The organism is Mycolicibacterium sp. Y3, assembly GCF_051188035.1.
GTDB lineage: Bacteria > Actinomycetota > Actinomycetes > Mycobacteriales > Mycobacteriaceae > Mycobacterium > Mycobacterium fluoranthenivorans.
This window is the reverse complement of record NZ_JAVQLT010000001.1, coordinates 458,623-516,293: the sequence shown is the minus strand read 5'-3', so window position 1 is coordinate 516,293 and position 57,671 is coordinate 458,623. Positions and strand designations below refer to the sequence as shown.

Annotated in this window: 54 protein-coding genes (2 of these 54 only partly in view); 30 read left to right on the top strand and 24 right to left on the bottom strand. The window is 67.3% G+C overall.

Annotation, left to right across the window (positions count from 1 at the left end):
* The 9 genes from QN239_RS02480 to QN239_RS02440 form a co-directional block, all read right to left on the bottom strand.
* Window positions 1–699, bottom strand: the 5' portion of a protein-coding gene (locus tag QN239_RS02480) for a TniQ family protein (protein WP_499008035.1). It extends 357 nt beyond the left edge of the window; only the first 699 of its 1,056 coding nucleotides appear in the window; its start codon is at window positions 697–699; its stop codon lies off the left edge, out of view.
* 292 nt (window positions 700–991) lie between these two features.
* The gene (gene dnaB / locus QN239_RS02475) at window positions 992–2,371 is read right to left on the bottom strand and encodes a replicative DNA helicase (protein WP_090359462.1); all 1,380 of its coding nucleotides are present in this window, start codon (window positions 2,369–2,371) and stop codon (window positions 992–994) included.
* 503 nt (window positions 2,372–2,874) lie between these two features.
* Window positions 2,875–3,327, bottom strand: coding sequence for a 50S ribosomal protein L9 (gene rplI, locus QN239_RS02470; RefSeq protein ID WP_499008034.1), 453 nt, complete (start codon window positions 3,325–3,327; stop codon window positions 2,875–2,877).
* Between the two features lie 15 nt (window positions 3,328–3,342).
* A complete protein-coding gene (gene rpsR, locus QN239_RS02465) occupies window positions 3,343–3,609 on the bottom strand; it encodes a 30S ribosomal protein S18 (protein ID WP_090359466.1) in 267 nt (88 codons plus the stop codon).
* A gap of 36 nt (window positions 3,610–3,645) precedes the next feature.
* Window positions 3,646–4,143, bottom strand: a complete 498-nt coding sequence (locus QN239_RS02460; protein WP_499008033.1) for a single-stranded DNA-binding protein — start codon at window positions 4,141–4,143, stop codon at window positions 3,646–3,648.
* 79 nt (window positions 4,144–4,222) lie between these two features.
* Window positions 4,223–4,513, bottom strand: coding sequence for a 30S ribosomal protein S6 (rpsF, locus tag QN239_RS02455; RefSeq protein WP_018603055.1), 291 nt, complete (start codon window positions 4,511–4,513; stop codon window positions 4,223–4,225).
* 190 nt (window positions 4,514–4,703) lie between these two features.
* Window positions 4,704–6,341, bottom strand: coding sequence for a glycosyltransferase family 87 protein (locus tag QN239_RS02450; RefSeq protein ID WP_499008032.1), 1,638 nt, complete (start codon window positions 6,339–6,341; stop codon window positions 4,704–4,706).
* Complete coding sequence (locus QN239_RS02445) at window positions 6,338–8,623, bottom strand: transglycosylase domain-containing protein (RefSeq protein ID WP_499016512.1); 2,286 nt, start codon at window positions 8,621–8,623, stop codon at window positions 6,338–6,340. The genes QN239_RS02450 and QN239_RS02445 overlap by 4 nt, the downstream gene beginning before the upstream one ends.
* A 109-nt stretch (window positions 8,624–8,732) precedes the next feature.
* A complete protein-coding gene (locus QN239_RS02440; protein WP_090359708.1) occupies window positions 8,733–9,164 on the bottom strand; it encodes a DUF5318 family protein in 432 nt (143 codons plus the stop codon).
* Window positions 9,165–9,265: 101 nt separating this feature from the next.
* Between QN239_RS02440 and QN239_RS02435 the strand changes: the two genes are divergently transcribed.
* The 11 genes from QN239_RS02435 to QN239_RS02385 all read left to right on the top strand — a co-directional run bounded on the left by QN239_RS02435 (window position 9,266) and on the right by QN239_RS02385 (window position 20,556).
* Window positions 9,266–10,123 (top strand): DUF1707 SHOCT-like domain-containing protein, encoded by an 858-nt coding sequence (locus tag QN239_RS02435; protein ID WP_499008031.1) that lies wholly within the window; start codon window positions 9,266–9,268, stop codon window positions 10,121–10,123.
* 37 nt (window positions 10,124–10,160) lie between these two features.
* A complete protein-coding gene (locus tag QN239_RS02430; RefSeq protein WP_499008030.1) occupies window positions 10,161–11,027 on the top strand; it encodes a DUF1707 SHOCT-like domain-containing protein in 867 nt (288 codons plus the stop codon).
* A 143-nt stretch (window positions 11,028–11,170) separates the two neighbouring features.
* Window positions 11,171–11,719 (top strand): PadR family transcriptional regulator, encoded by a 549-nt coding sequence (locus QN239_RS02425; protein WP_499008029.1) that lies wholly within the window; start codon window positions 11,171–11,173, stop codon window positions 11,717–11,719.
* 43 nt (window positions 11,720–11,762) lie between these two features.
* Window positions 11,763–12,851, top strand: coding sequence for an inositol-3-phosphate synthase (locus QN239_RS02420; RefSeq protein WP_499008028.1), 1,089 nt, complete (start codon window positions 11,763–11,765; stop codon window positions 12,849–12,851).
* Between the two features lie 45 nt (window positions 12,852–12,896).
* The gene (locus QN239_RS02415; protein WP_499008027.1) at window positions 12,897–13,793 is read left to right on the top strand and encodes an Rv0045c family esterase; all 897 of its coding nucleotides are present in this window, start codon (window positions 12,897–12,899) and stop codon (window positions 13,791–13,793) included.
* 135 nt (window positions 13,794–13,928) lie between these two features.
* Window positions 13,929–15,977: a PhoX family protein gene (locus tag QN239_RS02410; protein ID WP_499008026.1), complete on the top strand. Its 2,049-nt coding sequence runs from the start codon at window positions 13,929–13,931 to the stop codon at window positions 15,975–15,977.
* Window positions 15,978–15,994: 17 nt separating this feature from the next.
* Window positions 15,995–16,771, top strand: a complete 777-nt coding sequence (locus QN239_RS02405) for an LLM class F420-dependent oxidoreductase (RefSeq protein ID WP_499008025.1) — start codon at window positions 15,995–15,997, stop codon at window positions 16,769–16,771.
* Between the two features lies 1 nt (window position 16,772).
* Window positions 16,773–17,447 carry a GntR family transcriptional regulator gene (locus QN239_RS02400; protein ID WP_499008024.1) on the top strand — a complete coding sequence of 225 codons (675 nt, stop codon included), beginning with the start codon at window positions 16,773–16,775 and terminating at the stop codon, window positions 17,445–17,447.
* A 101-nt stretch (window positions 17,448–17,548) separates the two neighbouring features.
* Window positions 17,549–19,255, top strand: a complete 1,707-nt coding sequence (locus QN239_RS02395; protein WP_499016510.1) for an ABC transporter substrate-binding protein/permease — start codon at window positions 17,549–17,551, stop codon at window positions 19,253–19,255.
* Window positions 19,255–20,016, top strand: a complete 762-nt coding sequence (locus QN239_RS02390) for an amino acid ABC transporter ATP-binding protein (RefSeq protein WP_499008023.1) — start codon at window positions 19,255–19,257, stop codon at window positions 20,014–20,016. The genes QN239_RS02395 and QN239_RS02390 overlap by 1 nt, the downstream gene beginning before the upstream one ends.
* A 69-nt stretch (window positions 20,017–20,085) precedes the next feature.
* Complete coding sequence (locus tag QN239_RS02385) at window positions 20,086–20,556, top strand: MarR family winged helix-turn-helix transcriptional regulator (RefSeq protein WP_499008022.1); 471 nt, start codon at window positions 20,086–20,088, stop codon at window positions 20,554–20,556.
* Here the strand turns inward: QN239_RS02385 and ggh are convergent.
* On the bottom strand, window positions 20,553–21,893 hold the full coding sequence (ggh, locus tag QN239_RS02380) for a glucosylglycerate hydrolase (RefSeq protein WP_499008021.1): 1,341 nt from the start codon (window positions 21,891–21,893) through the stop codon (window positions 20,553–20,555). The genes QN239_RS02385 and ggh overlap by 4 nt on opposite strands.
* Before the next feature lie 67 nt (window positions 21,894–21,960).
* Here ggh and QN239_RS02375 point away from each other — a divergent pair, with 67 nt between their 5' ends.
* On the top strand, window positions 21,961–22,635 hold the full coding sequence (locus QN239_RS02375) for an SDR family oxidoreductase (RefSeq protein ID WP_499008020.1): 675 nt from the start codon (window positions 21,961–21,963) through the stop codon (window positions 22,633–22,635).
* A gap of 2 nt (window positions 22,636–22,637) precedes the next feature.
* Here the strand turns inward: QN239_RS02375 and fdhA are convergent, their stop codons facing one another.
* Together fdhA and leuS are read right to left on the bottom strand one after the other, a co-directional pair.
* Window positions 22,638–23,852 carry a formaldehyde dehydrogenase, glutathione-independent gene (fdhA, locus tag QN239_RS02370; RefSeq protein WP_090359499.1) on the bottom strand — a complete coding sequence of 405 codons (1,215 nt, stop codon included), beginning with the start codon at window positions 23,850–23,852 and terminating at the stop codon, window positions 22,638–22,640.
* A gap of 183 nt (window positions 23,853–24,035) precedes the next feature.
* Window positions 24,036–26,924 (bottom strand): leucine--tRNA ligase, encoded by a 2,889-nt coding sequence (gene leuS, locus QN239_RS02365; protein ID WP_499008019.1) that lies wholly within the window; start codon window positions 26,922–26,924, stop codon window positions 24,036–24,038.
* Window positions 26,925–27,098: 174 nt separating this feature from the next.
* Between leuS and QN239_RS02360 the strand changes: the two genes are divergently transcribed.
* Together QN239_RS02360 and QN239_RS02355 are read left to right on the top strand one after the other, a co-directional pair.
* Window positions 27,099–28,154: an LpqN/LpqT family lipoprotein gene (locus QN239_RS02360; protein WP_499008018.1), complete on the top strand. Its 1,056-nt coding sequence runs from the start codon at window positions 27,099–27,101 to the stop codon at window positions 28,152–28,154.
* A 30-nt stretch (window positions 28,155–28,184) separates the two neighbouring features.
* A complete protein-coding gene (locus QN239_RS02355) occupies window positions 28,185–28,562 on the top strand; it encodes a hypothetical protein (RefSeq protein ID WP_499008017.1) in 378 nt (125 codons plus the stop codon).
* A gap of 1 nt (window position 28,563) precedes the next feature.
* Here the strand turns inward: QN239_RS02355 and QN239_RS02350 are convergent, their stop codons facing one another.
* Window positions 28,564–29,169, bottom strand: a complete 606-nt coding sequence (locus QN239_RS02350; protein WP_499008016.1) for a YqgE/AlgH family protein — start codon at window positions 29,167–29,169, stop codon at window positions 28,564–28,566.
* Between the two features lie 122 nt (window positions 29,170–29,291).
* On the opposite strand from QN239_RS02350, the gene QN239_RS02345 reads away from it, so the two are divergent.
* On the top strand, window positions 29,292–30,590 hold the full coding sequence (locus QN239_RS02345) for an MFS transporter (protein WP_499008015.1): 1,299 nt from the start codon (window positions 29,292–29,294) through the stop codon (window positions 30,588–30,590).
* 10 nt (window positions 30,591–30,600) lie between these two features.
* Complete coding sequence (locus QN239_RS02340; RefSeq protein WP_499008014.1) at window positions 30,601–31,377, top strand: TIGR03084 family metal-binding protein; 777 nt, start codon at window positions 30,601–30,603, stop codon at window positions 31,375–31,377.
* Between the two features lie 8 nt (window positions 31,378–31,385).
* On the opposite strand, the gene QN239_RS02335 is transcribed toward QN239_RS02340, so the two are convergent.
* Complete coding sequence (locus QN239_RS02335; protein ID WP_499008013.1) at window positions 31,386–31,874, bottom strand: pullulanase; 489 nt, start codon at window positions 31,872–31,874, stop codon at window positions 31,386–31,388.
* Window positions 31,875–31,889: 15 nt separating this feature from the next.
* Window positions 31,890–33,353: a CCA tRNA nucleotidyltransferase gene (locus QN239_RS02330; protein ID WP_499008012.1), complete on the bottom strand. Its 1,464-nt coding sequence runs from the start codon at window positions 33,351–33,353 to the stop codon at window positions 31,890–31,892.
* A gap of 237 nt (window positions 33,354–33,590) precedes the next feature.
* On the opposite strand from QN239_RS02330, the gene QN239_RS02325 reads away from it, so the two are divergent.
* The 8 genes from QN239_RS02325 (at window position 33,591) to QN239_RS02290 (ending at window position 44,308) form a co-directional block, all read left to right on the top strand.
* Window positions 33,591–34,364, top strand: coding sequence for an NUDIX hydrolase (locus QN239_RS02325; protein ID WP_499008011.1), 774 nt, complete (start codon window positions 33,591–33,593; stop codon window positions 34,362–34,364).
* Window positions 34,365–34,369: 5 nt separating this feature from the next.
* Complete coding sequence (locus QN239_RS02320) at window positions 34,370–36,781, top strand: hypothetical protein (RefSeq protein WP_499016508.1); 2,412 nt, start codon at window positions 34,370–34,372, stop codon at window positions 36,779–36,781.
* Entirely contained in the window at window positions 36,778–40,290 is a 3,513-nt protein-coding gene (murJ, locus tag QN239_RS02315; protein WP_499008010.1) for a murein biosynthesis integral membrane protein MurJ, read from the top strand. Before QN239_RS02320 ends, murJ begins: the two co-directional genes overlap by 4 nt.
* A gap of 108 nt (window positions 40,291–40,398) precedes the next feature.
* Window positions 40,399–40,974: an RNA polymerase sigma factor SigM gene (sigM, locus tag QN239_RS02310; RefSeq protein WP_499008009.1), complete on the top strand. Its 576-nt coding sequence runs from the start codon at window positions 40,399–40,401 to the stop codon at window positions 40,972–40,974.
* A gap of 7 nt (window positions 40,975–40,981) precedes the next feature.
* Window positions 40,982–41,578, top strand: coding sequence for an RsmA family anti-sigma factor (locus tag QN239_RS02305; RefSeq protein WP_499008008.1), 597 nt, complete (start codon window positions 40,982–40,984; stop codon window positions 41,576–41,578).
* A 94-nt stretch (window positions 41,579–41,672) separates the two neighbouring features.
* Complete coding sequence (trxB, locus tag QN239_RS02300; RefSeq protein ID WP_499008007.1) at window positions 41,673–42,608, top strand: thioredoxin-disulfide reductase; 936 nt, start codon at window positions 41,673–41,675, stop codon at window positions 42,606–42,608.
* Between the two features lie 43 nt (window positions 42,609–42,651).
* Complete coding sequence (gene trxA, locus QN239_RS02295; protein WP_090359524.1) at window positions 42,652–42,984, top strand: thioredoxin; 333 nt, start codon at window positions 42,652–42,654, stop codon at window positions 42,982–42,984.
* Window positions 42,985–43,111: 127 nt separating this feature from the next.
* Window positions 43,112–44,308 carry an N-acetylmuramoyl-L-alanine amidase gene (locus tag QN239_RS02290; RefSeq protein ID WP_090359526.1) on the top strand — a complete coding sequence of 399 codons (1,197 nt, stop codon included), beginning with the start codon at window positions 43,112–43,114 and terminating at the stop codon, window positions 44,306–44,308.
* A 14-nt stretch (window positions 44,309–44,322) separates the two neighbouring features.
* On the opposite strand, the gene QN239_RS02285 is transcribed toward QN239_RS02290, so the two are convergent.
* The 9 genes from QN239_RS02285 to rpmH all read right to left on the bottom strand — a co-directional run bounded on the left by QN239_RS02285 (window position 44,323) and on the right by rpmH (window position 50,604).
* On the bottom strand, window positions 44,323–45,069 hold the full coding sequence (locus QN239_RS02285) for an acetyltransferase (RefSeq protein ID WP_499008006.1): 747 nt from the start codon (window positions 45,067–45,069) through the stop codon (window positions 44,323–44,325).
* Between the two features lie 261 nt (window positions 45,070–45,330).
* On the bottom strand, window positions 45,331–46,335 hold the full coding sequence (locus QN239_RS02280; protein ID WP_499008005.1) for a ParB/RepB/Spo0J family partition protein: 1,005 nt from the start codon (window positions 46,333–46,335) through the stop codon (window positions 45,331–45,333).
* Entirely contained in the window at window positions 46,332–47,306 is a 975-nt protein-coding gene (locus tag QN239_RS02275; RefSeq protein ID WP_499008004.1) for a ParA family protein, read from the bottom strand. The genes QN239_RS02280 and QN239_RS02275 overlap by 4 nt, the downstream gene beginning before the upstream one ends.
* On the bottom strand, window positions 47,303–47,995 hold the full coding sequence (gene rsmG / locus QN239_RS02270) for a 16S rRNA (guanine(527)-N(7))-methyltransferase RsmG (protein ID WP_187097534.1): 693 nt from the start codon (window positions 47,993–47,995) through the stop codon (window positions 47,303–47,305). Before rsmG ends, QN239_RS02275 begins: the two co-directional genes overlap by 4 nt.
* A gap of 61 nt (window positions 47,996–48,056) precedes the next feature.
* The gene (locus tag QN239_RS02265; protein WP_090359535.1) at window positions 48,057–48,602 is read right to left on the bottom strand and encodes a Jag family protein; all 546 of its coding nucleotides are present in this window, start codon (window positions 48,600–48,602) and stop codon (window positions 48,057–48,059) included.
* Window positions 48,603–48,718: 116 nt separating this feature from the next.
* The gene (yidC, locus tag QN239_RS02260; RefSeq protein ID WP_499016505.1) at window positions 48,719–49,744 is read right to left on the bottom strand and encodes a membrane protein insertase YidC; all 1,026 of its coding nucleotides are present in this window, start codon (window positions 49,742–49,744) and stop codon (window positions 48,719–48,721) included.
* Window positions 49,745–49,787: 43 nt separating this feature from the next.
* A complete protein-coding gene (yidD, locus tag QN239_RS02255; protein WP_499008001.1) occupies window positions 49,788–50,072 on the bottom strand; it encodes a membrane protein insertion efficiency factor YidD in 285 nt (94 codons plus the stop codon).
* Window positions 50,069–50,440, bottom strand: coding sequence for a ribonuclease P protein component (gene rnpA, locus QN239_RS02250; RefSeq protein WP_187097532.1), 372 nt, complete (start codon window positions 50,438–50,440; stop codon window positions 50,069–50,071). Before rnpA ends, yidD begins: the two co-directional genes overlap by 4 nt.
* 20 nt (window positions 50,441–50,460) lie before the next feature.
* Complete coding sequence (gene rpmH, locus QN239_RS02245; RefSeq protein ID WP_073695092.1) at window positions 50,461–50,604, bottom strand: 50S ribosomal protein L34; 144 nt, start codon at window positions 50,602–50,604, stop codon at window positions 50,461–50,463.
* A 612-nt stretch (window positions 50,605–51,216) separates the two neighbouring features.
* On the opposite strand from rpmH, the gene dnaA reads away from it, so the two are divergent.
* The 6 genes from dnaA to gyrB form a co-directional block, all read left to right on the top strand.
* Window positions 51,217–52,650, top strand: coding sequence for a chromosomal replication initiator protein DnaA (dnaA, locus tag QN239_RS02240; RefSeq protein ID WP_090359542.1), 1,434 nt, complete (start codon window positions 51,217–51,219; stop codon window positions 52,648–52,650).
* 586 nt (window positions 52,651–53,236) lie between these two features.
* Entirely contained in the window at window positions 53,237–54,430 is a 1,194-nt protein-coding gene (gene dnaN, locus QN239_RS02235; RefSeq protein ID WP_499007999.1) for a DNA polymerase III subunit beta, read from the top strand.
* 30 nt (window positions 54,431–54,460) lie between these two features.
* Window positions 54,461–55,354, top strand: coding sequence for a phosphogluconate dehydrogenase (NAD(+)-dependent, decarboxylating) (gene gnd, locus QN239_RS02230; RefSeq protein ID WP_499007998.1), 894 nt, complete (start codon window positions 54,461–54,463; stop codon window positions 55,352–55,354).
* Window positions 55,355–55,368: 14 nt separating this feature from the next.
* Complete coding sequence (recF, locus tag QN239_RS02225) at window positions 55,369–56,529, top strand: DNA replication/repair protein RecF (RefSeq protein ID WP_499007996.1); 1,161 nt, start codon at window positions 55,369–55,371, stop codon at window positions 56,527–56,529.
* Window positions 56,526–57,074, top strand: a complete 549-nt coding sequence (locus QN239_RS02220) for a DUF721 family protein (protein WP_499007995.1) — start codon at window positions 56,526–56,528, stop codon at window positions 57,072–57,074. The genes recF and QN239_RS02220 overlap by 4 nt, the downstream gene beginning before the upstream one ends.
* 154 nt (window positions 57,075–57,228) lie before the next feature.
* Window positions 57,229–57,671 carry the 5' portion of a DNA topoisomerase (ATP-hydrolyzing) subunit B gene (gene gyrB / locus QN239_RS02215; protein ID WP_499016503.1) on the top strand. Its footprint extends 1,624 nt past the window's final position, so 443 of the gene's 2,067 nt are visible here — the first part of the coding sequence; it begins with the start codon at window positions 57,229–57,231; its stop codon lies off the right edge, out of view.

Below are 57,671 nucleotides of genomic sequence, written 5' to 3'. Positions count from 1 at the left end.
CGTTACGCCAACTGCTGTATCGACTGCCCGCCAGGGCACTCTGTTATTGACCGCATTCCGGACGCGCAATGGTCTCGACGTGCGGTCAAGGCCGTCGGCCCATCGTGGTACCTCCACGGCGGTAACGGAGGCGAGCCCTTCGACAGCGGCGAATGCCAACACGCGATTGGCCAAGCTGCGAATCGACGTCAGCACCTCCACTGGCGAAGTCGGCACCGCTTCGAAGACGCCGAAAGACGTGTCGCCACGACAAATGACATCGTGTACGCGCTCCTGAGCTCCTACGATGGAGTGGGAAACCGAGAGCGCTCCCATCGGGGAGACCCGCAAATCGAATCCGCACCGACAAGACGTTGGTAGCGGAGAGTCTCTAAAAATTTGGTCTCTGCGTTGGTGCTTTCCACACTTCGGACATTCGTCGGACAACAGTGAACGATGCCGGACACAAGCGAACGTCCAACCCAACCGCCACACCAACTGCCATCGACCACCTGACTCCGAGAGACAGTTCGGACAGAACCGTGAAAAGCCCACGGCGCCATAGGGAAAGTCCTCGTTCATTCGATGTGTAGTGGGGTCAAGCTTAAGCGCGAGACCATCATAAACACTGAGCGTCATCGACTTCACCGTCGCCGCTGAAACGCCGGAAGCGACTGCTATCCCATCGACCTGGGCTGGTGCAAGCCAGGTGATCCACAATGGGTGCCAATCCGCCGGAAGTCCAAAGGCACGGACAATCAGCCCGACCCTTGACGTCCATCGCGCGAGCCGTCGCGGCAAGCCAAGAATCGATCGCTTCGCCCGCCACCGGCTCGACCCGAACCGGCAAACGTTCGGCTACCACGGGCGCCCGCGCCCCGCCGGCGTTGCCGCTACCAGGGAAAACGATGTCCGCTCGGCCACCAGCGTCCCAATGATTAGAGGACCTAGCAGCCTTGTCAGACAATCAGGGTGCTTTGTCAATCTTCATTGCTTCTCGACAGCAGCGCTTCTACCGCGCCATATTCGTGAACCGCGACAGATGAAGCTGGTGCGCCACAGTGATATTCGCCGTCGGCCCGTTGCGGTGCTTGCCCAGGATCAGATCCGCCTCGCCACCGCGCGGGTCGTCCCGGTCGATGGCGTCCGGGCGGTGCAGCAGGATGATCATGTCCGCGTCCTGCTCCAGCGATCCCGACTCACGAAGGTCCGACACCTGCGGGCGCTTGTCGGTGCGCTGCTCCGGGCCACGGTTGAGCTGGCTGATCGCCACCACGGGGACGTGGAGTTCCTTGGCCATCAGCTTGAGGCTTCGGGAGAAGTCCGAGACTTCCTGCTGGCGTGATTCGTATTTCTTGCCCGAGCTCATCAGCTGCATGTAGTCCACGACGATCAGTCGCAGATCGGCTTTCTTCTTGAGCCGTCGCGCTTTCGCCCGGATCTCCATCATGGTGAGGTTCGGCGAATCGTCGATGTAGAGCGGCGCCTCACTGATCTCACTCATCCGGCGCGCAAGCCGGGTCCAGTCGTCGTCGTTCATCCGACCCGAGCGCATGTCACCGAGCTTGATGTTCGCCTCTGCCGACAGCATGCGCATGACAATCTCGGACTTGCTCATTTCGAGCGAGAAGATGACGCTGGCCATCCGGTGCTTGATGGAGCAGGACCGCATGAAATCGAGTCCAAGCGTGGACTTCCCGACACCCGGACGCGCCGCCACGATGATCATCTGGCCACCGTGCAGACCATTGGTGACCTCATCGAGATCGATGAATCCGGTGGGCACGCCATGGGCCATACCCCCCGCCGAGGCGATGGCGTCGATCTCATCCATCGTGGGCTGCAGCAGGTCCTCCAGCGGCACGAAGTCCTCTGACTGGTTGCGCTTGTCGGTGACGTCGTAGATCTCGGCCTGGGCGCGGTCGACGATGTCGTGCACATCGGCGCCGTCGGCTCCGGCGTAGCCGTACTGCACGACGCGGGTGCCGGCTTCCACCAGCCTGCGCAGCAGCGCCTTCTCGGCCACGATGCCGGCGTAGAAGCCGGCGTTGGCCGCGGTGGGCACGGTGGAGATGAGGGTGTGCAGATACGGGGCGCCACCGATGCGGCGCAGCTGCCCGCGCCGGTCCAGCTCCGCGGCGACGGTCACGGCGTCCGCGGGCTCACCGCGGTCGTAGAGATCGAGGATGACTGTCGCGACGTCTTGGTGCGCGGGCCGATAGAAGTCACCGGGCTGCATGCGCTCCAGCACGTCGGCGATGGCGTCCTTGCTCAGCAACATGCCGCCGAGGACCGCTTGCTCGGCGGCCATGTCCTGCGGGGGCTGACGGCCGAAATCCTCCCTGGGCGGCTCGTCCATACCGTGATGACCGAGGTCGTTCACGACTGCCACTAAGCGTCCCTCCCCCTTCGTTATGTGACCGAACATACGTTCGGCGATAGTCGTCATGACAGTACGACGCGCTCCCGACAAGTCCAGCCAAAGCCAGTCGGGGTTCGGCGCCACTGCCTGGCGACGGGCCAACATTAGACGTTGCTGTGGCCGGTGCAACCGAGCCTGTGGATGAAGGTGTGGATGGCGTGTGGACAGCCTTGGACAACCGTGTTGAGCGGGTGGGGAGAACTTGTGGATTAACTCATCGGTAGCCGAACAACCTGCAGGTCAACGCTACCGCCGAAGTGTCTAAACTTGTGGATGCAAAGTCACCCGGCGTGTCGGCCGTGGTTGCCGGGTCGGGCGTGTTGCATTGCGCCGAAGAACCGAAGAGGTTAACAGACAGTTTCGGTTGCTGGGGCCATAACTGAAGTTGCGTTCGCTGGAGACACAGCAACGCCCGGGCGGAAGCTCTGAGCTTTCCACCCGGGCGTTGCAGAGGTACGTGAGGAGTACCGAGCCTACTCGGCGACGACGTTGAGCGGGACCGACACGGTCACGCCCGCGTGCAGCCGCACTCCGACCGGGTGCGTCCCGACCGACTTGATGTGCGCCTTGGGCAGCTCGACGGTGCGCTTGTCCAGGTTCGGGCCGCCGGCCTTCTTGATGGCCGTGACCACGGAGGCCTGGGTCACCGAACCGAACAGCTTGCCGCCCTCGCCGGCGCGGACCGCCAGAGCGACCGGGCCGAGGGCCTCGATGGCCTGCTTGAGCTCGTTGGCGTGCTCGACGCCGCGGATCTCCTTGGTTTCGCGGGCACGGCGGATCTCGTCGGCCTGACGCTCGGCGCCACGGGAGGCCACGATGGCCAGCCCGCGCGGGAGCAGGTAGTTACGGCCGTAGCCGTCCTTGACCTCGACGGCGTCGCCGGCGACACCCAGGTGGTCAACCTCTGCGGTGAGAATCAGCTTCATGTTGTGGTTTCTCCCTTACCGCGTCGACGAACCGAACGGCAGCAGAGCCACCTCACGGGCGTTCTTCACCGCGACGGCAACGTCGCGTTGATGCTGGACGCAGTTGCCGGTCACCCGGCGGGCACGGATCTTGCCGCGCTCGCTGATGTAGGTGCGCAGCAGCGCGGTGTCCTTGTAGTTGATGTCCTGCCCCTTGCCCTTCTTGGAGCAGAACACGCACTTGCGGGTCTTGACCGGCTTTTCGGGTGCCGGCCGCCGCTTGGTACTACCGGATTTGGCCATGGGTCTATCTCTTTCTCAAATGTTCGTCTGTGTATGTCAGAAGGGCGGTTCTTCGTCAGCGCCGCTGTAGGAGCCCGCCGCGGGAGCACTGCCCCACGGATCGTCCTTCGGCTCCGCACTGCGCGGCTGACTCGATCCGCCGCCGAATCCACCACCGCCACCGCCACCGCGGCTGGCCTTGTTGACCTTGGCCGTCGCATACCGCAGCGAGGGGCCGATCTCATCGACCTCGAGCTCGACGACGGTGCGCTTCTCACCCTCACGGGTTTCGAAGGACCGCTGCTTGAGCCGGCCGGAGACGATGACCCGCGACCCCCGGGTGAGGCTTTCGGCCACGTTCTCGGCCGCCTCCCGCCAGATGTTGCAGCGGAGGAACAGCGCTTCGCCGTCCTTCCACTCATTCGTCTGACGGTCGAACGTCCGGGGAGTGGACGCCACCGTGAAGTTGGCGACGGCCGCTCCGGACGGCGTGAACCGCAGTTCCGGGTCGGCGGTCAGGTTTCCGATAACGGTGATGACAGTGTCACCAGCCACGAGGTCCTCCTGGGCAGTGGGCAGCCTATGTTGGGCGCGAGCCTACGCAACGCACCCGACATGGGCGGCGTGTATCGGCCTAGTGCTTGTCGGTCCGCATCACCTTGGTCCGCAGCACGGACTCGTTCAGGTTGAGCTGGCGGTCCAGCTCGGACACCGTGGCCGGCTCGGCCTTGACGTCGACGACGGCGTAGATGCCCTCGGCGTGCTTGGCGATCTCGTAGGCCAGCCGGCGACGGCCCCAGATGTCGACCTTGTCGACGGAACCGCCATCCTTGCGGATGACGTTCAGGAACGTCTCCAGCGACGGAGCTACGGTGCGCTCGTCGAGAGTGGGGTCAAGAATGACCATGATTTCGTATGGACGCATGAGAAACCCATCACCTCCTATGGTCGTTGCGGCCACGGCGTGTCCGTGGCAGGAGGGTCGCCTGCGTCGGCAACCTGACCAGGCTACAGGCCAGGCCGCTGATCTGCGAAATCGCGCGATACCCAGCCCTCGTTCCCGACGTTTTGGTGGCTATCGCGGCGCATGAACCGCCGAAACGTCGGAATTCGTGTCAGCGGGCGGCGTCGGCCAGCTCGGCATCCGAGGCGGGCTCGGGCCCCACCAGAACCTGGCGCGGTCGCCACCGCTCCGGCAGCCACTTCGGGAAGGCGTCGGACGCCCCGTCGAACACGCCGCCCGACGGATCGTCGATGGTGCCGTGATGGCGCACCAGATCCAGATCGGGCCGGTAGATCTGTCGGATCACCAACGCGATCAACGCGAACACCGCGATATCGCGCAGCAACACCGTCGCGGTGAACCACTGCTCCGGTAACCCGCGGTTCTGCTCCCCGTACAGGTACAGCATTCGCGGTATCCACACCAGCGCATCGATCGTCATCCACGCCAACAGGATTCGCCGGTGCGGCAGGGCGAGAACGGCCAGCGGCACCAGCCACAGCGAGTACTGCGGGCTCCACACCTTGTTGGTCAGCAGGAAGGCGGCGACCACCAGGAAGGCCAGTTGCGCCACCCGCGGCCGGTGCGGTGCGGTCAGCGCGACGTACGCGATCCCCACACAACACGCGACGAACAACACCGCCGTCACCGCATTCGTGACCGAGGGCGGCTCCCAGAACCCGAGATCGGGATCGAAGCCACGCCACCCGGTGAACGACTTCACCACGTTGTACAGCGAATCCATGTCATCACCGCGGCGGGTGTTGAGCCGGAAGAACTCCGACCAGCCGCGCGGGAACAGCACCAGCACAGGCAGATTCACCACGATCCAGGTGGCCACCGCGGCCAGTGCCGTGGTCCCCGTGGCCCGCCATCGCCCGGTGCGCAGCGCCAAGATCACCAGCGGCACCAACAGCAGCAACGGGTACAGCTTGAGCGCCACCCCGACACCGATGAGCACACCCACCACAGCGGGTTTTCGGCGTGCCCACGCCAGCATCGCGCCGGCCGCACACGCGGCGGCCAGCGCATCGAAGTTGGTGAAGATCTGGAAGATCACCAGCGGTGAGGCAGCGACCAACGCCGCATCCCAGATCCGCCGCCCGGCCAGCAGGGCCGTCGCCCATATTGTCGCCAGCCACGCCAGCCCCAACCCGAACGCGGAGATGTTGAAGAACATCACCACCTCGGCGACCAACGGCACCGAAACCAGCTTCGTCAGAGCCGAATACGTCTTGGCCAGCGTCATGGACAGGTACTGGTAGATACCCGTCAGCACCGGATATTCCATATAGCGGATCGCCGGGCTGCCGTCGTACTGGACGTTGGGCTTGCCGGTGCTGTCGGTGTCCACCCAGCTGGACTTGTACGGAAACTTGCCCTGGTTCAACAGTTCCGCGGTGTAGAGCGGCACGGTATCGGAGTAGCAGAACTCGTAGTAAGCCCGCTGATTCTGCCAGTTGGCGACACGCTGGGCCGCGGTACCGGTACTCGTGGACTGCAGGCACGCGGCCTTCGTCGAATAGCCCAGCGCCAGGAAGATCACACCGATCACCAGCATCACCCGCAGCGGGGTGAAGAACCGCGTGCGCCCGATGAGCGCGTGCCGCCCCACCGGGCCACCGATGGTGTGCGACAGCGCCGCACCGATCACATCCGTGCGGCTGGGCAGGTCCCGGTCATGAGCGCTGCGCAGATCACGCGCCAGCGGTGCCGGGGAAACCGTCTGCTGCTCTTCCGGTTCGGTCACGGTGGCGGCGGCGGGCCGGGCGGCGGCGCCGGCGCATTGGGATCACCCGGCGGGGGCGGTCCCAGCGGCACCGTGGTCGGCGGACCCCACGGGATGGTCACACCGGGCGCAATCTCCAGGGTCGGCTGGATGACGGTCTCCGACGGCGGGGGCGGCACCGGCGCCACGGGCGGCGGCGGGGGTGCCTGCGGCACGCCCGCGTAGCCACCGATATCGGTCGGCTTGGGGAAGGTCTCGTTGTCGGTGCCCTTGAGCGCACCGTCCATCGTGGCCTTCCAGATATCGGACGGCAGCCCGGACCCGTACACCGGTCCGCCCCATTCGTTGACCAGAGGCTTGGTACCCGAAGTGGTACCCACCCACACCGCCGTCGACAGCGACGGCGTGTACCCGACCATCCAGGCGTCCCGGTTGGCGTCGGTGTCGCCGAGCTGGTTGGTACCGGTCTTGGCCGCCGAGGCACGGCCCCCGGCCAGGTTGTGTCCCCTGGACCAACCGGCGATCGGCTGCATCGCCGCGGTGACGTTATCGGCCACGGCCTTGTCGATGCGCTGCTCGCCGCTGTTGTCCTGCTGCGAGGCATCGAAGAGGACCTTGCCGTCCGCGTCGACGACCTTCTGCACGAAGTGCGGCTTGTGGTAGACGCCCGAGTCGGCGAGCGTCGCATAGGCCGAGGCCATGTCGACCACCCGGCTCTGGTACTGGCCCAGCACGATTCCGTTGTTGGGCGGTCCGCCCTTGCCGTCCTCGCTCAAGGTGTGCTCGACACCGGGGAAGCTCTCGGCGACGCCGGCGCGGTGCGCGGCGTCGGCCACGTCCTGCGGCCCGTTCTTGAGCTTGAGCATCAGCCGGTAGTAGCTGGTGTTGAGCGACCGCTTCAACGCCTCGGCGATATTGCAGACCCCGCAACCCTCGCCCTCGACGTTGGTGATCTTGATGCCGTTGACCGTCACCGGCGAGCTGTCGATCTGGTAACCCAGGCCGATACCCTGCTGCAGCGCGGCGACCAGAGCAAACACCTTGAACGACGACCCCGTCGGGAGACCGGCCTGGGCGAAATCGAAACCCTGGGCGTCGGAGCCGCCGTAGTAGGCCTTGATGCCGCCGGTCTTCGGGTCGATCGAGACCGCGGCCGCGCGCATATCGGGCATCTGCCCGTCGAGCGTCTTGGTGACGGCATCCTCGGCCGCCTTCTGCGCGGTCGGGTCGATGGTCGTGGTGACCTGCAGGCCCTCGGTGTTCAGCGTCTGCTCGTTGATGTTGAACAGGTCCAGCAGTTCCTTGGTGACCTGCCGTTCGATCAGGCCGTTGGGACCGGTGGTCTGGTTCGCCGCGCTGGCCTGCTCGGGCGGCACCGTCGGCGGGAACACCTGGGCGGCCCGGTCGGTCTTGGACAGCGCACCGATGTCGACCATGCCGTCGAGCACCCAGTTCCACCGCTCGGCCGCGCCCTCGGGATCGACCGCGGGGTCCAGCGTGGAGGGCCGCTGGATCAGCGCCGCCAGCAGAGCGCCCTCGGCGACATCGAGTTGTTCGACGGGTTTGTCGAAATACGCCTTGGCCGCGGCCGAGATGCCATACGCCCCGCGTCCGAAATAGATGATGTTGAGGTAGGACTCCAGAACCTGGTCCTTGCCCCATTCCCGCGACATCTTCGTCGAGATGACGAGTTCCTTGGCCTTGCGGACCAACCCGCCCACCCCGGAGCGGGCATCGCCGACCAAGGCGTTCTTGACGTACTGCTGCGTGATGGTCGAGCCACCCTGCAGGTCACCGCCGAAGATGTTGTTCTTGAAGGCGCGCGCGAACCCCGACAGCGAGAAGCCCGGGTTGCTGTAGAAGTCGCGGTCCTCGGCGGCCATCACCGCATCGCGGACGTGCACCGGGATCTGATTGATGCTGACGTCGTTGCGGTTTCCCTCGGGCGGAACGATTCTCGCCAGCTCGCTGCCGTCACTGGCCAGGATCGTCGAGACCTGCGCGGTGCGGATGTCACCGGGTTTGGGCACGTCGACGATGAGATAGGCCATCGCGAACGTGACGAACGGCAGGACCAGAAACAGCACCAGCCCGAGATAGACGGCGCGGCGCACCCACTTCCACTGGAAGCTGCGGCCCGGCGCCCTGGAAGGTCCAGTCGGCCCGGGCGGAGGTCCGCCCGCGGGCGGGCGCGGGGGTGCCGGCGGTGGTGGTTTGCGCGGCGGCGCGCCGTCCAATGCGGCCTTGACGACATCGATCGGGTCACGCAGGTGCGCCGCGGTGGCATTGCGCACGGGCGGCAACAGGGTGGTCTGACGGTCATCGGGCGGAACGTTCGCCCGGCGGTGTGCGCCCGGTGCAGCGGTGTGCTCGCGTTCGGCATCACCCGCTGACCTCGTATGGCGCCCTTCGCTATTCACTGGCCGTACGCGCGCCGGAACGCGCCGTTCGAGTGCGGGGGGCCTTTGGCGCCTTCGGCGACCGAGGCGCGCCGAGCACATACGACTTGACCAGATGGTTCCAACTGCAGGTCCGGCATACCTCCACCACGTGTACCGCGAATTCGTCGTAGCGCGTCGCCAACAGCACCAGCTCCTCGGCGGTGCGGGCAGAGCCCGACACCGGACCGAGATGGTCACCGAAGACCCAGGACACCAAGGTGAGCTGCTCCTTGCGGCAGATCGGGCACATCACCGAACTGGGTTTCCCGTGGTATTTCGCGGCACGCAATAAGTAGGGATTGGCGTCGCACACCTCGGTCACCCCGGTACGTCCGGAATACACCTCGGCCAGCAGGGATCGGCGCCGGAGCGCGTAATCCACCACCTGTCGCTGCAATCGCACGCTCACCAGAGTACGTCGGGACCCCGGCAGCGGAGTGAGGACGGCCGCTGAAGAACGCTGTGCGTCGGCGCTGTCGCACCCCCGGCAATACGATCTTCGCCATGGCTGCACGCACACGGGCGAAGGACAGTGACCGTGACGCGACCTGCCATCTTCTGGACAACGCCCTGGCTGACGGGCAGCTCTCCGGGGAGGAGCACCGGCGCCGGGTGCAGACCGCCGTAACGGCCACCACCCTCGGCGAGCTGGAGGCCCTCGTGGCCGATCTGCAGCCGACCGAGCAGGACCAGCCTCCCGCCCGCACCCGCGCCAAGCGCAACGTGCTGGTGGCTGCGGCCGGTATCACCGCGGCGGTCCTGGTCGTCCTCGCCACGGCCGTCGACTGGGGCGGTGACGACGCCCCGGCCAGCAACCCGGGTCCGGCCTCGCCGGTGCCCGAATCACCTGTGGCACTCGCGCCGCCGGCGCCGACCGTCGCACCCGACACCGTGCCCCCGGCCGTCATCACCCCGGTGCGCGACCTGCACACCGTCGAAGGCCTGAGTGCCGTCATCGAGGCGATGCGCGCCCGGTTCGGCGACACCATGGGCTACGAACTCGCCATCGGGACCGACCAGGCATCGCTGGCCCGGCCCGACCCGGCCGATGAGCAGTCGAAGGTGGTCTACCCCTATCGCGGCGGCTGGGACGATCCGTCCACGCGCGCGCGGTCCGATGGCGACGACCTGACCGATCTGGCCGCCTTCGACATTCCGGCCACCGCCGCGGCACTGGCCGCCGCCCCGGGGATGCTGAACATCGCGCCGGCCGACGTGTCGAGCAGCTATCTCGATATCGACCATGTCGCCGCCGAGGGCGGGCTCGAGCTGCTGGTGAAGATCACCACCAAATCCGGCTCCAGCGGTTACCTCTATCTCGACCCGTCCGCGAAGGTGAAACGCATCGAGAATCCCAGCTGACCTGCAGTCAGAACATAGGGACTTCTACGATCATCGCGTGGCGACACGGCAGACAGCAGCAACGCGGGCCAAAGACACCGACCGCAATGACACGTGCAAGGTGCTCGACACCGCATTGTCCGAAGGTCAGCTGTCCATGGAGGAGCACCGCGAGCGCGTCAGCGCGGCCACCAATGCGGCCACCCTCGGCGCGCTGCAGAATCTGGTCAGCGATCTCCAGGTGGGCAATGCCCCGGTGACTCTGCCCAACCTGAAACCGGAACGGACCCTGGCGGGCACTGCCGCCGGCGGGGGCTGGGGCCTTCGGGTGGCGACGGCCGCCGTGCTGGTGATGCTGGGCATCGCCATCGGCTCGGGCCTGTACGGCAACTCGTCCTCACCGCTGAGTTTCACCACCGACCCCGGCGCCAAGGCCGACGGCATCCCGGCCACCGTGCTGACGCCGCCCAGGCAATTGCAGTCACTGGGCGGGCTGACCGGCCTGTTCGAGCAGATGCGGCAGAAGTTCGGCGATACCAAGGGCTACAGCATCACGATCTTCGAGGATTACGCCTCGTTGACCCGCCCCGATCCGAAGGAGCCCCGGCGGGCGCTGAACTATTACTACCGCGGCGGCTGGGACGATCCGTCCGAGACGAATGTGAGTGACGGCGACAAGGTGGTCGACCTGGGCGCATTCGACATCCCGAAGATGGTCGGGATCATCCGGGGCGCCGCGCAGAGCGTGGGCATCAACCCCGCCGAGGTGAAGAGCACCCACGTCAGCATCGAGCCCAACAGCGATATCACCGCCCCGCCCGGGGCCATCGAGATCAGCGTCTACGTGTCACCGAAGTTCGGCAACAGCGGCTATATCGAGCTCAACGGGGACGGCACCATCAAACGCGTGAACTACGCCGGATAGCCCGATACGTCGCCCGGCATATCGGGCACACGTAGCGCCGAATATATCGGCGCGATACAATTGCCCGACGTGTTGAGTCGACGTGACATTCGTTCGACTTTGACAAGTACGTCCAAGGTTCGCTCTGAGGGGGAGGTGATTCGGTGCTGGAGCTCGCCATTCTCGGACTGCTGCTCGAGTCGCCCATGCACGGCTACGAACTACGCAAACGGCTGACCGGGCTGTTGGGCGCGTTCCGGGCGTTCTCCTACGGCTCCCTCTACCCGGCACTGCGGCGCATGCAGGCCGACGGCCTGATCGTCGAGGACGCGGCACCCGAAGGCACCCTCAAGGTCCGTCGGGCGCGGCGCGTCTACCAGCTCACCGAATCGGGCACGCAACGCTTCACCGAGCTGGTCGCCGACACCGGGCCACAGAACTACACCGACGACGGTTTCGGGGTACACCTGGCCTTCTTCAATCGCACACCGGCCGAAGCCAGGATGCGAATTCTGGAAGGCCGGCGGCGCCAGGTCGAGGAACGTCGCGAGGGCCTCCGGGAAGCCATCGCCCTGGCCAGCAGTTCCTTCGATCGCTACACCAAGCAGTTGCATCAGCTGGGCCTGGAATCCAGTGAGCGCGAAGTGAAATGGCTCAACGAGTTGATCGCAGCCGAACGGGTGGCGCAGGGCCACCCGGAGTCACAACCCTGATCAGCATCCAGCACGAAGTTCAGTAAGAGAAGGAGAGCGTTACATGTCTGAGTCGAACGAAGTTCGGGTCGCTATCGTCGGCGTGGGCAACTGCGCGTCCTCACTCGTCCAGGGCGTCCAGTACTACAAGGATGCCGACGAGAACGCCTCGGTCCCCGGCTTGATGCATGTCAAGTTCGGCCAGTACCACGTGCGCGACGTGAAGTTCGTCGCCGCGTTCGACGTCGATGCCAAGAAGGTCGGCTTCGACCTCTCGGAGGCCATCTTCGCCTCGGAGAACAACACCATCAAGATCGCCGACGTGCCGCCGACGGATATCGTCGTGCAGCGCGGGCCGACTCTGGACGGCATCGGCAAGTACTACGCCGAGACCATCGAGATCTCCGACGCCGAGCCCGTCGACGTGGTGAAGGCACTCAAGGACGCCAAGGTCGACGTGCTGGTGTCCTACCTGCCGGTCGGCTCCGACGAGGCCGACAAGTTCTACGCCCAGTGCGCCATCGACGCCAAGGTGGCGTTCGTCAACGCCCTGCCCGTGTTCATCGCCTCGGATCCGTTGTGGGCCAAGAAGTTCGAGGACGCCGGTGTCCCGATCGTCGGTGACGACATCAAGAGCCAGGTCGGCGCCACGATCACCCACCGCGTGATGGCCAAGCTGTTCGAGGACCGCGGCGTCACCCTGGACCGCACCTACCAGCTCAACGTCGGCGGCAACATGGACTTCAAGAACATGCTCGAGCGCGAGCGCCTGGAATCCAAGAAGGTCTCCAAGACCCAGGCCGTCACGTCGAACCTGACCGGCTCGCTGGCCGGCAAGATCGATGACAAGAACGTGCACATCGGCCCGTCGGACCATGTCGCGTGGCTCGATGACCGCAAGTGGGCCTATGTGCGTCTGGAAGGCCGCGCCTTCGGCGATGTGCCCCTGAACCTGGAGTACAAGCTCGAGGTGTGGGACTCGCCGAACTCGGCCGGCATCATCATCGACGCCGTGCGCGCCGCGAAGATCGCCAAGGACCGCGGTATCGGCGGCCCGATCATCCCGGCCTCGGCCTACCTGATGAAGAGCCCGCCCAAGCAGCTGGCCGACGATGTCGCCCGCACCGAGCTGGAGAACTTCATCCACGGATAACCCCAACCGGCGATTTGTGGAGTCGTACCCGTAATGATTGCGGGTATGACTCCACAGATCCCGGATGACGACCTGGCCGACCTCGACGAGTTCGGCCTGTTGCACGAGAACGCCGCACAGATCGGCGCCACCGCGATCCCGCCGGTGACGCGCGTCGACGCCGGCCGGGTCAGCTTCCTCAAATGGGGTACCGAGTCACCCCGGGTGGTGTTCCTGCACGGCGGCGGACAGAATGCGCACACCTGGGACACCGTCATCCTCGGGCTCGAGGTGCCGGCCCTGGCCATCGACCTGCCCGGGCACGGCCGCTCGGCGTGGCGCGCGGACGGTGACTACGGCCCCAAGCTCGGAGCCCAGGCCATCGCGCCGATCCTGCGCGAGCACGCCCCCGACACCCGGCTGGTGGTCGGCATGTCCCTGGGCGGGCTGACGGCGCTGCGCATCGCGGCCACCGAACCCACGCTGGTGCCCGAGCTCGTCCTCGTCGACGTCACACCGTCGGCTCCCGAACGGCACACCGAGATGACCAAGGCTCAGATGGGCACCGTCGCACTGGTTCAGGAGAACCGGACCTTTCCCACCTTCGAGGCCATCCTGGAGGCCACCGTCGCCGCGGCACCCCACCGGGACCGGAACTCGTTGCGGCGCGGGGTGTTCCACAACTCCAAACAGCTCGACGACGGCTCCTGGACGTGGCGTTACGACTCGTTCCGCAAAGGCGACGGGTTCGAGGGACTCTGGGATGACGTACCGGCCATCAGCATGCCCACCACGCTCATCCGGGGCGCCAACTCGTTCTTCGTCAACGACGAGGACGCCGCGACCTTCGCCCGCACCGCCCCGGGCTTCCGGCGCACCCACGTCGTGGACGGCGCGGGACATTCCGTGCAGGGCGACCAGCCGGCCGCCCTGGTCGCACTGCTCAAGGATGTGCTGGGCTGACCCCGAGACGTTGCCAGGCGTTCACCAGCTGATTGCCAGGTTCACGTAAGTTCACCACCACCGGCCGCCCAGCCCGCGGCCGACGTCGGCGGTGCCGACAATTCAAACGGGCCCGGGGGAAGGACCTGTGCACCCATGTCGCTCGTACCGCTGAATCTCTTTGTCGCGCACCAGGGCCGGTCGTCGCGCCAGCATGTGACCTGCCGCAACCGGTGCGGGGACGCCTGTTCCAGGCCCGCCCCCAACACCAGTGACAACGCCTACTTCGGCGATATCGTGGCGGCGATGTCGCGGCGGTCGGTGCTGCGCGCGACCGGTGTCGCGGTGCTGGCCGTCGGTGCCGGATCGGCACTCGCCGCCTGCGCCGGCGAAACATCCACCGCACCTTCGTCTTCCACCGCGCCATCCGGCGAACCGCTGCCCGGGATGCGGTTCGAGAGCGTCGCACCCAATACCGAGGACGCCGTCGTGGTCCCCGACGGCTACCAGCAGCGCGTGGTGATCGCCTGGGGTGACCCGGTCCTGCCGGGCGCGCCGGTGTTCGATATCAAGCGCCAGACCGGCGCCGCGCAGCGCGCACAGTTCGGGTTCAACAACGACTTCGCCGCGCTGCTGCCCATCGAGGGCGTCGCCGGGCATTACCTGCTGGTGAGCAACCACGAATACGTCAGCCCGCAGTTCATGTTCCACGGCTACGACGCCGACGCGCCGACCCGCGAGCAGTTCGACATCGAGACCGGCGCGGTCGGCCTGTCCGTCGTCGAGGTGCAGCGCAGCCCGCAGGGTGGGCTACGCCCCGTCATGGGCCGCTACAACCGCCGCGTCACCGCCGACACACCGTTCACCCTGACCGGGCCCGCGGCCGGATCACCCGCCGTGCGGACCGCCGCGGACCCGGCCGGGCGCACCGTGATCGGTACCTTCGCCAACTGCTCGGGTGGTGTGACCCCTTGGGGCACCGTCCTTTCCGGCGAAGAGAACTTCCACACCTATTTCGGCGCGGCCGAAGGCACGGCACCCGCCGACCCGGCCCGGTACAAGCGCTACGGCGTGCTCACCGAGCCGTCGGAACTCAAGTGGGAGAACTTCGATCCGCGCTTCGACCTGGCCAAGACACCGCTGGAGGTGAACCGGTTCGGCTACGTCATCGAGATCAACCCGTGGGATCCGGCTTCGGTCCCCGTCAAACACTCGGCGCTGGGCCGCTTCAAACACGAGGCGGCCAATGTCTACGTCACCGGCGACGGCACCGTCGTGGTGTACACCGGTGACGACGAGCGCTTCGACTACATGTACAAGTTCGTGTCGGACAAGAAGATCCAACCCGGTAATTTTGCGCACAACATGACGCTGCTCGACGAGGGCACGCTGTACGTGGCGAAATTGTCCAGCGATATCCCGGCCACCGAGATCGACGGCAGCGGCAAGCTTCCCGCCGCGGGCGCGTTCGCCGGCACCGGGACCTGGATCCCGTTGCTGCACTCCGGGCCCGCCGGCTTGGCCGAATCGCTGATCGAGGGGATCTCGGCGCAGGATGTCGCGGTGTTCACCCGGCTGGCGGCCGACAAGGCCGGTGCCACCAAGATGGACCGCCCGGAGGATTTCGAGGCCAACCCCAAGACCGGCAAGCTCTACGTCGCGCTGACCAACAACGACAAACGCGGTGCCGAGGGCAAGGCCAAACCGGATGCGGCCAACCCGCGCAACGAGAACAAGAACGGTCAGGTCCTGGAGATCACCGACGACCACGGCGGCACCTCGTTCACCTGGGATCTGCTGCTGGTGTGCGGCGACCCGGCCGCGGCCGACACCTACTTCGGTGGTTTCGACAAAACCAAGGTGAGTCCGATCTCCTGCCCCGACAATGTCGCCTTCGACGGGCACGGCAATCTCTGGATCTCCACCGACGGGAACGCGCTGAAGTCCAACGACGGCCTGTTCGCGGTGGCCCTGGACGGGAACCGACGCGGCGAGACCAAACAGTTCCTGACGGTGCCGGTCGGTGCGGAAACCTGCGGACCCGTCGTCACCGACGACCTGGTCACCGTCAGCGTGCAGCATCCCGGCGAGGGCGACGATCACAGCCTGGACAACCCGCTGTCGCACTGGCCCGACGGCGGCACCGCACCGGCCCGCCCGGCGGTGGTCGCGGTATGGCGGGACGGTGGCGCGATCGGGCTGTAGCGCTACCGTTGGTCTCTATGACTCGTATCGGCGTTCAGCTGCAGCCCCAGCACTCCCCCAACTACGGTCACCTCCGCGACGCCGTGCGCCGCTGTGAAGACCTCGGCGTGGACATCGCGTTCAACTGGGATCACTTCTTCCCGCTCTACGGCGATCCCGACGGTGCGCACTACGAATGCTGGACCATGCTGGGCGCCTGGGCCGAGCAGACCTCGCGCATCGAGATCGGCGCGCTGGTCAGCTGTAACTCCTACCGCAATCCCGAGCTGCTCGCCGATATGGCCCGCACCGTCGACAACATCTCCGACGGCCGGTTGATCCTGGGCATCGGATCGGGCTGGAAGGAGAAGGACTACGACGAGTACGGATACGAATTCGGCACCGCCGGAAGCAGACTCGACGACCTGGCCGAGGCCATGCCGCGGATCACTTCCCGGCTGGGCAAACTCAACCCCCAGCCGGTGCGCGAGATCCCCATCCTCATCGGCGGTCAAGGGGAACGCAAGACACTCAAACTGGTCGCCCAGTACGCGCACATCTGGCATGGATTCACCACCGCGGAGACCTACCCGGACAAGGCGGCCGTGCTGGACCGGCATTGCGCCGACGCGGGGCGCGACCCGGCCGCAATCGAGCGGTCAGCCGGCGTCGACCGCAGCGGCGACGGCCTGATCGCCAACGCCGAAGCGGTGACCGCACTGGGTGTTTCACTGCTGACAGTCGGGGTGAACGGCCCGGATTACGACCTCTCGGCGGCCGAAGAACTGGTCCGGTGGCGCGACAGCCGCCGGTGACATGCCCAAGCGGTATGGCGTCAACGAACGTGACCAGGTGGTCGCCCACGTCGCGCAGCTGATCCTGACCGGCAAGCTCCGTTCCGGAGATCGGTTGGACCGCAACGAACTTGCCGCCGCGCTGGGGACGAGCCGGGTCCCGGTCCAGGAGGCCGTCGCACAGCTGGAGCACGACGGTGTCGTGGCCACCCGCTATCACCGCGGCGCGTTCATCGCGCGTTTCGACGCGCACGTGCTGCAGGAGCATTACCACCTGTACGGGGTGCTCAACGGTCTGGTATCGGCGGGTGCGGCCGCCGAGGCGAGCACCGAGACCATCGGACGGCTCAAGGAACTCGTCGGTGCGCTGCGCAGCGAGAACTTCCACGACATCGCGTGGCAGTACCGGCAGCTGCTGGTCGAGCACCATGCCGGACCGCGGTTGCAGGCCGCGATCGGTGCGGCGCAGACGTTCATCCCCCGGGCGTTCTGGGCCGACCACCAACATGTCGGGCCGGCGCTGCTGGCGCACTACGAGGCCGAGACCAACGCCATCGCCGACGGGGACCCCGATGCCGCACGCGCCGCATGTGAGACGGGGGCGGCTCATATGGGCCGGGTCATGCTCGCCGAGCTGGTGCGCCGCGGCGTACTCGCACCGCTGATACCGTCCGGCGGCGCGCGCCGGGATTCCTAATGAGCCGAATTCGCCGCCTTCCGTCGCGCACCGGCTACGTTGCCACGATGACGTCTGTTCCCAACCGTGTCGGCCGGGCGGTGCTCTGCGTGCTGATCGCCATGATGGCCGGTGCGCTGGCGTTGGCCGCACCCGCGCACGCCGACCAGTGCGCCCCGCCCGGCGTCGACAGTGCCAGTGCCCTCCCGACGAACCTGGCGGCCGCCGCCAAGGGTCCCGGCGCCGACCGGTACACCACCGCCGGCGTCGAACCGCCGCAGAGCATCGACATCAAGGCGCTGGGACTCGGCGTCCCCGGGGTGCTCACCGTGGGCACCCTGTCCGATGCGCCACCGAGCATCTGCATCAACGCCGCCGGCCAGTTCACCGGATTCGACAACGAACTGCTGCGCGCCGTCGCCGACCGGATCGGCCTGAAGATCAACTTCGTCGGCACCGATTTCTCCGGCCTGCTCGCCCAGGTCGCCTCCCGTCGCTTCGACGTCGGGTCGTCCTCGATCACCACCACCGACGCGCGGCGTAAGACCGTCGGCTTCACCAATGGCTATGACTTCGGCTACTTCTCGCTGGTCGTCCCGTCCGGGTCGCCCATCGCCGGGTTCTCGCAACTGGCCAAAGGGCAGCGGATCGGCGTCGTCCAGGGCACCGTGCAGGAAGCCTATGTGGTGGACACCCTGCACCTGGATCCGGTGAAGTTCCCCGACTACAACACCGTTTACGCCAGCCTGAAGACCCGTCAGATCGACGCGTGGGTCGCGCCGTCGCAGCAGGCGGTCGGCACCGTGCAGCCGGGCGATCCGGCCGTCATCGTCGAAAACACCTTCAGCCTGGACAATTTCGTCGCCTGGGCCGTCGCGAAGGAGAACAAGGCGCTCATCGACGCGCTCAACTCGGGGCTGGATGCGGTGATCGCCGACGGCACCTGGGCTCGGCTGTACGCCGACTGGGTGCCCCGCGCGTTACCGCCGGGTTGGAAGCCGGGCTCGAAAGCCACTCCGGTGCCGCAACTTCCGGACTTCGCGGCGATCGCGGCCCAACACGCGGGCGCACCCGCCGCGGGCGGCGCCGCGCCCAAATCCACGCTGGCCCAATTGGGTGCGGCGTTCCTGGACTGGGACCTCTACCGGCAAGCCATCCCCGATCTGTTCAAGACGGGGCTGCCGAACACGTTGATCCTCACCGCCGGCGCCGCCGTCATCGGGGTGATCCTCGGTCTGGTGCTGGCCATCGCGGGCATCTCGCGCTCGAGGTGGCTGCGCTGGCCGGCGCGGGTGTACACCGATATCTTCCGCGGCCTGCCCGAGGTGGTGATCATCCTGGTCATCGGGTTGGGTATCGGACCCATCGTGGGCGGCCTGACCGGGAACAACCCGTACCCGCTCGGGATCGCCGCGCTCGGGTTGATGTCGGCGGCCTATGTCGGCGAGATCTTCCGGTCCGGCATCCAGAGCGTGGAGGCCGGACAGTTGGAAGCCTCGCGCGCACTGGGCTTCAGCTACCGCTCGTCGATGCGGCTGGTGGTGGTGCCCCAGGGGGTGCGCCGCGTGCTGCCCGCGCTGGTGAACCAGTTCATCTCGCTGCTGAAGGCGTCCTCGCTGGTGTACTTCCTCGGCCTGGTCGCCAACCAGCGGGAGCTGTTCCAGGTGGGACGTGACCTCAACGCCCAAACCGGTAACCTGTCCCCCCTGGTGGCGGCCGGCTTGTTCTACCTGCTGCTGACCGTCCCGTTGACCCATTTGGTGAACGTCATCGACGAGCGCCTGCGCACCGGCCGCCGGCCGGCCCCGGTGCAAGAGGAGATGATCTGATGGCCGACCCAGGGGCGAGCGAAGCGACGGGGAAAGTTGCGGTTTCCTTGGCAGCCAGGGACATTCATCTTTCGTTCGGGCCGAACGAGGTGCTGCGCGGGGTGGACGTCCAGGTACCCGCCGGCAGCACCGCCGCGATCATCGGGCCGTCGGGCTCGGGGAAATCGACTCTGCTGCGCACCCTGAACCGGCTCTACGAACCCGACCGCGGTGACATCCTGCTCGACGGCCGTTCGGTGCTCAAGGACAACCCCGATGTGTTGCGCCAGCGGATCGGCATGGTGTTCCAGCAGTTCAACCTGTTTCCGCACCGCACCGTGCTGGACAACGTGACGCTGGCGCCGCGCAAGCTCAAGGGCATGTCCGTCGAGGCGGCGCGCGAGCTCGGTCTGGCCCAACTGGACCGGGTTGGTCTGCGGCACAAGGCCGATGTCCGGCCGGCCACGCTGTCCGGCGGCCAGCAGCAGCGGGTTGCCATCGCGCGGGCACTGGCGATGTCGCCGCAGGTGATGTTCTTCGACGAAGCGACCTCCGCGCTGGATCCCGAACTGGTCAAGGGCATCCTGGAATTGATCGCCGAACTCGGCTCGGGCGGGATGACCATGGTCATGGTCACCCACGAGATGGGCTTCGCGCGGTCCACCGCCGACGCCGTGGTGTTCATGGATCACGGCAAGGTCGTCGAATCCGGTCCGCCGGAGCAGATTTTCGAGGCGGCCGAAACGGAACGGTTACGCCGTTTCCTGTCGCAGGTACTGTGAGGTCCGCGTGACGGGAAACTTCGTCACGGAGCCGACCTGGCAGGAACAGACAGGTTAGACTAGCGAATTATGGTCGAGACCGAACCGCAGGTCGCTGAGCTGGCCGGGGAGCTCCAGCGGGTGCTTTCCAAGCTGTTCTCCGTGCTGCGTCGCGGTGACACCACCAACAAGAGCCAGGCCGGTGACCTGACGCTGGCCCAGCTGTCGATCCTGCTGACTCTGCTGGACTGCGGGCCCATCCGGATGACCGAACTGGCCGCCCATGAGCGCGTCCGCACCCCCACCACCACGGTCGCCATCCGCCGCCTGGAAAAGCTCGGGCTGGTCAAGCGTTCCCGCGACCCCTCGGACCTGCGTGCGGTCCTGGTCGAGGTGACCCCTCGCGGTCTCGTCCAACACCGCGAGGCACTGGAGGCCCGGCGCGCGTTCCTGGCCGAGATGGTGGCTAAGCTCACCGAGGACGACCAGCGCACGCTGGCGGCCGCGCTCGGCTCCCTGGATCGGCTGGGCGATCAACCCCCGACCGAGAAGTCCAACTAGCCCAACCAGTCAAGTACCGCGGCAGCGGTCCAGGACTGCTGCATACTGCCGAGCGGCTCGCCGGTGAACGGTTCGTAATATTCGGCGAACGTGCCATCGCTGGCCTGGCGCAACCCTTCCCGGCGCAGCACCGATGACCGCTCGGCCCAGCCGCGCCGGGCGAAACACCACGAGAACAGCCATGTCATCACCGGCCACACCGGGCCACGCCAGTACTCCCGCGGCCGGAAGTCCCGCGATACCGGCGAGGTGGACGGGATCAGCGAGTACTTCAGGTCCGGATGCCCACAGAACCGCGGGCCTTCCAGCAGTTTGAGCAGGGCCCGCTCCTTGTCGTGCGGCAGGCCGCCGCACAGCAGCGGGGAGAACTGCGCGACCGTCTCGGTGGCCACCCACTTCTCCGATCTGAGATCGAAATCCCTTGCCGCACCGGATCGTTCATCGGCAGTCTCGATCACACCGGCGCGGAACCGGTCGGCCCAGGCGTACAGGTCGCGGACATCGGCGTGCGGACGCTTGTAGTCCTCACCGATCTCGGCCAGCACGGTGCAGGCCACCGAGAACACCGCCGAGACGAAGACGTCCTCGACGGCGAAGCTCATCACCTTGGGCAGCAGCTCGTCGTCGTAACGCACCGACTTCATCTCCTCGAGCAGCCACAGGTAGCGGTCGTACTCCAGATCCGACGGACGCTGTGTCGCGTCGGTGTTGATCTTGTTGTCCTCGCGCTGGTATTCGGGCACGTTGCCCGGAATCACGTTGGCGTAGGCACTGTCCCAGCGCGGCGAGTTGTCCATGCCGGATTCCCAGCCGTGGTACAGCGTGACGCGGCCGTGGCCCTGCTGATCGCGGCTCTCGGCCAGCCACCGGTGCCAGCGCACCAGATCGGCCCAGCGCCGGTCCAGGAAGGCCTCGGCGACGGCTCGGGTGGAGCGGCCCCTGGTCTTGGCGCGGTCCAGGATCCGCTGCACGGCGATGGCGTGCACCGGCGGCTGGGTGATACCGGAGGTGTGCCTGGTGCGGGGGGCGTTGGCGGCCAGCGCCGAGGTGGCCCACCGGGCCGGGCCCGGGAAGTAGCCGTCTACCCCGTTGGCGAACACGATGTGCGGGATCATGCCGTTGCGCCACTGTGCGGACAGCAGGGTGTCGAGTTCAACGACGGCCCGCTCGACGCTCAGCGGCGCCAGGCCGATCGCGACGAAGGCGGCGTCCCAGCTCCACATGTGCGGGTACAGCAGCGGTGCCGCGGTGGTCATCACGCCGAGGTCATTGCCGCGCAGCAGATAGGCCGCGCGGGCGGCGAGTTGCGTGGGGGCGAAGCTCGGATCGGGGGGCATCGCATCAATCATGCGACGCCGGACGTCATTCTGCAGATTGGCACGTCGCGATCGGTACCCTCGACTGGTGCCGACCGCATTGATCACGGGCGCCGCCGGCGGCATCGGCTCTGCCATCGCCGCCGCGCTCGCCCCCACCCACACCCTGCTGTTGGCCGGCCGGCCCTCGGCGCGGCTCGATGCGCTCGCCGAACGTCTCGGTGCCCCGACCTGGCCGCTGGAGCTCACCGACCCGGACTCGATCGAGGCCGCCACGGAGGTGCTCAGCGAGCTCGACGTGCTGGTCCACAACGCCGGCGTGCTCTACCCGGGGCGGGTCGGGGAATCCTCGGTCGAGCAGTGGCGGGCCAGCTTCGAGGTGAACGTGACCGGCGCGGTGGCGCTCACGCTGGCGCTGCTGCCGCAGCTGCGGGCCGCCCGCGGGCAGGTGGTGTTCATCAATTCCGGTGCCGGCCGCACCGTATCCGCAGGTATGGCGTCCTATTCGGCGAGCAAGTTCGCGCTGCGGGCGTTCGCCGATTCGCTACGCGCCGACGAACCGTCGCTGCGGGTGACCTCGGTGTTTCCGGGCCGCACCGATTCCGAGATGCAGCGCGATCTGGTCGCCTATGAATCGGGCGGGGAGAAGGACTACGACCCGGCGCGGTTCCTGCGCCCGGAAACCGTCGCCGAGATCGTCGCCCATGCCGTGGCCACCCCGGAGGATGGCCACGTGCACGAGATCGTCGTCCGCCCCCGCTGACCTCAGGCCGGGACCATGCCGTGCGGGTCCAGCACGAACTTCTGCGCCACGCCTGAGTCGAATGCGGCATAGCCTTCCGGGGCGTCCTCCAGCCCGATCACGGTCGCGTTCACCGCATCGGCGATGTGGGCCTTGTCGTGCAGGATGCTCATCATCAGGCCGCGGTTGTACTTCAGCACCGGGCACTGCCCGGTGTAGAAGCTGTGGCTCTTCGCCCAGCCCAGACCCAGTCGGACCTTGAGTGTGCCGTGCTTGGCGTCGTCATCCGTCCCGCCCGGATCGCCGGTGACGTAGAGGCCCGGAATCCCGAGCGATCCACCGGCCCGGGTGGCGCTCATGATCGAGTTCAGGACCGCGGCGGGTTGCTCCCCGGCCCCGTGGCCGTGCCCGCTGGCCTCGAATCCCACTGCGTCGACTGCACAGTCGACCTCATTGGTGTGCAGGATGTCGGCGATCTGGTCTTCCAGCGTGGCGTCGGCGCTGATGTCGATGGTCTCGCAACCGAATGATTCGGCCTGCTTGAGGCGCTCGGCATTCAGGTCACCGACGATCACCACGGCCGCACCCAGCAGGTGTGCCGAGTACGCGGCGGCCAGACCGACCGGCCCCGCGCCGGCGACGTACACCGTCGACCCCGTGGTGACGCCCGCCGTCTTGGCGCCGTGATAGCCGGTGGGGAAGATGTCCGACAGCATCGTGAGGTCGCGGATCTTGGCCAGCGCGGCATCACGGTCGGGGAACTTCAGCAGGTTGAAATCGGCGAACGGCACCATGACGTAGTCGGCCTGGCCGCCGAGCCAGCCACCCATGTCGACGTACCCGTAGGCCGAGCCCGCGCGGGCGGGGTTGACGTTCAGGCAGATCCCGGTCTGCCCCTCGCGACAGTTCCGGCAGCGCCCGCAGGCGATGTTGAACGGCACCGAGCAGATGTCCCCGACTTCCAGGAACTGTACGTCCGAACCTTTTTCGACGATCTCGCCGGTGATCTCGTGACCCAGGGTCTGGCCGATCGGCGCCGTGGTCCGTCCGCGCACCATGTGCTGATCCGAACCGCAGATATTCGTCGACACGCACTTGAGGATGACACCGTGGTCGGCCTTACGGCTCATCCCCATCGCCTCGGCGACCTCGGCGGGCACCTCGAGTTTCGGGTACGGCAGTGTCTCGACGGCCACCTTGCCGGGACCCTTGTAGACGACGATCCGGTTATCACTCATCGCGCACTCCAACCCGGACCGCGATCACCGTATGTCGTTCTCTCAGACGGGATTTCCGCCGACATCGCGCGGTCCTGGAGCCCAGTATCCGCGCGCCGATATGCGAAAAGGCGAATACGTGCTCATCGGCGGTGGAAACTAACCGAACGGTGGGGACCATGCCCCACCGCTCGGGGGTTCCCCTCAGACGACGAGGTTGACCAGCTTGCCCGGCACCACGATGACTTTCTTCGGGCTGGCTCCATCGAGGAATGCCAGCACCTTCTCGTCGGCGAGCGCCGCGGCCTCCAGGGCCGCCTTGTCCGCATCGGCCGGCACCGTGATCTTGCCGCGCAGCTTGCCGTTCACCTGAACCGGCAGTTCGACGGTGTCGTCCACCAGATAGCGCTCGTCGGCGACCGGGAAGGGGCCGTGCGCCAGCGGGGTCTCGTGGCCCAGACGGCGCCACAGCTCCTCGGCCAGGTGCGGTGCCAGCGGGGCGACCATCAGCACCAGCGGCTCGACGGCCGCGCGGGCCGTCACCCCTTCCTTGGTCAGGTGGTTGGTGTACTCGATGAGCTTGGCCGCGGCGGTGTTGTTACGCAGTGCCGCATAGTCTTCGGCCACCCCGGCGATGGTCTTGTGCAGGGCGCGAAGCGTGTCGTCGGACAATGCCTCATGCTCGGCGACCCGCTCGGCACCGGTGGTCTCGTCGACCACCGCACGCCACACCCGCTGCAGGAAGCGGTGCGCACCGACGACATCCTTGGTGGCCCAGGGCCGGGACGCCTCGAGCGGACCCATCGACATCTCGTAGACGCGCAGGGTGTCCGCGCCGTACGCGTCGCAGATCTCATCCGGCGAGACGGAGTTCTTCAGGCTCTTACCGATCTTGCCGAACTCCTGGTTGACCTGCTGGCCCTCGAACCAGAATTTCCCGTCGCGTTCCACGACTTCGGCGGCGGGCACATAGCTGCCGCGTGCATCGGTGTAGGCGAAGGCCTGGATGTAGCCCTGGTTGATCAGACGGCGGTACGGCTCACTGGAGCTGACGTGCCCCAGGTCGAAGAGCACCTTGTGCCAGAACCGTGAGTACAGCAGGTGCAGCACCGCGTGCTCGACGCCGCCGACGTAGAGGTCCACGCCGCCCGGGTCACGCGGGCCGTGGATCTCGGGCCGCGGACCCATCCAGTAGGCCTCGTTCTCCTTGGCGCACAGCTCGTCCGGGTTCTGCGGGTCGGTGTAGCGCAGCTCGTACCAGGAGCTGCCCGCCCACTGCGGCATGACGTTGGTGTCCCGGGTGTAGGACTGCAGCCCATCGCCCAGATCGAGTTCGACGTGCACCCATTCGGTGGCCTTGCCCAGCGGCGGCGACGGCTCACTGTCCGCGTCATCCGGGTCGAAGGACACCGGCGCATAGTCCGGGATGTCCGGAAGTTCCACGGGGAGGGCAGATTCCGGCAGCGGATGCGCCCGGCCGTCGGCGTCGTAGACGATCGGGAACGGCTCACCCCAATAGCGCTGGCGGGCGAACAGCCAGTCCCGCAGCTTGAATTCGACACGTGCGCGGCCGCGGCCGTCGGCCTCCAGCCGGGACACCACCACATCCTTGGCGTCCGCGACGCTCAGCCCGTTGAGGTAGTCGCTGTTGACCAGTTCTCCGTCGCCGGAATACGCCTGCTCCGAAACATCACCGCCGGACTGATCCCCCGGTCGCTCCGCTCCTGCCCGCCGACGGATCACTTCCACGATCGGCAAGCCGAATTCGGTGGCGAACTCCCAGTCCCGCTGGTCGTGACCGGGCACCGCCATGATGGCGCCGGTGCCGTAACCGGCCAGCACGTAGTCGGCAATGAAGACCGGAACCTGTTGTCCGTTCACCGGATTGGTGGCGTAGGCGCCCAGGAACACCCCGGTCTTCGACTTGTTCTCCTGGCGCTCCAGGTCCGATTTGGCCGCGATGGCCGCCCGGTAGGCCGCCACCGCCTCCGCCGGGGTGGCCGCGCCGTAGGTCCAGCGCTCGTCGACTCCGGCCGGCCAGATCCCCGCCGTCAGCACGTCGACCAGATCGTGTTCGGGGGCCAGCACCAGATACGACGCGCCGAACAGCGTGTCGGGCCGGGTGGTGAACACCTCGACGTCGCCGGCGTCAGTGCCGAACAATACGCTGGCACCCGTGGATCGGCCGATCCAGTTGCGTTGCATGGCCTTGACCTTGTCCGGCCAGTCCAGGTGGTCCAGATCATCGAGCAGCCGGTCGGAGTACGCGGTGATCCGCATCATCCACTGCCGCAGGCGTTTCCGGAACACCGGGAAGTTGCCGCGGTCGCTGCGCCCGTCGGAGGTCACCTCTTCGTTGGCCAGCACGGTGCCCAGCCCGGGGCACCAGTTGACCATCGAGTCGGCGCGGTAGACCAGGCGGTGACCGTCGACCAGATCGGCGCGCTCGCCGGCCGACAGCGTCGCCCAGTCCCGGCCGTCGGGCACCGGGCGCGCCCCCGAGGAGTATTCGGCGATCAGTTCGGCGATGGGGCGGGCGCGGTTGAGGGCAGGGTCGAACCAAGCGTTGTAGATCTGCAGAAAGATCCACTGCGTCCACTTGTAGAAGTCCACATCGGTGGTGGAGAAGCTGCGCCGGGTGTCGTGGCCCAGACCCAGCCGGCCCAGCTGGCGCCGGAAGTTGACGATATTCGCCTCGGTGCGGGTGCGCGGATGCGTGCCGGTCTGTACGGCGTACTGCTCGGCAGGCAGACCGAACGCGTCGAACCCCAGAGCGTGCAGCACGTTGCGCCCGGTCATCCGGAAGTAGCGCGCGTACACGTCGGTGGCGATATAGCCGAGCGGATGCCCCACGTGCAGGCCGTCACCGGACGGGTACGGGAACATGTCCTGGACGAACATCTTGTCCGCGGGCACGGATCCGCCGTCGGCGGGCGCGAGCGAACCGACCGGGTTCGGCACGTTGAACGTGCCGAGCACGTTCCACCGCTCCTGCCAGTCGGCCTCTATCGCACCGGCCAGTTGCGCGTTGTAGCGATGGCTCGGAGCGTCGGCATCAGGGGAGGCGTCGGTGTCCGCCGGGGCGTCTGTCACGCCAAACAGGGTATAAGCGCCGCTCGAGGTGCCTTCGGCCACGGGTTGGTAAAGGTTCCGTTGCAGAGCGGTCAGCACACGGTTGCAGCTCGGTTCCGGCCCTGGTGACCACGCACCGGGCGCGGATACAGTCGGCCCCTGACTTGGGGAACGATCTGGAAGGACCGACGTCAGATGAGGAAAATTGGCGACGGCGGGGCCGTCCATCAGACTTCGCACCGCTGGCGGATTCTGATCGCTGGCACCGCGGCCGGGGTGGCCGGCGTGGTCGGGCTGGCCGGCAATGTCGCCGGTGCCGAGCCCCTGGCCCCACAACCGGCGCTGCCCGCACCCGCCACCGTCACCCAGACGGTGACCGTCACCCCGAACGCGAACCCGCTGGTGCCCGCGCAGGCCGCGAGCGTGCCCGCCGCCGCCCCGGCAGCCCCCGCCGCGGTTCCACCCGCCGCCGGACTGGCCGCGCCGGCCACCCCGGGCGTCTCGGTGGCCCCGGTCGCCACCGCGACCGCGACCATGGCCCAACCGGTCACCATCCCGCTGAATCCCGACAACTCGGGCACCATCAAGGATTTCCTCAAGGCCAAGGGCGTCACGCTGGAGCCGCAGAACCCCCGCGATTTCACGGCCCTGCACATCGTGCTGCCGATGCCGACCGGCTGGTCGCAGGTCCCCGACCCGAACGTGCCCGACGCGTTCGCCGTGATCGCCGACCGGGTCGGCGGTGACGGCCTGTACACCTCCAACGCCCAGGTGGTCATCTACAAGCTCGTCGGCGACTTCGACCCCCGCGAAGCCATCCGGCACGGTTTCGTCGACAGCCAGCAGCTCACCGCCTGGCGGCCCACCGACGGCCGCATCTCCGTCATCAACGATGTGCCGACCTCGTGGATCGAGGGCACCTACCGCGAGAACAACATGACGCTCAACACGTCACGGCACAACCTGATCGCGACGGCCGGCCCGGACCGCTACCTGGTGTCGCTGGCGGTGACCACCGGGGCCAGCGTCTCGGTCGCCTCCGGTGAGGCCACCGACGCGATCATCAACGGGTTCAAGGTGCTGCCGCCCGGTGCCGTAGCCGCCCCTGCGCCGACCGCCCCCGCCGCCGCCCTGGCCGTCCCGGGCGCAGCCGCCACACCCGCCGCGCCGGTGGCTCCCGCACCTGCGGCACCTGCCGCTCCCGCGGCCACCGGAGCCGTCGCGCCGCTGGCTCTGGGCCTCCCCGGCTGACGGGTCACGCCCGCCTCGTATCCTGGGGGCATGCTCGTCGCCGCCGTGTTGTGTCTGTGTGCCGCGGCTGCCACCGCCGCCGTCGCCGGCTGGACGCTGAGCCGTCCGCATTCGGACGATCCCGTCCGTCAGATCCTGCGGGCCGTCGCACCCACTCAGTTCGCCGCGGCGGCCATGCTCGCCACCGGTGGGGTGGTGGCGCTGGCCAAGCCCGGCACGACGGCGTTCCTCGTACTGATGGTGTGCGTCGTGGGTGCGGTCGGCACGGTCGCCGCCGGATGCTGGCAGAACGCGAAGCTGGTGGCCAGGGCCGAGGCCGCCGAGGAACTCGCCCGGGCACGCTCGGGTGCCGACGGCTCCGCCGGGTGCGCGGGATCGTGCGCCTCCTGCACCCTGTCCTGCAGCTGAGTCAGTTCCGGCTGATATCGATCGGGTGCGTGGCAAGCATCGACAGCGGCAGCGGCTGACGACGCAGGACCCGGGCCCACAGATCGACCTTCGGCTCGACGTGGATATCCGTCGGCAGCGCCGACAACACGATCCAGTCGTCCCGTTCGATCTCGCCCTCGAGCTGACCGATCGTCCAGCCCGAGTACCCCGCAAAAATCCGGACTCCCTCGACGACGGGGGCGATCGCATCCGGATCGGCATCCAGGTCGACCATCACCACCCGGCCCTGCACGTGGCGCAGCCCGGGCACGTCGGCCGCGCTCATCCCGGCCCGCAGCGTGGCCAGGCACAGCGCGGAATCCCGCTTCACGGGGCCGCCGATGAACATCGTCTTGGGTTTGAGTGCGAGCTTCGCCCACTGCGGCAGCACGTTGTAGACCGCGGTCTCGCTGGGCCGGTTGAGCACCACCCCGAGCGTGCCGCCCTCGTTGTGCTCGACGATGTAGATGACGCTGCGCCGGAACGTCGGCTCGAGCAGATCCGTCTCGGCCAGCAGCAGCGTTCCGGCACGCACACGAGGTGCCGTCGGAGCCGTGTAATCCTCCGGATCCTCTGAGTGCGCCACCCGTTCATCATCGCACCAGCGACCGCGCGCGGTGACGAACGAGCACGGCCCGCCGGGATATTTGTAGTGTGGATTCTGGGTGCGGATTGCACGGTCCCGGCCCGGACAGGATCTGACACCACATGACGGACACCCGCCCACCTGATACCGGCTGGCAGGCGATCCGAGGTATGCCCGAATTCCGGCGGCTGCTCGAGTTGCGGGCCACCAGTCAGTTCGGTGACGGGCTGTTCCAGGCGGGGCTGGCCGGCGCCATCCTGTTCGGTACCGAACGCGCGGCCACACCGACAGAGATCGCGCTGTCCTTCGCCGTGACGTTCCTGCCGTATTCACTGCTCGGTCCGTTCGCGGGTCCGCTGCTGGACCGGTGGGATCGCCGGTTGGTGCTGGTCGGCGCGAACGTCGGCCGGTTGGCGATGGTGCTGGTGGTCGGCGCCGCACTGGCGCTCAGCGCCGACGATCTGGTGCTGCTGTCCGGCGCGCTGATCGTCAACGGGTTCACCCGCTTCGTCTCGTCCGGGCTGTCGGCCGCCCTGCCGCACGTGGTACCGCGTGACAAGGTCGTCTCGATGAACTCGGTGGCCACCGCCACCGCCTCGGTGGCCGCCTTCCTCGGTGCCATCTTCATGTTGGCGCCACGCTCGTTGCTCGGCGCCGACGATGTCGGCGCCTCGGCGGTGATCTTCCTGGCCGCGATACCGGTGGCCGGGGCGCTGCTGCTCTCGGTGCGGTTTCCCCCGCACGTCCTCGGCCCCGACGACACTGCCCGCGCGGTACACGGGACGGTGGCCTACGCGGTGTTCACCGGCTGGTTGCACGGGGCCAAAACCGTGGCCGCGGTGCCGACGGTGGCCGCCACGCTCAGCGGCCTGGCCGCGCACCGGATGGCCTTCGGGATCAACACCCTGCTCGTGCTGGTGATCGTGCGCCATGTCGGTGACAGGGACGTCGCCGGTATCGGACTGGGCACCACGGTGGTGTTCGTCGGCGCCGCGGGTATCGGGGCCTTGCTGGCGACGATCCTGACCCCCGCGGTGGTCGGCCGCTGGGGCCGCTATCGCGCGGCCAACGGCGCGCTGGCACTGGCGGTCGTCATCCAGTTGTGCGCGGTCACCCTGGCGCTGCCGGTGATGATCGGGTGCGGGTTCATCCTGGGCGCCGCCGGGCAGGTGGTGAAGCTGTGCGCCGACAGCGCCATGCAGATCGACGTCGACGACGCCCTGCGCGGGCATGTGTTCACCGTGCAGGACGCCCTGTTCTGGGTCTCGTTCGTGGTGGCGGTGGCAGCAGCGGCGGCCGTCATCCCCGTCGACGGTCGATCGGCGCCGCTGGTGGTGGCCGGCGCCGGGCTCTACCTCGCCGGGCTCGCGCTGCACGCGTGGCTGGGGAGGCGGGTCGGCCCGGCGGAGGACCGCGGCTAGAGTCCACCCCATGGCTGGAGCAGCACCGATCGTCGCCGATCTGCGGGCCGAGAGCGACGTGCTCGACGCACTGGTGGCCGAACTGCCCGCGCAGGGCTGGCACACCCAGACCCCCTCCCCCGGCTGGACCATCGCCCATCAGATCGCGCACCTGTGGTGGACCGACCGGACCTCACTGCAGGCGGTCACCGATGAAGCCGCCTTCACCGAGGTGCTGGCCGAGGCGGCAAAAGATCCGCTCGGCTTCGTCGACGCGGCCGCTGAGCGGTTGGCCACCACCGCCCCGGCAGACCTGCTGGCTGGGTGGCGCGCCGACCGGGCCCGGCTGCACGAGGCCTTGCTGAAGGTCGAGGACGGCCGCAAGCTGCCGTGGTTCGGACCGCCGATGAGTGCCGCCTCGATGGCCACCGCCCGGCTGATGGAGACGTGGGCGCACGGCCTCGACGTCGCCGATGCCCTCGGCGTCCGCAGGGAGCCGACGGCACGGCTGCGCTCGATCGCTCACATCGGGGTACGCACCCGCGACTTCGCCTTCAGCGTGCAAGGGCTGACCCCGCCAGCTGCCCCGTTTCACGTGAAACTTCAAGCGCCCGACGGGGATTCGTGGTCCTGGGGGCCGGGCGACGCGGCCCAGTCGGTGACCGGGTCGGCCGAGGACTTCTGCATGCTGGTCACCCAGCGCCGCGCGCCCGCCGATCTGGACGTGACGGCCGTGGGCGACGAGGCCACCACCTGGCTGACCATCGCCCAGGCATTCGCCGGCCCGCCGGGTGCCGGGCGCGGCTGAGTACCCCCTCAGATCTCGCTGGCCGAATCCGCTGCCCCATCGCCGTCGCTATCGGTGAGTTTCACATCCCACTGCCCGTCGGCGTCGCGGTCGGCATAGGCCACCTCCCCCGCGAGCACCCGGTCGGCCAGTCCGTCGGCATCGGTGTCCAGCAGCCGGTCATCGGCCTGTCCGTCGGCGTCGAAGTCGACCAGCGGGCCGCCGGTCTGTTCCACCCCGTCCAGGCCGAACCACCGCACCCGCCCGGCTCCGTCGACTGCGACCGCCCACGAGCCCGAACCGTCGTCGGTGAAAAGCGTTGCGGCCGCGCCCACATCGTGGACAGCGTGGTCGGCGAGTCCGTCATGGTCCAGGTCGGCCAGCGCGTCGTCGATACCGCCGTCGCCGTCGAGATCCAGGCCGATGCCGTCGAATATCCCGTCACCGTCCACATCGACGGCGGGTTCGCCGGTGAACATCGTCGCGCCGCCGTCACCGTCGGCCAGGCAGTAGTCCATACCCTGTCAGACGCATCAGGCCTGCTGCGCGTTCCACCATTCGCGAAGTTCTGCCACCGCTTCGTCGTGCTCGAGGGGGCCGCGGTCCAGCCGCAGTTCCTTGAGGTACTTCCATGCCTGCCCGACCTGCGGCCCGGCCGGGATGTCGAGGATCCTCATGATCTCGTTGCCATCCAGATCCGGACGGACCCGCTGCAGGTCCTCCTTCTCGGCGAGCTCGGCGATCCGCGCCTCGAGATCGTCGTAGTTGGCCTGCAGCCGGGCGGCCCGGCGCTTGTTGCGGGTGGTGCAGTCGGCCCGCACCAGTTTGTGCAACCGGGTCAGCAGCGGGCCCGCATCGGTGACGTACCGGCGTACCGCCGAGTCGGTCCACCGCCCGGTGCCCGTCGAATCCGCGTAGCCGTGGAACCGCAGGTGCAGGTAGACCAGCTGGGACACATCGTCGACCATCTGCTTGGAATACTTCAACGCGCGCATGCGCTTTCGGGCCATCTTGGCGCCGACCACCTCGTGATGGTGGAAGCTCACCCCGCCGTCGGACTCGTGCTTGCGGGTGTCGGGCTTGCCGATGTCGTGCAGCAGTGCTGCCCACCGCAGCACCAGGTCGGGCCCGTCGTCCTCCAGGTCGACGGCCTGGCGCAGCACCGTCAGCGAATGCCAGTACACGTCCTTGTGCTGGTGGTGTTCGTCGATGGCCATCCGCATCTGACCGACTTCGGGCAGCACAACATCGCCCAGCCCGGTCTGCACCATCAGGTCCACCCCGGCGACCGGGTCGGCACCGGTCAGCAGCTTGTCCAGTTCGGCGGCCACCCGCTCGGCGGTGATCCGCTCCAGTTGCGGCGCCATGTCCAGCAGCGCCTCCAGGACGCGGGGCGCCACCGTGAAGCCGAGCTGGGACACGAACCGTGCGGCCCGCAACATCCGCAGCGGATCGTCGCCGAACGACACCTGCGGCGCCGACGGCGTGTCCAGCACCTTGGCGCGCAGCGCCGCCAGACCACCGAGCGGGTCGCAGAACTCCACCGGACCGTCTTCGCCGATCCGCACCGCCATCGCGTTGACGGTGAAGTCGCGGCGCACCAGGTCCTCGTCCAGGCTGTCGCCGAAACGCACCTGTGGATTGCGCGTCACCTGGTCATAGCTGTCGGACCGGAAGGTGGTGATCTCCAGCCGATAGCCGTCCTTACCGACCCCGACCGTGCCGAAGTCGATACCGGTGTCCCAGAGCGCGTCACCCCACCCACGCAGGAATTTCAGCATCTGCTCCGGGCGGGCGTCCGTGGTGAAGTCCAGGTCCGCGTAGTCGCGGCCCAGCAGCGCATCCCGCACACTGCCGCCCACCAGGTACAACTCGTGGCCGGCGGCGGCGAACGTGGCGCCCAGATCAACCAGCACATGCCGGTATCTGCTCAGCGCCACCCACGCGCCGGCCAGCAGTTCGGCGTCGGCGGCGTCGGGAGTCGGGTCGTTCGGCACGGTCGGTGAGTCTAGTGACCGGGCGCGGGACGCCGATCAAGCGCACGAGGAACGAGAGCGCGATGAGAAGTCCCGCCCGTCGGCTCAGCGGGACGCCGATCAAGCGCACGAGGAACGAGAGCGCGCTGAGAAGTCCCGCCGTCGGCCGGGGCCCGCCGATAACGACCCGGCGACAGCCCGGCCACGACCGGGCCAGTGTGGCAGGAAGCGCACGCCGCGGCAGCTACTATCGCTTGGGTGTCGGACGGCGAACAAGCCAAACCGCGACGGCGCCGAGGGCGTCGCCGCGGTCGTCGTGCTGCCGGTCCACCCGCTCCTGCCACCGAGCAGTCCGCCGGAAACGCCGATCAGTCGGCCGCCGAGTTGACACCCACTCCGGCCAAACCCGGCCAGAACCGTCCGCAGCGCCCGCCCCGGCGCGCCCAGGAACGACTGCGCACCGTGCACGAGACATCGGCGGGCGGCCTCGTCATCGACGGTATCGACGGGCCGAAAGAAGACCAGGTCGCCGCGTTGATCGGCCGGATCGACCGGCGTGGCCGGATGCTCTGGTCACTGCCCAAGGGCCATATCGAGATGGGTGAGACCGCCGAACAGACGGCCATCCGCGAAGTCGCCGAGGAGACCGGCATCCAGGGCAGCGTGCTGGCGGCGCTGGGCAGCATCGACTACTGGTTCGTCACCGAGGGGCGCCGGGTGCACAAGACGGTGCACCATTACCTGATGCGATTCCTGGGTGGCGAACTCTCCGACGACGATGTCGAGGTCACCGAGGTCGCGTGGGTTCCGATCGGGGACCTGCCGGCCCGGCTGGCCTACGCCGACGAGCGCCGGCTGGCCGAGGTCGCGGGCGAACTGATCGAGAAGCTGCAATCCGATGGCCCGGCGGCGCTGCCGCCACTACCGCACAGCTCCCCGCGACGACGTCCGCAGACCCATTCGCACACCCGGAACCGTCGCCAGGAAGACTCGTCCGGCCGGCGGGCGAACGGATGCGGAAACGGCCCGTGAGTTCGGTGGCGGTCCGGCGTACCGGGCCGCTTCGTTCCTCGCATTTGGTTGTCGTCTTCCGCTTCCTCGCCGCCGCAGTACTGCTCATCCTGGTCGCCACACCCGCCGTCTCGCCGCGCGCGGCCGCCGGTGAGCCGAGTTCCGCGCAGTTCCTGCACCTGCAGATCGACCGTGTCACCCCCGATATCGTCACGACCACCAGCGATGCCGTGGTCACCGTCGCCGGCACCGTGAGCAATGTGGGTGACCGGCCGGTGCGTGACATCGTCGTCCGGCTCGAACACGCCGCCGGCGTGACCGCCGCCCCCGGACTGCGCAGCAATCTGTCCGGGAACCTGGACCAGTACGAACCCGTCGCCGACTTCATCACCCTGGCGCCCGAGCTGCAGCGCGGTGAGAAGGTCCCGTTCACCCTGAGCTACCCGGTGCGGGCCGGCAGCCAGCCCTCCCTGCATATCGACAAACCGGGTGTGTACCCCGTCCTGGTGAACGTCAACGGCACCCCGGACTACGGCGAGCCGGCCCGGCTCGACGATGCCCGCTTCCTGCTGCCGGTGCTCGGGGTGCCCGCCGATCCGACGGACACCGCCGGCACCGACGGGGCGCCCACGGTCGGCGCCGTCGTGGCACCGGACACCACCAGACCGGTCGCCACGACGGTGCTGTGGCCGCTGGCAGATCGGCCCAGGTTGGCGGCCGGTATCCCCGGGGGGACCACGCCGGTGCGGTTGCTCGACGACGACCTGGCCACCTCGCTGGCCTCGGGTGGCCGGCTGGACACCCTGCTGACCGCCGCCGATTTCGCCACCAGCCCCGAAGTGGATCCCGACGGCACCGTCCGCACCGCGCTGTGTCTGGCGGTCGATCCGGACCTCCTGGTCACCGTCAACGCGATGACCGCCGGCTATGTGGTCAGCACCACCCCCGACGGCGGGCTGAACGCACCCACCCGGCCGGGCACGGGCAAGGACGCGGCCGTCGACTGGCTCAACCGGCTCAAAGCGTTGGCGCAACGCACCTGCGTGACGTCCACGGTGTACGCGCAGGCCGACGTGGACGCCCTGGCCCGGGTGGGCGACCCCACCCTGAACACCGCCGCGACCACGGGCGCCGCCGACATCGTGGACCAGATCCTCGGTATCAAGTCGGTCCGCGGCGCCGCCCTGCTGGGCGACGGGCCGATGACCGACCGGACCGTGTCACTGCTGGCGGCGCAAGGCCCGACGGTCGCGATCGCCGCGGCGCCTCTGACCGCGAGCGGCGAGGACACCGTCGCGCTGGACCCCCGTCGCGACGCACCGCAGGTGGTCACCGCACCGTTCGACCCGATGGTCGCGGCCGCGCTCGCCGGAGCCGGCACAGACCCGCAGACACCGACCTACGTGGACTCGTCGCTCACGATCCCACTCGCCCACGACTCGCAGGTGGCCCGCCTGCAGGACGCGCTGGGTTCGCTGCTCTGGCGGGGCCTGCGGCCGGATGTCGAGCCCCGCACCCAGATCGTCATGCCCCCGCTGGCGTGGAATCTGCGGCCCGACGAAGCCCAGGCCGTGTTCACCGCGATCTCCAGCACGCTGCGCGCCGGTCTCGCCGTGCCGCGCCCTCTGCCGGCGCTGATCGACGAAACCCTGGCCGCGGCCCCCTCGGCGGCCGGACGCCCACCCGCCATCGACGGCAATCCGCGGGCCCGGTTCGACGACGACGTCATCTCCGGTATCGGCTCGACCACCACGCGGCTGACGGAGCTCACCGCCGCATTGACCACCGACCAGCAAACCGGCCTGACGGGTCCGCAGTACACCGCGCCGCTGCGCGAGGACATGTTGCGCGCGCTGAGCCAGACCGTACCTCCGGACTCACGCAACGGTCTTGCACAGCAACGGCTTTCAACAGTCACGCGCACGCTCGCGGATCTCACCGGGGCGGTGACCATCGTGAACCCCGGCGGGTCCTACACGCTGGCCACGGAGCGCAGTCCGCTGCCGCTGGCCCTGCGCAACGACCTGCCGGTGCCCATCCGGGTGCGGTTGCACATCGACGCCCCGCCGGGGATGACGGTGACCGACCCCGGCGAGATCGAACTACCCCCCGGCTATCTGCCGCTGCGGGTGCCGATCGAGGTGCACTTCACCCAGCGCGTCGCCGTCGACGTCGCCCTGACCACCGCCGACGGGATGCCCCTGGGTGAGCAGGTCCGGTTGTCGGTGCATTCCAACGCCTACGGAAAGGTGCTGTTCTTCATCACCTTGACCGGCGGCGCCGTACTTGCCCTGCTGGTCGGACGCCGGCTGTGGCACCGGTTCCGCGGTCAGCCCGACCGCGCCGACCTGGTGCCGCCCACCCGCCCGGTGCGGGCACACCGGCCCGACCCGCTGGACACCGCACTGGCCCACGCCCCGGACGATGACACCCGATGAACGCATCTCAACACTCCCCGCGCCGCGCCGCGCAGCCCGCTCCCCCGCCGCCGCAGCGCACGGAGCTGTCGGATTCGGCGGTCGTCTCTCGGTCCTGGGGTATGGCGTTCGCCACCCTGATCAGCCGGATCACCGGCTTCTTCCGCATCGTGCTGCTGGCCGCCATCCTCGGCGCCGCGCTGTCCAGTTCGTTCTCCGTGGCCAACCAGCTGCCCAATATGGTGGCCGCGCTGGTGCTGGAGGCGACGTTCACCGCCATCTTCGTCCCGGTGCTGGCCCGCGCCGAACGCGATGACGCCGACGGCGGAACGGCCTTCGTGCGCCGCCTGGTCACCCTGGCCACCACCCTGTTGCTGGTCACCACGATCATCTCGGTGGCCGCGGCACCGCTGCTGGTCGACCTGATGCTGGGCAGCGACCCGCAGGTGAACCGGCCGCTCACCACCGCATTCGCCTACCTGCTGCTGCCCCAGGTCATCTTCTATGGGCTCACCTCGGTGTACATGGCAATCCTGAACACCCGCAACGTGTTCGGGCCGCCCGCCTGGGCACCGGTGGTCAACAACATCGTCGCCATCGTGACGCTCGGGGTGTACCTGCTGGTGCCCGGCGAACTGTCGCTGAACCCGGTCCAGATGGGCAACGCCAAGCTGCTGGTGCTGGGCATCGGCACCACGCTCGGCGTCGTCGCGCAGGCCGCGGTGCTGCTGGTGGCCATCCGCCGCGAGCGGATCAGCCTGCGCCCGCTGTGGGGTATCGACGACCGGCTCAAGAAGTTCGGCACGATGGCCGCCGCGATGGTGCTCTACGTGCTGATCAGCCAGATCGGCCTGATCGTCGGCAACCAGATCGCCAGCTCGGCCGCCGCGTCCGGACCGGCGATCTACAACTACACCTGGCTGGTGCTGCAACTTCCGTTCGGGATGATCGGTGTCACCGTGCTGACGGTGGTGATGCCGCGGCTGTCCCGCAACGCCGCCGCCGAGAACGGCCCCGCGGTGCTCGCGGACCTGTCCCTGGCCACCCGGCTGACCATGATCACGCTGATCCCGATCGTCGCGTTCATGACCGTCGGCGGCCCGGCGATCGGCACGGCCCTGTTCGCCTACGGCAACTTCGGCGCGACCGACGCCGGCTATCTCGGCCAGGCGATCACCCTGTCGGCGTTCACGCTGATCCCCTATGCGCTGGTCCTGTTACAGCTGCGGGTGTTCTACGCGCGGGAGCAGCCATGGATCCCGATCGTGCTGATCCTGGTGATCACCGCCGTCAAGATCGTCGCCTCGGTGCTGGTCGGGCACCTCGTGCAGGATCCGGAGCTGGTCGCCGGCTACCTCGGGCTGGCCAACGGGCTCGGCTTCCTGGCCGGCGCCACCGTCGGCTATCTGGTGCTGCGGGCCAATCTCGCACCGCTGCTGCCGCCCAGAGCCGGCAGACTCATCAGCGTCGACGTCGTCCGCACCATCCTGGTGACGATCACCGCCTCTCTGCTCGCCGGGCTCGCCGCGCACGTGGTGGATCGTCTCCTCGGAGTCGAGAAGCTCACCGAACACGGCGGAGCCGCCGGGTCACTGCTGCGGCTGCTCATCCTCGGCGTGATCATGCTGCCGATCATCGCCGGCGTGTTGCTCGCGGCCAGGGTGCCCGACGCCCAGGCCGCGCTGCGGGCGGTGCAGCGGCGGCTCGGACGAGCGCCCACCGTGCCACCGGCACCGGGTATCTCCCAGCGCCCGGTACGTCCCGTCAATTACGCTGTTCAGAGCAATTCGTATGCATCTCAGCGCCCCGCCGGCACGGGCACGCGGAAAGGAAATATGGTGGCCGACCAACCCGGCAGCGGGTTCTCTCCCGGCGCTGACTCTCCGTTGGAGACAAGCGCCGGTTCCGGCGCGACCACACGCATCCCCACCGCCGGGTCCGATTCCCGGCCCGCGGTGGCAGATGACCTTCAGCCCGACGTCCCCGCCCGCGAGGCCCTGCCTTTCGATCCGCCACGCGAACCGGCGATCGAGACCACGTCCCCGCCGGCCGGGGATGACGACGTACATCTCATCCCCGGCGCCACCATTGCCGGCGGTCGGTACCGGCTGCTGGTCTTCCACGGCGGGCCCCCGCATCTGCAGTTCTGGCATGCCCTGGACACCGCCCTGGACCGCCAGGTCGCGCTGACGTTCATCGATCCCGACGGTCAGCTGCCCGAGAGCCAGCTGCAGGACATCCTCAGCCGCACCTCCCGGCTGAGCAAGATCAACTCACCCGGCATCGCGCAGATCCTGGACGTCGCCCGGACCGCGGTCGGCGGTTTGGTGGTCTCGGAGTGGATCCGCGGCGGCTCCCTGGCCGAGGTCGCCGAGACCACGCCCTCGCCGATCGGCGGGGCGCGCGCCATTCAGTCGCTGGCCGCCGCAGCCGAGGCGGCCCACCGCAGCGGCGTGGCACTGTCGATCGACGATCCCAGCCGGGTCCGGGTGAGCATCGAAGGCGATGTGGCGTTGGCCTTCCCCGCGACGCTGCCCAATGCGACGCCCGAGGACGATATCCGCGGGATCGGCGCGGCGCTGTATGCGCTGCTGGTGAACCGCTGGCCGCTTCCCGAGGCCGGCGTGCACAGTGGCCTGGCCCCCGCCGACGTCGACAGTGCCGGGCAGCCCGTCGAACCGCGCTCGGTGGATCGCGACATCCCGTTCCAGATCTCGGCCGCCGCGGCACGCGCGGTGCAGGAGGGCGGCGGCATCCGCAGCGCCCCCACCCTGCTGAACCTGTTGCAGCAGGCCACCGCCGTCGCCGACCGCACCGACTACATCGCGCCGGTCGCCGGAACCGAACCGCCTGCCAACCCCAGCCCGTTCAGCGCGGTGCGGGCCAACGACCCGGAGTCCCTCGCGCGCCGTCGCAAGGGCCTGATCATCGGGCTCTCCGCGGCCGCCGTGATCGTCGTGATCGCACTCGTCGTACTGGCGTCGGTGCTCAAAGGCATCTTCGGCGACGTCGGCGGATCGCTCGACAAGGGCGACCTGGGGCTCAACGCCCCGAGCAGCACTGCCAACGCCGACGCCGGAAGTACGGTCAAGCCGGTACGCGCCACGGTGTTCTCGCCCGAGGGCGAGGCCGACGCACCGACCCTGGCTGGGTTGGCCATCGACGGCAATCCGGCCACCGTCTGGCCCAGCGACACCTATTCCGACCCCAACCCGTTCCCCAATTTCAAGAACGGGGTCGGTCTGATGCTGCAGCTGTCACAGCCGACGACAATCGGATCCGTCACCGTGAACACCACCGGCACGGGCACCGCCGTCCAGATCCGGGCCGCCCAGTCCGCGAACCCGGCCAAGCTGGAAGACACCACCGTCCTCGCCCCGGCCACCCCGCTGAAGAAGGGGGCCAACACCATCACCGTCGAGAACGCCTCACCGACGTCGTATGTGCTGGTGTGGATCTCGACGCTGGGCACCGTCGACGGGAAGAACCGCACCGATATCTCCGAGATCACCCTCAAAGCCAAATCCTGACGGTTATCCCCAGCCTGTGCATGCCTGAAGGTGCAGGTCAGCGCCTTATCCGGACATGTGCCAGAAGATCTGTCGGGAGGACCACCGCGGCCTCACTAGGGTTCGGCTGTGGGGAGTTTCGGGGGGAATTCTGGCTGGGAACGCACGGATGCGCAGTTGCTGGCGGCACACGTCGCCGGGGACCGGTTCGCTTTCGAGGAGCTGTTCATCCGGTACCAGCGGCCGCTGTACCGGCTGGCCCGGTTCACCACCCACAGCCCGGAAGACGCCGGTGACGCCCTGCAGGACGCGATGCTGTCCGCGCACTGCGCCGCGGCGACGTTCCGGCATGGTTCCTCGGTGAGCAGCTGGCTGCACCGCATCGTGCTCAACGCCTGCCTGGATCGGTTGCGCCGGCGCAAGGCCCGCCCCACGACGCCGCTCGAGGATGGTGACGGGCCGGTGCACGACGCCACCGCACAGGTGGACACCGCGATCGTGGTGGAACAGGCGCTGATGCGGCTGCCCGTCGACCAACGTGCCGCGGTGGTGGCCGTCGATATGCAGGGCTTCTCGGTGGCCGAGACGGCCCGGATGCTCGGTGTGGCGGAGGGCACCGTGAAGAGCCGCTGTGCCAGGGCCCGAGCCAAGCTGGCCCGCGCCCTGGCCGAACCGGGAGAGCGGGCCTTGCCGGTCGCGCCATGATGGAGCGGTGCAGAGTGCTGAACCGGGCGAGGACCGGGTCCGGGCGGAACTGGCCGCGCTGGCCGCCGATCCCGATTCGGCACCCGAGGTACCCGCACCGGTCAGCGCTCGGGTGCTGACGGCGCTGCGGGCGGCTGGACCGGCCCACACCGACCGCCCGCTGCGCTGGCGCCGGACCGCGTTGTGGTGCGGAGCGGGGGCGGCGGTGCTCGCCGTCGGGGTGGGTGGGGTGGCGTTGATCGACACCTCGGCCCCGGCCCGCAGCACCGGACCCACCGCCGAACTGATCACCGTCACCCGGCGCAGCGCCCCGATGCCACTCCCGGATGGCGAGATCCTGGCGCTGCTGACCCGGCCCGCCGATCTGGGTGCCCTGGCGGACCCGCAGCGGTGGTCGGCATGTCTGGGCGGGCTCAGGCGGGATCCGGCCACGCCGGTGCTGGGTGCGACACCGGTCACCGTGGACGGCCGGTCCGCGGTGCTGGTGGTGCTGCCCACCGGAGAATCGGGACCGGTGGACAGCGTGACGGCGGTGGTGCTGGACGCCGGTTGTGGTGCTGCCGACACCCGGCCCCTCGCCGAGAAGACACTGCACCGTCGCTAGGGCGCGGTGCGAGATCACCTCCGGGAACACGGGGGCCTACCCTGATGTTTGAACTCACGCCGGTTTCACACGGCAGAAAGGCTTCGCACCCACGATGTCAAGCTCCTCTGAGATCCATGACGTGATCATCATCGGCTCGGGCCCGGCCGGTTACACGGCCGCGGTGTACACCGCCCGAGCCCAACTCAAGCCCGTGGTGTTCGAAGGTATCCAGTTCGGTGGCGCGCTGATGACCACCACCGAGGTGGAGAACTACCCCGGCTTCCGGGACGGCATCACCGGCCCGAACCTGATGGACGAGATGCGCGAGCAGGCGCTGCGCTTCGGCGCGGACCTGCGCATGGAGGACGTCGACGAGGTCGACCTGTCCGGCCCGATCAAGAAGGTGACGGTCGGCGACACCACGTACCAGGCGCGCGCGGTGATTCTCGCCATGGGCGCGGCGGCCCGCCAGCTCGGTATCGCCGGTGAGCAGGAGCGCATCGGCCTCGGCGTGAGCACGTGTGCCACCTGTGACGGATTTTTCTTCCGCGACCAGGACATCGCCGTCATCGGCGGCGGCGACTCCGCGATGGAGGAGGCGACGTTCCTCACCCGCTTCGCGCGCAGCGTCACCCTGATCCACCGGCGTTCGGAGTTCCGGGCGTCGAAGATCATGCTGGAACGCGCGCAGGCCAACGAGAAGATCACCTTCCTCACCAACACTGCGGTGACCGAGATCGAGGGCGAACCGAAGGTCAGTGGAATTCGCCTGCGGGACACGGTGACCGGTGAAGAGTCGAAGCTGGCGGTGACCGGCGTGTTCGTGGCGATCGGTCACGACCCGCGGTCGGATCTGGTGCGCGGCCAGGTGGATCTGGACGACGAGGGTTACGTCAAGGTGGTCGGTCGCAGCGCCGCGACGTCGGTCGACGGTGTCTTCGCCGCGGGCGACCTGGTCGACCACACCTACCGACAGGCCATCACCGCCGCCGGGTCCGGCTGTTCGGCGGCCATCGACACCGAGCGCTGGCTCGCCGAGAACGACTGACCCACAACCGATTCAGTCTTATCACCCCGATCAGGAGGACGATATGAGCGAAGATTCCGCAACAAGCACCGTCACCGACGCCTCGTTCAGCCAGGATGTGCTGTCCAGCTCCACCCCGGTGCTGGTGGACTTCTGGGCGACCTGGTGCGGGCCGTGCAAGATGGTCGCCCCGGTGCTCGAGGAGATCGCCAAGGAGAAGACCGGCGACCTGCGGGTGGTCAAGCTCGATGTGGACGCCAACCCGGAGACCGCCCGTGACTTCCAGGTGGTGTCGATCCCGACGCTGATCTTGTTCAAGGGCGGCCAGCCGGTCAAGCGTATCGTCGGTGCAAAGGGCAAGGCAGCCCTGCTCCGGGAGATCGCGGAGCACGTTTAACAGGTAACGCGCAGGCACTCCCCGTTCCCGGAAGTTTCCGGATTCTCGCACGTATCTGCGACAATGCTGTCAGTCCGTCCAGCAGTCGTCGGCTCGTGCCGACTGCAGCGTATGTGAAAGGCCAGGTATGTCGATTCTGCGTCGAGGTGACCGTGGAGTGGCGGTCACCGAGATCAGGTCGGCGCTTGCGGCACTGGGCATGATCGACAACCCGGACGCCGACCTGACCACCGGTAGGCACGTCGCGCTGGATGTGTTCGACGAGGATCTCGACCACGCCGTCCGCGCGTTCCAGCAGCATCGTGGTCTGCTGGTGGACGGCATGGTCGGTGAGGCCACCTTCCGGGCACTGAAGGAGGCGTCCTACCAACTGGGCGCCCGCACCCTGGCCCACCAGTTCGGGGCCCCGATGTACGGCGACGACGTCGCGACCTTGCAGGCCCGGCTGCAGGACCTCGGGTTCTACACCGGCCTGGTGGATGGGCATTTCGGCCTGCAGACGCACAACGGCCTAATGTCCTATCAGCGCGAGTACGGACTGTTCCCGGACGGGATCTGTGGCCCGGATACGTTGCGCTCCTTGTACTTTCTGGGCTCCCGTGTCACCGGCGGCTCATTGCACGCCATCCGCGAGGAGGAGCTGGTCCGGCGCTCGGGCCCGCGGCTGTCCGGGAAGCGGATCATCATCGATCCGGGTCGCGGCGGGGATGACCACGGGCTGATCATGCAGGGCCCAGCGGGTCCGATCAGCGAAGCGGACATCCTGTGGGACTTGGCGACTCGGCTCGAGGGCCGAATGACAGCCATCGGTATGGACACCTTCCTGTCCCGGCCCGGGGGCCGCAGCCCGTCGGATGCCGAGCGGGCCGAGACAGCCAACAGCGTGGGCGCGGACCTGATGATCAGCCTGCGTTTCACCAGCCACGTGAGCCCCGCCGCAAGTGGGGTGGCGTCGTTCCACTTCGGTAACTCGCACGGCTCGGTGTCCACGATCGGACGCAATCTCGCCGATTTCATCCAGCGGGAAGTGGTGGCACGCACAGGTTTACGTGACTGCCGCACCCACGGCCGCACCTGGGACCTGCTGCGCCTGACCCGAATGCCCACGGTCCAGGTCGATTTGGGTTACATCACCAATCCACACGACCGACAGTTGTTGGCTTCCAGCACGACCCGCGACGCTATCGCCGAAGGAATGCTGGCCGCGGTCAAGCGGTTGTACCTGCTTGGCAAGAACGACCGCCCGACCGGTACTTTCACGTTCGCCGAGCTGCTCGCGCACGAACTGTCGGTCGAACAGGCCGGCCGCGTTTCACCCAGCTAGCGCTGCACCCGGAATCAGCCGCAGGGCACCGCTCCGACCGGTACCTCCATGCGGGCCGACTCGAGCAGACGTTCCAGCGCCGCTTCGACACCGGCCTTCCAGCCCAGTCCCTGCTCGAGTTCGAGCCGCAACCTCGGCACGTAAGGGTGCGGTGCCACCACCTCGAAACCGGCCTCGGCAAGGAGGTCGGAGTCGATGATGCACTGCTCGGTCGAGCAATCCCCGAGCACCTCGATCACCGGGAGCAGATCCGCCGGCACGGCGGCCGGATCGAGTGTCAACATCGCGGAGGTACGGCCGAAGGCCTCCAGCGCCCTGACCCCCCGGCGCACCAAATCCCCGACCACCGCGGCGATCAATCCGCGAGGCAGTGCGCCGGTGTCATCGGACACGTCCACACCCAATGAGGTGAGCAGCACGGCATCCGGGCTGACCGGGCCGGTCGGGAAACGCCGCGCCCGCGGGACCGCACCCGGCGGAGCATAGAAGGCATATCCCAGGCAAGCCGAGTCGCTGCGCAGATCTGGTTGCGCGACGTCCTGCTGGCCCGGAGCGGAAGCACACTCGACCGCGATCTGCCCACACGATCCCCACTCGAGCATCACCATGGAAAGCCAGGCTTCCTTCTCGAATTCGGGATCGGCCAGATGATCGTCTCCACCCAGGGTCGACGGGTCCACCTCCCAGAACACGCACTGCCGGGCGTGCTTGGGCAGTTGATCGAATGCCTCAAGCCGGAGTGGCGTGATTCGCGATGACACTTCGACCCCCGACTCTCACAAAATCCCGGCAGATGACGCTACGACCGCTTGCGCTGCCCCTCCAGGATAGGAGAGCCCGCCGCGGACGGCCGGGCCAGGCCGGTTCTTGCGTCCGGTAGCACGTCGACGACGAAATGCATTGCCGGACATGGCATCTCCCGCGCAGGGTCGGTGGAAGCCGGCCGTCCCGCGGTCCAGTGTCACAGTGACGTAATTCGCCTGTGTCCTAGGGTCCACCTCGACAACACCCATTTCGGCCATTTACGACTTGGCGGCGTTCATCAGTTCGACGATCCGCTGCAGATCGTCGACCGACCCGAACTCGACGACGATCTTGCCCTTGCGCTTGCCCAGGCTCACCGTCACCCGCGTGTCGAAGGCCGTGGACAACTGCTCGGCGACATCCTGCAGTCCCGGCATCTGGATCGGCTTGCGTCGCGGCGACGACGGCTCCGCCGGACCGTTCCGGTTCGCCAGCGTCACGGCCTCTTCGGTGGCCCGCACCGACAATCCTTCGGCAACGATCCGGGCCGCCAGCTCCTCCTGGCGGTCGGGTCCACCTTCCAGGGCGAGCAGTGCGCGGGCGTGCCCGGCGGACAACACCCCGGCAGCCACTCTGCGCTGCACCGCGATGGGCAGGCGCAGCAGCCTGATCATGTTCGAGATGAGCGGGCGGGATCGTCCGATCCGGACCGCGAGTTCGTCGTGGGTCACGTCGAACTCCTCGAGCAACTGCTGATAGGCGGCCGCCTCTTCCAACGGATTCAGCTGGGCCCGGTGGATGTTCTCCAGAAGCGCGTCGCGCAACATATCGCCGTCAGCGGTCTCGCGGACGATCGCCGGGATGGCGGACAGCCCGGCCTCCTGCGAGGCGCGCCACCGCCGCTCCCCCATCACCAGCTGGTAGCGCGCCCCGTCGCCGGCACCGGACAATGCCCGCACCACGATCGGCTGCATGACACCGAACTCTTTGATGGAGTGCACCATCTCGGCGAGTGCTTCCTCGTCGAACACCTGCCGGGGCTGGCGCGGGTTCGGCTCGATCAGCTTCGGATCGATCTCGCGGTACACCGCACCGAACTCCGACACCGCGGCCGGGCTACCCGCCGCCGGAGCGGCGGGGCCGGCCGCGGGGCCACCCATGAGCACATCGGCGGCCGCGCTCCCCAGCTTGCTGCCCAACGGATCTTCGTCGGCGGGGCCGGTGGGGATCAACGATGCCAGGCCCCGACCCAGACCGGTGCGCTTCTTCGATGGCTGATTCACGCCTGTCCCCTCTGCTGATCGACAACCTGTCCGCGATGGGCGATCTCACGGCTGGCGTCGAGATAGCTCATCGCTCCCCGGGAACCGGGATCGTAATCGAGAATCGTCATCCCGTACCCGGGTGCCTCGGAGACCTTCACGCTGCGCGGAATGACCGTCTTGAGCACCTTGTCCCCGAAGTGTGCGCGCACATCCTCGGCCACCTGGTCTGCCAGTCGGGTCCGCCCGTCGTACATGGTGAGAATGACCGTGGTGACATCGAGCTCGGGGTTGAGGTGCGACTTCACCATCTCGATATTGCGCAGGAGCTGTCCCACCCCCTCCAGGGCGTAGTACTCGCACTGAATCGGGATCAGCACCTCGGGCGCGGCGACTAGTGCGTTGATGGTCAACAGGCCGAGCGACGGCGGGCAGTCGATGAAGACGTAATCAAAGCTGTGCTGCTTGAGTTCCATGAGCGCCGTCCGCAGCCGTCCCTCGCGAGCCACCATGCTGACGAGCTCGATCTCGGCGCCCGCCAGGTCGATGGTCGCCGGCACACAGAACAGGCTCTCGTTGTGCGGGCTGCGCTGCAGCGCGTCGTGCAGGAGGATCTCACCGATGAGAACTTCGTAGGACGACGGTGTGCCCTGCCGGTGTTCGATGCCCAGCGCCGTGCTGGCATTGCCCTGTGGATCGAGGTCGATGACCAAGACCTGTAGGCCCTGTCGAGCCAGCGCCGCCGCCACGTTCACGGCCGTGGTGGTCTTGCCGACGCCGCCCTTCTGGTTGGCGATGGTGAACACCCGCTGACGTGACGGCTTGGGCAGGCTGCCGCCGCGGTTGTGCAGCAGCCGGGTGGCCCGCTCGGCTTCTGCCGCAATCGGGGTGTCCGCGCCGGGGTCTCCGTTCCACGTGCCTGCGCCGTCCGCCGTCCATGTTTCACGTGAAACATCGGGACCATCTGGTCGCTGAGCCGGTCCCGGCGTCATCGCTTCCTCCTGTTGGATCGCACCGATCGATCCGTCCGCGGGCTTCGCGTTGCCGCGACCACGGTTACGGGTGGATTCAAATAGTCCACGCCACATCTCACCACCCTTACGTCGGTGGCACCAAGCGAACGCAAGGCCCGCTCGTGATCCACGATTTCCTGCTCGGCCCGCTCCCCTTTGAGGGCGAGCATCCGCCCGCCGACACGCAGCAGAGGCATGCTCCACCGAGCCAGCTTGTCCAATGAGGCGACCGCTCGTGACGTCACCGTGTCCAACTCCCCTACCTCATCCCGAACTCCCGGATCCTCCGCGCGGCCGCGAACGACCGTCACTTCCAGACCGAGATCGTCGACGACCTCTCGCAAGAATTCGCTTCGGCGAAGCAGAGGTTCGACGAGGACCACCCGGACATCCGGGCGTGCTATCGCCAACGGTATACCCGGCAGCCCCGCCCCACTCCCGATGTCGGCCACCCGCTCACCGGGATGCAACAGTTCCGCCACCGCACCGCTGTTGAGCAGATGGCGATCCCACAACCTGTCGAGTTCAGCCGGTCCGATCAGACCCCACTCGATCCCGGCCCCCGCCAGGATCTCGCCGTAGCGGCGAGCCAGATCGGCACGCTCGCCAAAGCACAAGGCCGCCGACTGGGGAGCCGGACTCAGTTCGCCATGTTTCACGTGAAACATCCTCCGGATGACCCAGGCCGACGGCCTTGTTTTTGTATGGCTGGAACTACATCCCTGTAATTCAGGCCGGCAGTACGACGACGCGGCGGGAGGGCTCAGCGCCCTCGCTCTCGCTGCGCACACCGTCGACCGCGGCCACCGCGTCGTGCACGATCTTGCGCTCGAACGGTGTCATCGGCGCGAGCTCTTCGCTCACACCCGAGGCCACCACCCGCCGGGCCACCTTGTCCCCCAGCGCCGCCAGCTCGTCCCGACGGCGCCGACGCCACCGCGCGATATCCAGCATCAGCCGGCTGCGCTCACCGGTCTTCTGGTGCACCGCCAACCGGGTCAGCTCCTGGAGAGCATCGAGCACCTCGCCCTTACGCCCGACCAACTTGTTGAGGTCGGTACCGCCGTCGATACTCACGATGGCCCGATCGCCCTCGACGTCCAGATCGATATCGCCGTCGAAGTCCAAGAGGTCCAGCAGCTCCTCCAAATAGTCACCGGCGATCTCGCCTTCGGCGACCAGACGGTCTTCGAGATCGTCCGTCGGTTCCGGGGCAGCCGTATCCGCTTCGTCGACCGCATCCTCGGTCCGCTCCGTGGTCTCCGCATCAGTCATGTCGTTCTCTCCTTAATCTGCCGCGTCCGCTTCCGGGGACCTTCACCCCAGTCGCCTGGCCGTCGGCCTGGTCTTCTCCGCCTGGCTTCACTCGCCTCGCGCCGTGGTCAGCGCGACTAGCGCTTCGGCTTTCGGTTCGGGCGCGCACCTGGACGGGGCGTCTTGTTGGCTGTGCCGGTGCCGGTGTTCGTGTCCTCCACCTTGCCCGGGGAATCCTCGACGGAATCCGGTACCACTGAATCCTCGACACCCTCGGATTCGCTGAGTTCCTTGGCCGGCCGCTTCGCACGATTGGGCTTCACACCCGGTGCCGGGGCGTTCGCCGCTCGGCGTGCGATGGCCTCCTGCTTCTTGGCCTCTTCTTCTTGCTCGATCTTCCCGAACACATAGTGCTGCTGGCCGAATGTCCAGATGTTGTTCGCGAACCAGTACAGGATGATCGCAAGCGGAAGGAACGGGCCACCGACCACGACGCCGAGCGGGAACACGTACAGCGCCAGCTTGTTCATCATCGCGGTCTGCGGGTTGGCCGCCGCTTCCGGACTCTGCCGGGCCACCGAGGCGCGGCTGTTGAAGTAGGTCGCGATGCCGGCCAGGATCATGATCGGCACACCCACCGCGATCACCGAGGCCCGGTTGAATTCGGTGAACGCGTCCAAACCCGTCTTCTGAATCATCGTCGCACCGAGCGGCGCACCGAACAGATTCGCATCGAGGAAGTGCGCAACATCGGAAGGGCTGAAGACGTAGTTACCGGTGGCCCGGTTCTCCTCGACGGTGAGATGGATCTGACCGAAACCGCCCTGGGTCCGGTTGAAGGACCGCAGCACGTGAAACAGCCCGAGGAACACCGGAATCTGCGCCAGCATGGGCAGACAGCCCAGGATCGGATTGAACCCGTGTTCCTTCTGGAGCTTCTGCATCTCCAGGGCCATCTTCTGGCGGTCCTTGCCGTACTTCTTCTGCAGTGCTTTGATCTGCGGCTGCAGCTCCTGCATCTGGCGCGTCGTACGGATCTGGCGGACGAACGGCTTGTACAGAATCGCGCGCAGGCTGAACACCAGGAACATCACCGCAAGTGCCCAGGCGAAGAAGTTCGAGGGTCCCAGAATCAGGGCGAACAGCTTGTACCAGACCCACATGATCGCCGACACCGGGTAATAGATGATGTCCAGGCTGAACCAGTTAAACAAGAGAGTCGCTCCTGACGATTACCGCTGACGTTGGCCCCGCGGTGTGATCACACCGCTCGGGTATCGGATCCCATCCGCCGCGATGCCATGGCCCACATTTGGCCAGCCGCACCACGGCCAACCATCCGCCGCGGATCAGGCCCCATTCGGTCAAGGCATCGACGGCGTACTCACTACAGGTTGGGGTGAAGCGGCATGAGGGCAACCGCAGCGGTGACACCATCGTCCGGTACAGCTGGATGACGAAGATGACGCTGCTGGCTGCCCTTCCCTTCACGACCCGGCTCCGGCCGTGATCCGGGTGTGCTTGAGGGCCGCGCGCAGCTCGGATTCGAGCCGCGCGGAGAGGGCGTCTCGGCTGCCGGGCAAGGCGCGAATGACCACCCGATCCGAGACGTCCAGATCGCCGAGCATGGCGCGCGCCACATGACGCAACCGACGGGACACTCGATGGCGTTGCACCGCAGTGCCGACAGATTTCGACACGACGAGGCCGATCTTCGGGCCGTCTGTGCGGTCACCGGAGTCACCCGACCCACCGCGCAGTGCATGCACGACGAGATCAGGCTGAACAGCCCTTACTCCTTGACGAACCGTGACACCGAAATCAGTCGACCGTGTCATCCGGTTTCGGGCCGGAAGCACCGCCCTGAGTCCTGATCGAATCAGGCAGTCAGAGAACGGCGACCCTTGCCGCGCCGCGCGGACACGATGGCCCGGCCGGCACGGGTGCGCATGCGCAGACGGAAACCGTGCACACGGGCCCGGCGGCGGTTGTTCGGCTGAAAAGTCCGCTTGCCCTTGGCCACGGCTGTCTCTCCTTGTTACATATGGGGCCGCGACCTCACCACCACGAGTGTTTCGTAGCGATGCGATCACGACCACCGTTGGTAAGCTCGTCGATCTCATGTACTAACCGGCGCGGTCCCCGGATACCCGGGTCGCAGCCGTATCACCACGTGCGGGCGACTGCTCGAGGGTACTGACGAGATTTCCCTGGGTCAAACCTGCGCTCGTCATCCTCTGCCACCGCTCCCCCGCCTGTGCGCATGCTCACTTTCGAATCCCCTGTGAAATCACAAAAGTCACACGCGTCACCAACATTACGGCCCTCGCCAGGTACCTCCCGGCAATGTTGCAGAACGGTTGGCACTCGGAGAGAAAACTGTTAGCTTCTGGCAATGCCGTTTCGAAACGAAGCGGCGCCGGACACCAGAGCGAGGACAACCGCCGGCCGAGAGCCCACACGCGACAACGCACGTGACGAGCTCCGACACAGGTTTCCCCGCATACGAACAAGCCAACAGACGACGCGACAATCAAGGCTGGCCACTCTCCACAGACTGTGGATAACCATGTGGACAGTTTGTCGTCGTCGATCCTGGGCACCGCCCAGGCCAGCCGCAAGGGGGTAAGCGTCGTTGGCCGCGGACCCCGATGCTTCCTTCGGCACGATCTGGAACAACGTCGTCGCCGAACTCACATCGTCACTGACCGCACAGCAGCGCGCCTGGCTCCGGATGGTGCAACCTCTGGTCATCACCGAGGGGTTCGCCCTGTTGTCGGTTCCGACGCCATTCGTCCAGAACGAGATCGAACGGCATCTGCGTGAGCCGATCGTCGCGTCGCTGAGCCGTCAACTCGGTCAGCGGGTCGAGTTGGCCGTGCGGATCTCCACGCCGGAACCCGAAGCCGAACCGGTGGCGGCCCCGGCGCCGACCGATACCGAGGAAGTCGACGACGACCTCGAGGCCCGCACCAGCGCCGAGCAGAGCTGGCCGACCTTCTTCAACCGATCGCAGCCCGCCAATCCCGAACCCGATGATGTCAGCCTGAACCGGCGCTACACCTTCGAGACGTTCGTCATCGGCGCATCCAACCGCTTCGCGCATGCCGCCACGCTCGCGATCGCCGAAGCGCCGGCCCGCGCGTACAACCCCCTGTTCATCTGGGGCGAATCCGGCTTGGGCAAGACCCACCTGCTGCACGCCGCGGGTAACTACGCGCAGAAGCTCTTCCCCGGGATGCGGGTCAAGTACGTCTCCACCGAGGAATTCACCAACGACTTCATCAACTCGCTGCGCGACGACCGCAAGGCGTCGTTCAAACGCAGTTACCGCGATATCGACGTGCTGCTGGTCGATGACATCCAGTTCATCGAGGGCAAGGAAGGTATCCAGGAAGAGTTCTTCCACACCTTCAACACGTTGCACAACGCGAACAAGCAGATCGTCATCTCCTCGGATCGGCCGCCCAAGAAGCTGGCCACCCTCGAGGACAGGCTGCGCACCCGGTTCGAGTGGGGCCTGATCACCGACGTGCAGCCACCGGAGCTGGAAACCCGGATCGCGATCCTGCGCAAGAAGGCGCAGATGGACCGCCTCGACGTGCCGCCCGACGTGCTCGAGCTGATCGCCAGCCGGATCGAACGCAATATCCGCGAGCTCGAGGGCGCGCTGATCCGGGTCACCGCGTTCGCCTCGCTGAGCAATACCGCGATCGACAAGGCGTTGGCCGAGATCGTGCTGCGCGACCTGATCGCCGATGCCAGCACCGTGCAGATCAGTACGGCGACCATCATGGCCGCCACCGCCGAGTACTTCGAGACCTCTCTCGAGGAGCTCCGTGGGCCCGGCAAGACCCGCGCACTGGCCCAGGCCCGGCAGATCGCCATGTATCTGTGCCGGGAACTCACCGACCTGTCGCTGCCCAAGATCGGTGAGGCATTCGGTCGTGACCACACCACTGTGATGTACGCCGAGCGCAAGATTCGCGACGGTATGGCCGAACGGCGTGAGATCTTCGATCACGTCAAGGAACTCACCACCCGGATCCGTCAGCGCTCCAAGGGCTGACGCTCCCCTCCCGGCTCCCGATGTGAGCCGAACGGACGAACTTTCACCCGCCTCGCCGCTCGAGGTGCTGTGTGGTGCACCCATCGCCGGAGAATTTTTCCAAAAAACTTCTGTCCCGGCTGCCCCCTTTGTCACAAGAATCGGTGTGGATACCGCTGTGGAGAAGTTGCGCGCAACCGGCCGGACAACCCTCGTTCACTCCACACCGCCGGAGTTATCCACATTCACACCCAGTGTTCGCCTTGTGATTCCACAGCCTGCCCACACCCGCGCGGGCGTCCCGACCAGCACCGCCATGGGGCTATCCCCAACCTGCACAGGCCCTATTACTGTTGCTTGTATATCTACTTAGTTCCTTCTTTAGAAGAAGGCTGTTGGGGACAGAGCATTCCGGCGGTCCGGGCGTGCTCCTCGGGAGCCTCGGTCTCGGCGAGGGAATCGCTTTCAACTTCGCGTCGAACGCTCTACGGTGGTGATTCGATAGCCGGCATGGTCGCCGATCACATCGCGACTAGGCTCGGAGCGACACTGCGCATCCGCGCTCTTGTGCTTGTTTGATGCGGTAGATCGAAGGGACGTTATGGACGTGGTGACGACGAGCGTTGGTCTCACCGATTTGAAGTTCCGCCTGGTACGTGAGGATTTTGCCGACGCGGTCGCCTGGGTCGCTCGCAACCTGCCGAGTCGCCCGACCGTCCCGGTGCTGGCCGGCGTGCTGCTCACCGGGTCCGACGACGGGCTGACGATCTCCGGATACGACTACGAGACGTCGGCCGAGATTCGGGTTGCTGCCGAGATCGCTTCTCCGGGAAGCGTTTTGGTATCGGGTCGGCTGCTCTCGGAGATCACCCGGTCGTTACCGGCCAAGCCCGTCGATGTCAGCGTGGAAGGCACTCGCGTCGCCCTGACCTGCGGTAGTGCCCGATTCTCGCTGCCTACCATGGCAGTCGAGGACTACCCGTCACTGCCCGCCCTGCCCGACGAGACCGGTGTGATCTCGGCTGATCTGTTCGGTCAGGCGATCGGCCAGGTCGCGGTGGCCGCTGGCCGCGACGACACCTTGCCCATGCTCACCGGTATCCGCGTCGAGATCACCGGGGAGAAAGTTGTGCTGGCCGCAACGGACCGGTTCCGGTTGGCCGTGCGCGAGCTCACCTGGTCGACCTCGGTCGCCGGGGTCGAGGCTGCCGTCCTGGTGCCGGCGAAGACCCTGGCCGACGCCGCCAAGGCCGGCACCGCGGGTACCGAGGTGCATCTGGCGCTCGGTGCCGGCGCGTCCGTCGGTAAGGAAGGCCTGCTGGGAATCCGGTCCAACGGCAAGCGGACCACCACCCGCCTGCTGGATGCGGAGTTCCCGAAGTTCCGCCAGCTGCTGCCCACCGAGCACACTGCGGTGGCCACCGTCGGCGTCGCCGAGCTGACCGAGGCGATCAAACGTGTGGCGCTGGTGGCAGATCGTGGGGCGCAGGTGCGGATGGAATTCGACGCCGATGTGGTCCGGCTGTCGGCCGGTGCCGACGATGTCGGTAAGGCTGAGGAAGATCTGCCGGTGGAATTCTCCGGCGAGCCGCTGACCATTGCGTTCAACCCCGGTTATCTGACCGACGGGCTGAGTTCGTTGCATTCCGAGCGTGTGACGTTCGGCTTCACGACACCGAGCCGTCCCGCAGTGTTGCGGCCGGCAGGCGAGAATGATGAGACTGTCGGTTCGTCCGGGCCGTTCCCGGCCGGACAGACCGATTACGTCTATCTGTTGATGCCGGTACGTCTTCCTGGCTGACCGGTCCTACCTCGCGTAAAGGGGACATATATGCAGCTCGGGTTGGTCGGCCTGGGGAAGATGGGCTTCAACATGCGGGAGCGCCTGCGTGGAGGTGACCATGAGGTCATCGGTTTCGACCCGAGGCCCGAGGTCACTGATGTTCCCACCCTGGCGGCACTCGCCGAGGCGCTGACGGCGCCGCGGGTCGTGTGGGTCATGGTGCCCTCCGGTGATATCACCCACCAGACCATCGTGGAGCTCGCTGAGCATCTGCAGCCCGGCGACCTGGTGATCGATGGCGGCAACTCGCGCTACACCGAAGACGGCCCGCACGCAAAGCTCTTGGGCGACAAGGGTATTTCGTATATCGACACGGGAGTCTCCGGTGGTATCTGGGGATTGACCGAGGGCTACGGGTTGATGGTCGGCGGCAGCGACGAGGATGTGGCACGCGCCATGCCGATCTTCGACACCCTGCGCCCCGCCGGTGACGTCGCCGACGGGTTCGTCCACGCCGGCCCGGTCGGTGCAGGCCATTTCACCAAGATGGTGCACAACGGTGTGGAGTACGCACTGATGACGGCGTACGCCGAAGGCTATGAGCTGCTCGCGGCGGAGCCGTTGGTGAAGGATCCGGCTGCGGTTTACCAGGCCTGGTCGAATGGCACCGTGGTGCGGTCCTGGCTGCAGGAGTTGCTGGCCAAGGCGCTCAAGGAAGATCCCGAGCTGGCCAACATCACCGGTTACACCGATGATTCCGGTGAAGGCCGTTGGACCGTCGAGGAAGCCATTCGGCTGCGGGTGCCGGTTCCCGGTATTGCGGCCTCGTTGTTCGCCAGATTCCTTTCCCGGCAAGATGATTCACCGACGATGAAAGCCGTGGCGGCGTTGCGTAACCAGTTCGGTGGGCACGCCGTCAAACGGATCTCCGAGTCGGGCTGACCCGGGACGACGATTTGTACGTACGTCATTTGGTGTTGACGGATTTCCGTTCGTGGCCGCGGGCCGATCTCGAGCTGGGTCCCGGTCAGACGGTGTTCGTCGCACCTAATGGCTACGGTAAGACGAATCTTGTTGAGGCACTGTGGTATACGGCGACCCTCGGATCACACCGGGTGGCCAGTGATGCCCCTTTGATCCGAGCCGGTGCCGACCGCGCGGTGGTCTCGACGATCGTGGTCAATGAGGGACGCGAACTCGCGGTCGATCTCGAGATCACCTCCGGCCGGGCGAACAAAGCCCGGCTCAACCGCTCACCGGTGCGCAGTCCCCGTGAGGTGCTCGGCGTGCTGCGGGCCGTGTTGTTCGCACCGGAGGATCTGGCGTTGGTGCGTGGCGACCCGGGTGAACGACGGCGCTACCTCGACGAGGTGGCGACCACCCGGCGCCCGCGGATCGCCGGGGTGCGGGCCGACTACGACAAGGTGGTGCGGCAGCGGACCGCGCTGCTGAAATCCGCCGGGGCGGCCCGGTACCGGGGTGACACCAGTTTGGTGGACACTCTCGATATTTGGGATGGTCACTTGGCATCCCATGGCGCACAACTACTTTCGGCCCGCGTTGATTTGGTGAATCAGCTCGGCCCGGAAGTGGAGAAGGCCTACCAACTGTTGGCACCGGCGTCGCGGGCGGCCGCGATTCACTACCGCAGCGGCACCGAGGCGGTGGAGGCCGAGGCATCGTCGGGCACCGTCGACCCGGGTGCGTACGAGGCGGCGCTGCTCGAGGAGTTACGTCGGCGCCGTTCCGCGGAATTGGAGCGCGGAGTCTGTCTGGTGGGTCCGCACCGTGACGACCTCGAGTTGCGCCTCGGTGATCAGCCCGCCAAGGGTTTCGCCAGTCACGGGGAGTCGTGGTCGATGGCACTGGGGTTGCGGCTGGCGGCGTACGAACTGTTGCGCACCGACGGCACAGATCCGGTGCTCTTGCTCGACGATGTGTTCGCCGAGCTCGACAGTGCGCGCCGGCAAGCCCTGGCGAAAGTCGCGGCATCCGCGGAACAGGTATTGGTGACCGCCGCGGTCCCGGACGACTTGCCCGGGGATTGGGACGCGCGCCGCATCGAGGTGGATATGCGCGACGATGACACGGGACGGATATCGGAGGTGCTGTCATGACCGGTCAGACCCCGCCCGCGGATGCTCCCGAACCGGAGGATCCCAGGGATATGGTGCGCCGGGTGCTCGAGGAAGCCCGCGGTGCCGCACGTAGTCAAGGCAAGGATGTGGGCCGCGGTAAGACCTCACCCGCCCGGCGCACCGGCCATGCCGGAAAACGACGGAGTTGGTCGGGTCCCGGACCCGATGTCCGGGACCCCCAGGCGTTCGGTGCCGCCACCCGTGACCTGGCGCAGAGCCGCGGCTGGTCCAAGCAGGTCGCCGAGGGTTCGGTGCTCGGTCAGTGGACCGTGGTGGTCGGGGGCGATATCGCCGATCACGCCACACCGACGGGATTACGCGACGGTGTGCTGACGGTCGCCGCCGAATCGACGGCCTGGGCCACCCAATTGCGGATGATGCAGGCGCAGATCCTGGCCAAGATCGCGGCCGCCGTCGGCGACGGCGTGGTGACCTCGATGAGAATCCTGGGTCCGCAGGCACCGTCCTGGAAGAAAGGTCGCTACCACATCTCCGGCCGTGGACCCCGCGACACGTACGGATAGGTCGCCTGAAAGCCGCCAGAACCTCATAAAGGAGTTTCTCAGGCGTGCGGACGCACCCAAGAGCGCGAAATTCCACAGGCGCCGCGTTTAGGTAGGTGAAAACGCCGCCGCAGAGTCAGTCCAGTGCGGGTCAAACGGTAGACTCGGACGAGATCTGCGGGCGGTAGTCGATACCGCCCCCCGCGAACCCCAAGGAGACGCGTCCAACGTGGCTGCCCAAGATCAATACGGTGCCGAGTCGATCAAGGTCCTCGAGGGCCTGGAAGCGGTCCGTAAGCGCCCCGGCATGTATATCGGATCCACCGGCGAGCGCGGTCTGCACCATCTCGTCTGGGAAGTCGTGGACAACGCCGTCGACGAGGCCATGGCCGGTTTCGCCACCAAGGTGGATGTCCGGATCCTCGAGGACGGTGGCGTCCAGGTCACCGACGACGGCCGCGGTATCCCCGTCGCAATGCACTCCACCGGTATCCCCACCATCGATGTGGTGATGACGGTCCTGCACGCCGGCGGAAAGTTCGAAGAGGGCGCCTACCAGGTGTCCGGTGGTCTGCACGGCGTCGGCGTCTCCGTGGTCAACGCCCTGTCCACCCGCTT

Coding starts and splice junctions, on each gene's coding strand:
- rplI (WP_499008034.1), bottom strand. CDS start 3,327: ATGAAGCTGATTCTCACCGCAGAGGTTGACCACCTGGGTGTCGCCGGC.
- rpsR (WP_090359466.1), bottom strand. CDS start 3,609: ATGGCCAAATCCGGTAGTACCAAGCGGCGGCCGGCACCCGAAAAGCCG.
- rpsF (WP_018603055.1), bottom strand. CDS start 4,513: ATGCGTCCATACGAAATCATGGTCATTCTTGACCCCACTCTCGACGAG.
- QN239_RS02435 (WP_499008031.1), top strand. CDS start 9,266: ATGGCTGCACGCACACGGGCGAAGGACAGTGACCGTGACGCGACCTGC.
- QN239_RS02420 (WP_499008028.1), top strand. CDS start 11,763: ATGTCTGAGTCGAACGAAGTTCGGGTCGCTATCGTCGGCGTGGGCAAC.
- QN239_RS02415 (WP_499008027.1), top strand. CDS start 12,897: ATGACTCCACAGATCCCGGATGACGACCTGGCCGACCTCGACGAGTTC.
- QN239_RS02410 (WP_499008026.1), top strand. CDS start 13,929: ATGTCGCTCGTACCGCTGAATCTCTTTGTCGCGCACCAGGGCCGGTCG.
- QN239_RS02405 (WP_499008025.1), top strand. CDS start 15,995: ATGACTCGTATCGGCGTTCAGCTGCAGCCCCAGCACTCCCCCAACTAC.
- QN239_RS02400 (WP_499008024.1), top strand. CDS start 16,773: ATGCCCAAGCGGTATGGCGTCAACGAACGTGACCAGGTGGTCGCCCAC.
- QN239_RS02395 (WP_499016510.1), top strand. CDS start 17,549: ATGATGGCCGGTGCGCTGGCGTTGGCCGCACCCGCGCACGCCGACCAG.
- QN239_RS02390 (WP_499008023.1), top strand. CDS start 19,255: ATGGCCGACCCAGGGGCGAGCGAAGCGACGGGGAAAGTTGCGGTTTCC.
- QN239_RS02385 (WP_499008022.1), top strand. CDS start 20,086: ATGGTCGAGACCGAACCGCAGGTCGCTGAGCTGGCCGGGGAGCTCCAG.
- ggh (WP_499008021.1), bottom strand. CDS start 21,893: ATGCCCCCCGATCCGAGCTTCGCCCCCACGCAACTCGCCGCCCGCGCG.
- fdhA (WP_090359499.1), bottom strand. CDS start 23,852: ATGAGTGATAACCGGATCGTCGTCTACAAGGGTCCCGGCAAGGTGGCC.
- QN239_RS02360 (WP_499008018.1), top strand. CDS start 27,099: ATGAGGAAAATTGGCGACGGCGGGGCCGTCCATCAGACTTCGCACCGC.
- QN239_RS02355 (WP_499008017.1), top strand. CDS start 28,185: ATGCTCGTCGCCGCCGTGTTGTGTCTGTGTGCCGCGGCTGCCACCGCC.
- QN239_RS02345 (WP_499008015.1), top strand. CDS start 29,292: ATGACGGACACCCGCCCACCTGATACCGGCTGGCAGGCGATCCGAGGT.
- QN239_RS02340 (WP_499008014.1), top strand. CDS start 30,601: ATGGCTGGAGCAGCACCGATCGTCGCCGATCTGCGGGCCGAGAGCGAC.
- QN239_RS02335 (WP_499008013.1), bottom strand. CDS start 31,874: ATGGACTACTGCCTGGCCGACGGTGACGGCGGCGCGACGATGTTCACC.
- murJ (WP_499008010.1), top strand. CDS start 36,778: ATGAACGCATCTCAACACTCCCCGCGCCGCGCCGCGCAGCCCGCTCCC.
- trxB (WP_499008007.1), top strand. CDS start 41,673: ATGTCAAGCTCCTCTGAGATCCATGACGTGATCATCATCGGCTCGGGC.
- trxA (WP_090359524.1), top strand. CDS start 42,652: ATGAGCGAAGATTCCGCAACAAGCACCGTCACCGACGCCTCGTTCAGC.
- QN239_RS02290 (WP_090359526.1), top strand. CDS start 43,112: ATGTCGATTCTGCGTCGAGGTGACCGTGGAGTGGCGGTCACCGAGATC.
- QN239_RS02275 (WP_499008004.1), bottom strand. CDS start 47,306: ATGACGCCGGGACCGGCTCAGCGACCAGATGGTCCCGATGTTTCACGT.
- rsmG (WP_187097534.1), bottom strand. CDS start 47,995: ATGTTTCACGTGAAACATGGCGAACTGAGTCCGGCTCCCCAGTCGGCG.
- QN239_RS02265 (WP_090359535.1), bottom strand. CDS start 48,602: ATGACTGATGCGGAGACCACGGAGCGGACCGAGGATGCGGTCGACGAA.
- yidC (WP_499016505.1), bottom strand. CDS start 49,744: ATGTGGGTCTGGTACAAGCTGTTCGCCCTGATTCTGGGACCCTCGAAC.
- gnd (WP_499007998.1), top strand. CDS start 54,461: ATGCAGCTCGGGTTGGTCGGCCTGGGGAAGATGGGCTTCAACATGCGG.
- QN239_RS02220 (WP_499007995.1), top strand. CDS start 56,526: ATGACCGGTCAGACCCCGCCCGCGGATGCTCCCGAACCGGAGGATCCC.